General features: G+C 66.1%; 47 protein-coding genes and 2 tRNA genes (1 of these 49 only partly in view). 33 read left to right on the top strand and 16 right to left on the bottom strand.

The window, feature by feature from the left end; translation table 11 throughout:
- Positions 1-1406: the 5' portion of a 3-hydroxyacyl-CoA dehydrogenase/enoyl-CoA hydratase family protein gene (locus tag AC3QL3_RS09315; RefSeq protein ID WP_492898287.1), read on the bottom strand. The gene continues 967 nt to the left of window position 1, outside the view; the window shows 1406 of its 2373 coding nt (coding positions 1-1406); it begins with the start codon at positions 1404-1406; its stop codon lies off the left edge, out of view.
- A 131-nt stretch (positions 1407-1537) separates the two neighbouring features.
- Positions 1538-2161, bottom strand: a complete 624-nt coding sequence (locus tag AC3QL3_RS09320; RefSeq protein ID WP_492898289.1) for a TetR/AcrR family transcriptional regulator — start codon at positions 2159-2161, stop codon at positions 1538-1540.
- A 211-nt stretch (positions 2162-2372) separates the two neighbouring features.
- Here AC3QL3_RS09320 and ndk point away from each other — a divergent pair, with 211 nt between their 5' ends.
- The 10 genes from ndk (at position 2373) to moeB (ending at position 12425) form a co-directional block, all read left to right on the top strand.
- Positions 2373-2798 carry a nucleoside-diphosphate kinase gene (gene ndk, locus AC3QL3_RS09325; protein WP_492898291.1) on the top strand — a complete coding sequence of 142 codons (426 nt, stop codon included), beginning with the start codon at positions 2373-2375 and terminating at the stop codon, positions 2796-2798.
- Entirely contained in the window at positions 2786-3940 is a 1155-nt protein-coding gene (rlmN, locus tag AC3QL3_RS09330; protein WP_492898293.1) for a dual-specificity RNA methyltransferase RlmN, read from the top strand. The genes ndk and rlmN overlap by 13 nt, the downstream gene beginning before the upstream one ends.
- Positions 3930-4715, top strand: a complete 786-nt coding sequence (gene pilW, locus AC3QL3_RS09335) for a type IV pilus biogenesis/stability protein PilW (RefSeq protein WP_492898295.1) — start codon at positions 3930-3932, stop codon at positions 4713-4715. Before rlmN ends, pilW begins: the two co-directional genes overlap by 11 nt.
- A 152-nt stretch (positions 4716-4867) precedes the next feature.
- Positions 4868-5890, top strand: a complete 1023-nt coding sequence (locus AC3QL3_RS09340) for a RodZ domain-containing protein (protein ID WP_492898297.1) — start codon at positions 4868-4870, stop codon at positions 5888-5890.
- A gap of 141 nt (positions 5891-6031) precedes the next feature.
- Positions 6032-6712, top strand: a complete 681-nt coding sequence (locus tag AC3QL3_RS09345) for a YfgM family protein (RefSeq protein WP_492898299.1) — start codon at positions 6032-6034, stop codon at positions 6710-6712.
- Positions 6709-7914 carry an outer membrane protein assembly factor BamB gene (bamB, locus tag AC3QL3_RS09350; RefSeq protein WP_492898301.1) on the top strand — a complete coding sequence of 402 codons (1206 nt, stop codon included), beginning with the start codon at positions 6709-6711 and terminating at the stop codon, positions 7912-7914. Before AC3QL3_RS09345 ends, bamB begins: the two co-directional genes overlap by 4 nt.
- 118 nt (positions 7915-8032) lie before the next feature.
- Entirely contained in the window at positions 8033-9436 is a 1404-nt protein-coding gene (gene der, locus AC3QL3_RS09355) for a ribosome biogenesis GTPase Der (protein ID WP_492898303.1), read from the top strand.
- Between the two features lie 14 nt (positions 9437-9450).
- On the top strand, positions 9451-10041 hold the full coding sequence (gene mobA / locus AC3QL3_RS09360) for a molybdenum cofactor guanylyltransferase MobA (protein WP_492898305.1): 591 nt from the start codon (positions 9451-9453) through the stop codon (positions 10039-10041).
- A gap of 7 nt (positions 10042-10048) precedes the next feature.
- The gene (locus AC3QL3_RS09365) at positions 10049-11266 is read left to right on the top strand and encodes a molybdopterin molybdotransferase MoeA (RefSeq protein ID WP_492898307.1); all 1218 of its coding nucleotides are present in this window, start codon (positions 10049-10051) and stop codon (positions 11264-11266) included.
- 4 nt (positions 11267-11270) lie between these two features.
- On the top strand, positions 11271-12425 hold the full coding sequence (gene moeB, locus AC3QL3_RS09370) for a molybdopterin-synthase adenylyltransferase MoeB (protein ID WP_492898309.1): 1155 nt from the start codon (positions 11271-11273) through the stop codon (positions 12423-12425).
- A 119-nt stretch (positions 12426-12544) separates the two neighbouring features.
- Here the strand turns inward: moeB and AC3QL3_RS09375 are convergent, their stop codons facing one another.
- Positions 12545-12841, bottom strand: a complete 297-nt coding sequence (locus AC3QL3_RS09375) for a DUF1244 domain-containing protein (protein WP_492898311.1) — start codon at positions 12839-12841, stop codon at positions 12545-12547.
- A gap of 85 nt (positions 12842-12926) precedes the next feature.
- Between AC3QL3_RS09375 and folD the strand changes: the two genes are divergently transcribed.
- From folD to AC3QL3_RS09400, 5 genes are all read left to right on the top strand, one after another.
- Complete coding sequence (folD, locus tag AC3QL3_RS09380) at positions 12927-13787, top strand: bifunctional methylenetetrahydrofolate dehydrogenase/methenyltetrahydrofolate cyclohydrolase FolD (protein ID WP_492898313.1); 861 nt, start codon at positions 12927-12929, stop codon at positions 13785-13787.
- Between the two features lie 79 nt (positions 13788-13866).
- Entirely contained in the window at positions 13867-14727 is an 861-nt protein-coding gene (locus AC3QL3_RS09385; protein ID WP_492898315.1) for a TRAP transporter TatT component family protein, read from the top strand.
- A gap of 74 nt (positions 14728-14801) precedes the next feature.
- Positions 14802-15806 (top strand): TRAP transporter substrate-binding protein, encoded by a 1005-nt coding sequence (locus AC3QL3_RS09390; RefSeq protein ID WP_492898317.1) that lies wholly within the window; start codon positions 14802-14804, stop codon positions 15804-15806.
- Positions 15803-16309 carry a TRAP transporter small permease gene (locus AC3QL3_RS09395; protein WP_492898319.1) on the top strand — a complete coding sequence of 169 codons (507 nt, stop codon included), beginning with the start codon at positions 15803-15805 and terminating at the stop codon, positions 16307-16309. Before AC3QL3_RS09390 ends, AC3QL3_RS09395 begins: the two co-directional genes overlap by 4 nt.
- Positions 16306-17586, top strand: coding sequence for a TRAP transporter large permease (locus tag AC3QL3_RS09400; RefSeq protein WP_492898321.1), 1281 nt, complete (start codon positions 16306-16308; stop codon positions 17584-17586). Before AC3QL3_RS09395 ends, AC3QL3_RS09400 begins: the two co-directional genes overlap by 4 nt.
- Here the strand turns inward: AC3QL3_RS09400 and AC3QL3_RS09405 are convergent.
- Positions 17546-20299 carry a serine/threonine-protein kinase gene (locus tag AC3QL3_RS09405; RefSeq protein ID WP_492898323.1) on the bottom strand — a complete coding sequence of 918 codons (2754 nt, stop codon included), beginning with the start codon at positions 20297-20299 and terminating at the stop codon, positions 17546-17548. The two genes, AC3QL3_RS09400 and AC3QL3_RS09405, sit on opposite strands and share 41 nt — an antisense overlap.
- A gap of 157 nt (positions 20300-20456) precedes the next feature.
- Between AC3QL3_RS09405 and AC3QL3_RS09410 the strand changes: the two genes are divergently transcribed.
- Positions 20457-21029 (top strand): ECF-type sigma factor, encoded by a 573-nt coding sequence (locus AC3QL3_RS09410; RefSeq protein ID WP_492898325.1) that lies wholly within the window; start codon positions 20457-20459, stop codon positions 21027-21029.
- Positions 21030-21071: 42 nt separating this feature from the next.
- On the opposite strand, the gene AC3QL3_RS09415 is transcribed toward AC3QL3_RS09410, so the two are convergent.
- The gene (locus tag AC3QL3_RS09415; RefSeq protein ID WP_492898327.1) at positions 21072-22430 is read right to left on the bottom strand and encodes an NHL repeat-containing protein; all 1359 of its coding nucleotides are present in this window, start codon (positions 22428-22430) and stop codon (positions 21072-21074) included.
- A 100-nt stretch (positions 22431-22530) separates the two neighbouring features.
- Between AC3QL3_RS09415 and AC3QL3_RS09420 the strand changes: the two genes are divergently transcribed.
- The 6 genes from AC3QL3_RS09420 (at position 22531) to AC3QL3_RS09445 (ending at position 28634) form a co-directional block, all read left to right on the top strand.
- The gene (locus tag AC3QL3_RS09420) at positions 22531-23298 is read left to right on the top strand and encodes a pseudouridine synthase (RefSeq protein WP_492898329.1); all 768 of its coding nucleotides are present in this window, start codon (positions 22531-22533) and stop codon (positions 23296-23298) included.
- Between the two features lie 31 nt (positions 23299-23329).
- Positions 23330-24790: an IMP dehydrogenase gene (gene guaB / locus AC3QL3_RS09425; RefSeq protein ID WP_492898331.1), complete on the top strand. Its 1461-nt coding sequence runs from the start codon at positions 23330-23332 to the stop codon at positions 24788-24790.
- A gap of 88 nt (positions 24791-24878) precedes the next feature.
- Positions 24879-25196 (top strand): 2OG-Fe(II) oxygenase family protein, encoded by a 318-nt coding sequence (locus tag AC3QL3_RS09430; RefSeq protein WP_492898333.1) that lies wholly within the window; start codon positions 24879-24881, stop codon positions 25194-25196.
- 5 nt (positions 25197-25201) lie between these two features.
- Positions 25202-26782 carry a glutamine-hydrolyzing GMP synthase gene (gene guaA, locus AC3QL3_RS09435; protein WP_492898335.1) on the top strand — a complete coding sequence of 527 codons (1581 nt, stop codon included), beginning with the start codon at positions 25202-25204 and terminating at the stop codon, positions 26780-26782.
- Between the two features lie 423 nt (positions 26783-27205).
- The gene (locus AC3QL3_RS09440; RefSeq protein ID WP_492898337.1) at positions 27206-28063 is read left to right on the top strand and encodes an alpha/beta fold hydrolase; all 858 of its coding nucleotides are present in this window, start codon (positions 27206-27208) and stop codon (positions 28061-28063) included.
- 1 nt (position 28064) lies between these two features.
- Positions 28065-28634 carry a TetR/AcrR family transcriptional regulator gene (locus AC3QL3_RS09445; RefSeq protein ID WP_492898339.1) on the top strand — a complete coding sequence of 190 codons (570 nt, stop codon included), beginning with the start codon at positions 28065-28067 and terminating at the stop codon, positions 28632-28634.
- Positions 28635-28777: 143 nt separating this feature from the next.
- On the opposite strand, the gene AC3QL3_RS09450 is transcribed toward AC3QL3_RS09445, so the two are convergent.
- Complete coding sequence (locus AC3QL3_RS09450) at positions 28778-29701, bottom strand: LysR family transcriptional regulator (protein ID WP_492898341.1); 924 nt, start codon at positions 29699-29701, stop codon at positions 28778-28780.
- Positions 29702-29732: 31 nt separating this feature from the next.
- On the opposite strand from AC3QL3_RS09450, the gene AC3QL3_RS09455 reads away from it, so the two are divergent.
- Positions 29733-30029, top strand: coding sequence for a tautomerase family protein (locus tag AC3QL3_RS09455; RefSeq protein ID WP_492898343.1), 297 nt, complete (start codon positions 29733-29735; stop codon positions 30027-30029).
- A gap of 67 nt (positions 30030-30096) precedes the next feature.
- Here the strand turns inward: AC3QL3_RS09455 and AC3QL3_RS09460 are convergent, their stop codons facing one another.
- Positions 30097-30738 (bottom strand): HD domain-containing protein, encoded by a 642-nt coding sequence (locus tag AC3QL3_RS09460; protein WP_492898345.1) that lies wholly within the window; start codon positions 30736-30738, stop codon positions 30097-30099.
- Between AC3QL3_RS09460 and AC3QL3_RS09465 the strand changes: the two genes are divergently transcribed.
- The gene (locus tag AC3QL3_RS09465) at positions 30732-31823 is read left to right on the top strand and encodes a GlxA family transcriptional regulator (protein WP_492898347.1); all 1092 of its coding nucleotides are present in this window, start codon (positions 30732-30734) and stop codon (positions 31821-31823) included. The two genes, AC3QL3_RS09460 and AC3QL3_RS09465, sit on opposite strands and share 7 nt — an antisense overlap.
- Before the next feature lie 40 nt (positions 31824-31863).
- Here AC3QL3_RS09465 and AC3QL3_RS09470 read toward each other — a convergent pair whose 3' ends face one another.
- The gene (locus AC3QL3_RS09470) at positions 31864-32850 is read right to left on the bottom strand and encodes a GNAT family N-acetyltransferase (RefSeq protein WP_492898349.1); all 987 of its coding nucleotides are present in this window, start codon (positions 32848-32850) and stop codon (positions 31864-31866) included.
- An 83-nt stretch (positions 32851-32933) separates the two neighbouring features.
- Here AC3QL3_RS09470 and tadA point away from each other — a divergent pair, with 83 nt between their 5' ends.
- The 3 genes from tadA (at position 32934) to AC3QL3_RS09485 (ending at position 36242) form a co-directional block, all read left to right on the top strand.
- Positions 32934-33449, top strand: coding sequence for a tRNA adenosine(34) deaminase TadA (gene tadA / locus AC3QL3_RS09475; RefSeq protein ID WP_492898351.1), 516 nt, complete (start codon positions 32934-32936; stop codon positions 33447-33449).
- 29 nt (positions 33450-33478) lie between these two features.
- Complete coding sequence (locus tag AC3QL3_RS09480; RefSeq protein WP_492898353.1) at positions 33479-34393, top strand: fatty acid desaturase; 915 nt, start codon at positions 33479-33481, stop codon at positions 34391-34393.
- A 334-nt stretch (positions 34394-34727) separates the two neighbouring features.
- A complete protein-coding gene (locus tag AC3QL3_RS09485; RefSeq protein ID WP_492898355.1) occupies positions 34728-36242 on the top strand; it encodes a hypothetical protein in 1515 nt (504 codons plus the stop codon).
- Here AC3QL3_RS09485 and AC3QL3_RS09490 read toward each other — a convergent pair.
- Complete coding sequence (locus AC3QL3_RS09490) at positions 36193-37464, bottom strand: alpha/beta hydrolase family protein (RefSeq protein ID WP_492898357.1); 1272 nt, start codon at positions 37462-37464, stop codon at positions 36193-36195. The two genes, AC3QL3_RS09485 and AC3QL3_RS09490, sit on opposite strands and share 50 nt — an antisense overlap.
- Before the next feature lie 169 nt (positions 37465-37633).
- Here AC3QL3_RS09490 and AC3QL3_RS09495 point away from each other — a divergent pair, with 169 nt between their 5' ends.
- The 4 genes from AC3QL3_RS09495 to AC3QL3_RS09510 all read left to right on the top strand — a co-directional run bounded on the left by AC3QL3_RS09495 (position 37634) and on the right by AC3QL3_RS09510 (position 45655).
- Positions 37634-39217 carry a Na+/H+ antiporter gene (locus AC3QL3_RS09495; RefSeq protein WP_492898359.1) on the top strand — a complete coding sequence of 528 codons (1584 nt, stop codon included), beginning with the start codon at positions 37634-37636 and terminating at the stop codon, positions 39215-39217.
- 435 nt (positions 39218-39652) lie between these two features.
- Positions 39653-42367: a DUF4394 domain-containing protein gene (locus tag AC3QL3_RS09500; RefSeq protein WP_492898361.1), complete on the top strand. Its 2715-nt coding sequence runs from the start codon at positions 39653-39655 to the stop codon at positions 42365-42367.
- Between the two features lie 59 nt (positions 42368-42426).
- Positions 42427-43131, top strand: a complete 705-nt coding sequence (locus AC3QL3_RS09505; protein WP_492898363.1) for a TetR/AcrR family transcriptional regulator — start codon at positions 42427-42429, stop codon at positions 43129-43131.
- Positions 43132-43453: 322 nt separating this feature from the next.
- Positions 43454-45655, top strand: coding sequence for a TIGR03790 family protein (locus AC3QL3_RS09510; protein ID WP_492898365.1), 2202 nt, complete (start codon positions 43454-43456; stop codon positions 45653-45655).
- Between the two features lie 243 nt (positions 45656-45898).
- Here AC3QL3_RS09510 and AC3QL3_RS09515 read toward each other — a convergent pair whose 3' ends face one another.
- The 7 genes from AC3QL3_RS09515 to rnd all read right to left on the bottom strand — a co-directional run bounded on the left by AC3QL3_RS09515 (position 45899) and on the right by rnd (position 54321).
- On the bottom strand, positions 45899-46810 hold the full coding sequence (locus AC3QL3_RS09515) for a hypothetical protein (protein ID WP_492898367.1): 912 nt from the start codon (positions 46808-46810) through the stop codon (positions 45899-45901).
- 690 nt (positions 46811-47500) lie between these two features.
- A tRNA-Ala gene (locus AC3QL3_RS09520) sits at positions 47501-47576 on the bottom strand.
- A gap of 84 nt (positions 47577-47660) precedes the next feature.
- On the bottom strand, positions 47661-48965 hold the full coding sequence (gene thrC, locus AC3QL3_RS09525; protein ID WP_492898369.1) for a threonine synthase: 1305 nt from the start codon (positions 48963-48965) through the stop codon (positions 47661-47663).
- Positions 48962-49885 (bottom strand): homoserine kinase, encoded by a 924-nt coding sequence (locus AC3QL3_RS09530; RefSeq protein ID WP_492898371.1) that lies wholly within the window; start codon positions 49883-49885, stop codon positions 48962-48964. The genes thrC and AC3QL3_RS09530 overlap by 4 nt, the downstream gene beginning before the upstream one ends.
- 68 nt (positions 49886-49953) lie before the next feature.
- Positions 49954-52524: a bifunctional aspartate kinase/homoserine dehydrogenase I gene (gene thrA / locus AC3QL3_RS09535; RefSeq protein WP_492898373.1), complete on the bottom strand. Its 2571-nt coding sequence runs from the start codon at positions 52522-52524 to the stop codon at positions 49954-49956.
- Positions 52525-52696: 172 nt separating this feature from the next.
- Positions 52697-53152: a hypothetical protein gene (locus tag AC3QL3_RS09540; protein WP_492898375.1), complete on the bottom strand. Its 456-nt coding sequence runs from the start codon at positions 53150-53152 to the stop codon at positions 52697-52699.
- A 77-nt stretch (positions 53153-53229) separates the two neighbouring features.
- Positions 53230-54321, bottom strand: a complete 1092-nt coding sequence (rnd, locus tag AC3QL3_RS09545; protein ID WP_492898377.1) for a ribonuclease D — start codon at positions 54319-54321, stop codon at positions 53230-53232.
- Positions 54322-54401: 80 nt separating this feature from the next.
- On the opposite strand from rnd, the gene AC3QL3_RS09550 reads away from it, so the two are divergent.
- Positions 54402-56330, top strand: coding sequence for an SUMF1/EgtB/PvdO family nonheme iron enzyme (locus AC3QL3_RS09550; protein ID WP_492898379.1), 1929 nt, complete (start codon positions 54402-54404; stop codon positions 56328-56330).
- Positions 56331-56491: 161 nt separating this feature from the next.
- Positions 56492-56582 (top strand) — tRNA-Ser (locus AC3QL3_RS09555).
- The last annotated feature ends 191 nt before the right edge of the window (positions 56583-56773 follow it).

Consider the following 56773-nt stretch of genomic DNA (forward strand, 5'->3'; position numbering starts at 1 on the left):
CCGCTGTCGAATTTCTCGCCGAGCAGGGCGTCGGGGAACAGCTGGCGCGCGTAGACCGGATGCTTCGAGCGTGGCTCGTCCTTGCCGGTCTTGGGCGAATAGGAGCCGGCGGCGTGATGCACGCCGTCGACCTGGCCGACCCATGCGGGAAGCGGCGCCGCGCTCATCGCCTTGCCGGCGGCGATGTCCTCGGCGATCCAGCCGGCGATCTCGCGCCAGCCGGCGGACTGCCAGGTCTCGAACGGGCCGAGTTTCCAGCCGTAGCCCCAGCGAATCGCGAAATCGACGTCGCGCGCGGTCTCGGCGATGTCGGCGAGGTGGTAGGCGCTGTAGTGGAACAGGTCGCGGAACACGGCCCACAGAAATTGCGCCTGCGCGTCGCCGGATGCACGCAGCTTGGCGAACTTCTCCACCGGATTCTTGATCGCGAGGATCGCGGCGACTTCCTCGCTCGGCTTGGCGCCGGAAGCGACGTAGTCCTGCTTGGCCAGATCCAGCACGACGATGTCCTTGCCGCGCTTGGTGTAGATGCCGGCACCGGTTTTCTGGCCGAGCGCGCCCTTGGCGATCAACGCCGACAGCCACGCTGGGGCCTGGAAGTGCGCATGCCACGGATCGTTGGGCAAGGTGTCCGCCATGGTCTTGATCACGTGCGCCATGGTGTCGAGTCCGACCACGTCGGCAGTGCGATAGGTCGCGCTCTTCGGGCGTCCGATCGCGGGGCCGGTGAGAGCGTCCACCAGATCGAAGCCGAGGCCGAACTGCGCGGTGTGGTGCATGGTGGCGAGGATCGAGAACACGCCGATGCGGTTGCCGATGAAGTTCGGCGTGTCCTTGGCGTAGACCACACCCTTGCCGAGCGTGGTGGTGAGGAAGGCTTCGAGGCCGGCGAGCACGTCGCGGTTGGTTTCGCGATCCGGAATCAGCTCGACCAGGTGCATGTAGCGCGGCGGATTGAAGAAGTGGATGCCGCTGAAGCGCGCGCGCAGGTCGAGCGGCAACGCATCGGCCAGCGAGTTGATCGACAGGCCGGAAGTGTTGCTCGCTACTACTGCAGAATCAGAGAGATAGGGTGCGATCTTCTTGTAAAGATCGAGCTTCCAGTCGAGCCGTTCGGCGATCGCTTCGATGACCAGATCGCAGTCGCGCAGCGCCTCCAGGTGCTCGTCGTAGTTAGCGGGCAGGATGCCGGCCACTTTCGATTTCTCGGCCAGCGGCGCCGGCGAGAGTTTGGCGAGATTGGCGATCGCCTTCTGCGCGATGCCGCTCTTGTCGCCTTCTTTGGCCGGCAGGTCGAACAACAATGTCTCGACGTCGGCATTGGCCAGGTGCGCGGCAATCTGCGCGCCCATGACGCCGGCTCCTAGGACGGCAGCCTTGCGGATGCGAAGGGGCGGAAGACTCATGGAAGACTCCAAGTTAAAAGACTCTTGAGAAGTGCGGTCAAGATTGGCCGCTGCTGGACGATACGGAAACCTTGCGCGCCGGAAACGGTTCGTGCCGCGGCGACACGGCGCTTACGGACGAGCGCAAAAAATCAAACTCGCAAACCGGCGGCAGCGAAGCGGATCAAGTGCTCGGCGGTCCGCTCGCGATGGGTCGCTTCGGAGGTTTCGCCGCGCCGCTTGATCACGCCGAAGTCGGCCATCGCATAGGTCAGGGCGCCGGCGACGATATCCAGTCGCCAATACAGCTCCTCCTTGTCCAAGTGCGGCAACAGTTGCAGGAAGGCGGTGGCGAACTCGCGCAGCACGTGGCCGTAGTTGTCGGACAGGAATTTACGCAGACGCTCGTCGTGTTCGGCGTAGGCGCGTGCGAGCACGCGCACGAAGGCGGCGCCGCCGCCGCTGTCCATCGATTGCTCGAGTGCAGGGCGCACGAATGCGTCGAGCACGTCTTCGAGCGTGTGCTGCGGTCGCGCGAGAACGGCGGCGAGCGCGGCCAGGCGATGACGATTGAGTTCGTCCAAGCGGCGCCGGAATACTTCTTCGATCAAGCTCTCTTTCGAGCCGAAGTGATAGTTGACCGCGGCCAAGTTCACCTTCGCCGCTGCGGTCACCTGACGCAGCGATGCGCCGGCGAAACCGTGGCGCGCGAACAAGGTTTCGGCGACGCCGAGAATGCGCTCTTTGGTGGAGAAGCTCGGCTGGCTCGGAGGCATACGCAATCCAGTGCGGCTCAAACGATCGTTTGAATACTAAGTCGCCTTGCGGGCGAGGTCAAATTGACACGGCATACGGTGTCAAAATGCGTCGAAATTAGCTAGAATCTTGCGCGATAATGTGGGCTAAGCCTGCGGATCGCCGCAGATTTGGCGCTACAACGGCGATTCGCCGCCTCCCTTTCGATTCAATCCCCCGGAGATACTCTGCATGGCGCTGGAGCGCACTCTTTCCATCATCAAACCCGATGCGGTCGCCAAGAACGTCATCGGCGAGATCTACTCCCGTTTCGAGAAGGCCGGGCTGAAGGTCGTCGCGGCGAAGATGAAGCACCTGTCGCGGCGCGAGGCCGAAGGCTTCTACGCCGTGCATCGTGAACGTCCGTTCTTCGCGGCGCTGGTCGATTTCATGATCTCCGGCCCGGTCATGATCCAGGCGCTGGAAGGCGAGGGCGCCGTCCTCAAGCACCGCGACCTGATGGGTGCGACCGATCCGAAGAAGGCCGCGCCGGGCACGATCCGTGCAGACTTCGCCGACTCGATCGACGCCAATGCAGTGCACGGTTCCGACGCGATTGAAACTGCAAAAGTGGAAATTGCGTACTTCTTCTCAGAAACGGAACTGTGTCCGCGCTAAGCATCGGACCTTTAAGCGAACAGTATCCCGTGACGACGGCCAAGGCCAATTTGCTCGACTACGATCGCAACGGGCTGCGCGAACTTTTCGCGCAGCTCGGCGAGAAGCCGTATCGCGCCGATCAGGTGATGAAGTGGATTTATCACCGCCACGTCACCGATTTCGCGCAGATGACCGACGTCGGCAAGGCGCTGCGCGAAAAGCTCGCTGCGGCCACCGAAATCGTGCCGCCCAAGACCTTGTTCGAGAAGCAGGCCAATGACGGCACCTACAAGTGGCTGCTCGGCATGGACGGCTCCAACGCGATCGAGTCGGTGTTCATTCCGGAGACCTCGCGCGGCACGCTGTGCGTGTCCTCGCAGGTCGGCTGCGGCCTGAACTGCCAGTTCTGCTCGACCGCGACGCAAGGCTTCAACCGCAACCTGTCCGCCGCCGAGATCATCGGCCAGGTCTGGGTCGCGGCGCGGCATCTGGGCAACGTGCCGCACCATCAGCGCAAGCTGACAAATGTTGTCATGATGGGTATGGGCGAGCCGTTGCTGAATTTCGACAACGTCGTCACCGCGATGAGCGTGATGCGCGACGACCTCGGTTTCGGCCTCGCCAACAAGCGCGTCACGCTGTCCACCGCGGGCCTGGTGCCGATGATCGACAAGCTGTCGGAGGCGAGCGACGTGTCGCTCGCGGTGTCGCTGCACGCGCCCAACGACGAGCTGCGCACCGAGCTGGTGCCGCTGAACAAGAAATACCCGATCAAAGAATTGCTCGACGCCTGCCTGCGCTACACCGCGCGCCGTCCGCGCGCGACGGTGACGTTCGAATACACGATGCTGAAGGGCGTCAACGACCAGCCCGAGCATGCGCGTCAGCTGATCAAGTTGATGCGCAAGGTGCCCTCGAAGGTCAATCTGATCCCGTTCAATCCGTTCCACGGCACGCGCTTCGAGCGCTCCGATGAAAGCGTGATCCGCGCGTTCCAAAAGATCCTGCTCGACGCCAACGTGCTGACCATGGTGCGGCGCACGCGCGGCGACGACATCGACGCGGCCTGCGGCCAGCTCAAGGGTCAGGTCACCGACCGCACGCGCCGGCAGGCCGAATTCCGGCGCAAGCTGGAGCAGGGAGTGGCCGATGCGGCTTGAGCGCGCGCTCCGCTCGTGCGGACTGGCGGCAGCCGTGCTGCTGCTCGCCGCCTGCGGCAACGGCTCGATCGGTGCCGTGAAGAAGGAGAGCGCGGCGACGCAGAAGCAAGAAGCCGCGCGCACGCGCACCGACCTCGGCCACAAGTACTTGCAGCAGGGCAAGCTCGAGGTTGCGCTGGAAAATCTGACCAAGGCGCTGGAATACGATTCCAGCTACGTCGATGCGCATACCGTCATCGCCGTGCTGTACGAAACGATCAACGACCCGGCCAAGGCCGGCGAACACTACAAGCGTGCCGTCGAACTGAAGCCCAAGGGCGGCAGCGAGGCGAACAACTACGGTTGGTTCCTGTGCCGGCAAGGCCGCTACGACGAATCGCAAGCGTATTTCGATCGTGCGCTGGCCGATCCGTTCTATCAGACGCCTGCGGTCGCGCTGACCAATTCCGGCACCTGCCTGGCCAAAGCAGGCAAGCGCGACGAAGCCGAGCAGCGCTTGCGTCTGGCCTTGGAGCGCAATCCGAACGACGGCGAGACGTTGATCCAGCTCGCTTCGCTGCTGTACGAGAAAGGCGACTATCTGAAAGCGCGCGGGTTCATGCAGCGCTTCGAGGCGACCGCAACGCAGCCGCGCCCCGACGCGCTGATGCTGGGTCGCAATATCGAACTCCGGCTCGGCAATGGCAGCTCGGCGGGTGACTACACCCGTCGCCTGCTGCAGGCTTTTCCGGAGTCGGAGCAGGCGCGTTCGTTGAACGTGCAAGGGTCTTCGTGATGTCCGTAAGTAACCGTCAGCCGATGACGGGTGTTCCACCACCAGGGGGGAGTCCGGCAGCCGATCAGCACGCGCACGACGTGCAGGCGACCGGCTCTGCAAGCGAGGGGGGCGGCCAAATGACGCTGCCATTGTCCGGAGATATCGACGTCATGAGAGCCGCAGAGGCCTATGAAATGAACGAATTCAATCCAGAACAGGCGCATGGCGGGGGTGCCGTGGCTGCGCATGACGATGTGAATACCGACGCCGACACCAGCTCGCTCGGCCAGCGTCTGCGCGCTGCGCGCGAGGCACGCGGCTGGAGCCGCCCCGATGTCGCCGCGCGCTTGAAGCTGCCCTTGAGCCTGCTCGGCAAGCTCGAAAGCGACGATTACGAAGGTCTCACGCAAGGCGTGTTCTTGCGCGGGTATCTGGGTAGCTACGCCAAGTTGGTCGGCGTACCGGTGGAACAGGTCGCCAGCGTGGCGCATGCGCACACGCAGCCGGCGCCGCTGGTGGCGACCGGCACGATCTCGCGTTCGCGCTACCTGTTCGACCGCTATTCGGTCAGCGCGACCTACCTGATCCTGACCGCGATCATCGTCGTCCCGGCAGTCTGGCTCGCCACCCACGGCGGCCTGGAGCAGAACCTCGCGCGCACGACGCCGCTGGATCCGCCGGCCAGCGTGACGCCGGCGCAGGAGCTGTCGTCCGCACAAGATACGCCGGCGTCGACTACGACCACCGACATCGCCGCCGATGCGTCGGCGCAAGCCTCGACCGGCGCAGCGCAGACCCAAGCCGCCGCGCCGCCGCCCGCGCCAGCCGAACAGGCGCCGGTGATCGCTTCGATGACGCCGTTCACGACCGCTGCCGCACCGACGCCCGAACCGCCCAAGCCTGCGGACGAGGCGATCGGTACCGGTTCGCACACGCTGCAGCTCAAGCTCAGCCAGGCGAGCTGGGTCGAAATCCTCGGTGCCGACGGGCAGCGGCTCGAATACGGCACTCTCGCCGCCGGCAGCGAGCGCAGCTATCGCAGCGACGGTCCGGTTTCGGTGCGCTTGGGCAATGTGCAGGGCGCCGAAGTGCGCTCCGACGGCAAGCTGATCGAGCTGACTCCGTTTCAGCGCGGCAATGTCGCGCACGTCAAGCTGTTCGACGGCAGCGTCAGCCGCGTCGAGCAGCAGTAATCGCGGCTGAACTCGCACACACCCGCGGCCGCGCCCAGCGGCCGCGGCGTCGCGGTTTCCTGATACCCTTCGCTGTCCCGTCCGCGGGCCGAGCCCTACGGCACGGCACGCGCTTTCGTGCATTTCCTAGGTGAGTAAGGCATGGCTTTCGACGATCTCGACGAACACGAGCAGGGCGAACAGGTGCGCAAATGGTTGCGCGAGAACGCGATCTCGATCGCGGTCGGCGTCCTGCTCGGCATCGTGCTGATTTTCGGCTGGCAACAATGGAAGGCGCGGCAGGGGCGGCAGTCGCTCGAAGCCGCGGCGCAGTTCCAGGCGCTCAGCGATGCGGTCGAGGCGAAGCGCGAAGACGACGTCGGCAAGATCGCCGAGGCCTTGCGCAAGGACTATCCGAGCACCGCCTATGCAGTGTTCGCGGCGATGTACCAGGCCGACCTCGCGGCCAAGAAGAACGATCTGGCCGCCGCTGCCGGCGCGCTCGATTGGGCGCGTCAGAACGCTGCGGTCGGTGGCCTGAAGGCGCTCGCTTCCTTGCGCCTGGCGCAGGTCAAGCTGGCGCAGGACGACGCCAACGGCGCCGTCGCCTTGCTCGACGGCATCGAAAAGGGTGAATACGCCGGACTCGGCAACGAGATTCGCGGCGATGCGCTGGTCAAGCTCGGTCGCCTCGACGACGCGCGCAATGCGTATCAAAGCGCGCTGACCAATCTCGATCCGCAGGCGCCCAACCGCAGTTACGTACAAATGAAACTGGACGATCTCGGTGCGCCGGCCGCGGCGCCGGCGAGCGCGCCGGCCAAGGAGAAGCTCGGCTCATGAAGCGCTCCCTCATTCTCGTCGTTGCGCTCGGCGCAGCGCTCAGCGGTTGTAACTGGATCAAGGGTCTGGGCAAGAAGGACAACGTCGAACCGCCGACGCCTTTGACCGAATTCGCACCCACCGTACAGATCGAACGCATCTGGAACGAAGGCATCGGCAAGGGTGCCGGCGAATCCGGCGCGCGTCTCGCGCCGAGCCTGGTCGACGGCCGCCTGTACGCGGCCAGCATCGACGGCCGCATCGAAGCTTTCGACGCAGCGAGCGGACGCACGCTGTGGCAGCAGAGCCTGGGTCAGCGCTCGGGCAGCGGCTGGCGCTTCTGGAGCCGCGGCGACAACTCCCTGCGCTGGAGCGGCGGTCCGACGGTGGTGGGCGACCTGCTCGTGGTCGGCGGACTCGACGGTCAGCTCTACGCACTGTCCTCGCAGGACGGCAGCGAGCGCTGGCACGTGCAGATGACCTCGGAAATCATCGCGCCGCCGGCGATCGCAGGCGATACCGTGGTGGTGCGCACCAACGACGGCCGTCTCAGCGCGGTGAATGCGGCGGACGGCAGTGCGAAGTGGATCTTCGAACAGCAAGTGCCGGCGCTGAGCCTGCGCGGCTCGTCCGCGCCGTTGATCGTCAACGGCAACGTCTACGACGGCTTCGACAACGGCAAGGTCGTCGCCCTGCGCCTGCAGGACGGCGCGCAGGTGTGGACGCAGACCCTCTCGGGCGCGGAAGGCCGCACCGAAGTGGAACGTCTGGCCGACGTCGACGGCGCTCTCGTCAGCGACGGCAACAACTTGTATGCGGTCGGCTATCGGGGCCAAGTTGCCGCGCTCGCGCTCGACAGCGGTCGCCCCTTGTGGCAGCGCGACCTCTCCAGCTACGTCGGCGCGGCGGTCAGCGGCGCCACGGTGGTGGTGGTCGGCGCTGACGGCAACGTCTGGGCTTTCGACCGCGAAACCGGCGTGAACCTTTGGAAGCAGGATCAATTGAAGTACCGCTGGCTCAGCGCGCCGGCTATCGACGGTAAATACGCCGTGGTCGGCGACGTCGAAGGCTATCTGCATTGGTTGAGCCTGGAAGACGGTAAATTCGCCGCGCGCGAACGCCTCAGCAAGAAGCCGGTCGAAGGCGCGCCGCTGGTGGCCGGAGGCGTGGTCTATCTCGAAGACGTGAAGGGACGCATCGGCGCGTACCGCGCGCGGCAGTAACTTCTCGATCGTCCTTGATCGCTGCTCTCGGAGGCGTTCGCACGATCCGCAGCATTCCGCGCAAATGCTGCGCAAGGGCGGCCATCCGTGGCCGCACTTTTCAATTGTGGAGCTTTCGATGCTTCCGGTAGTCGCCCTGGTCGGGCGCCCCAACGTCGGCAAGTCGACCTTGTTCAACGTGCTCACGCGCACGCGCGACGCGCTCGTGCACGATCTGCCGGGCGTCACGCGCGACCGCCATTACGGCGTGTGCCGGCTGCTGCCGGAACGGCATTTCGTCGTCGTCGATACCGGCGGCTTGATCGAACATGCGGCCGGACTCGACGCGCAGACCGCGCGCCAGGCTGAACTGGCGATCGAGGAGGCCGATGTCGTCCTGCTCACGGTGGACGCGCGCGACGGCCTTCTGCCGACCGATCGCGCGATCCTCGATCGCCTGCGGCGTGCCGCCAAGCCGACTCTGTTGCTGGTGAACAAGGTCGACGGGCTCGAGGAGCACGCCGCACTGGCCGAATTCGCCGCGCTCGGTCTCGCGTCCGTCTTCGGCGTTTCCGCCGCGCATGGACGCGGCATGGCGCCGGTGCTCGACGAAATCGCCGCGCAATTGCCGGCGCCGGAAGCCGATCCGCTCGCAGTCGCCGCCGACGACGGCATTCGCGTGGCGATCGTCGGCCGCCCGAATGCCGGCAAATCGACCCTGGTCAATCGGCTGCTCGGCGAGGAGCGCGTGATCGCCTCCGACCTGCCGGGCACCACGCGCGATTCGATCCGCATCGCGCTAGAGCGCGACGGCAAGCACTACACGCTGATCGATACCGCGGGCGTGCGCCGCCGTGCGCGCATTGAAGACGCGCTGGAGAAGTTCAGCGTGATCAAGGCGCTGCAATCGGTCGAAGCCGCGCACGTGACGGTGCTGATGCTGGATGCACGCGAGGGTGTCGCCGATCAGGACAGCGCCTTGCTCGGCCACGTGCTCGAATCCGGCCGCGCGCTCGTCATCGCCGTCAACAAATGGGACGGCATGGACAAGTACCAGCGCGAGCAGTGCGTGGCGTCGCTCTCGCGCAAGCTCGATTTCGCGGCGTGGGCGCGTCAGGTGTTCATCTCCGCTCTGCACGGCAGCGGTATCGGCGAGTTGATGAAGGCGATCAACCGCGCGTACGCGTCCTCCAACCACAAGTTCACCTCTTCCGAGCTGACGCGCGCGGTCGAAGCGGCCTATCAGGCCTATCAGCCGCCGCTGGTGCGCGGACACACGCCGAAACTGAAATTCGCCCATCCGGCCGGCGCCAATCCGCCGACCATCGTGATCCACGGCGCGCGCACCAAGCACATCGCCGAGGGTTACCGGCGCTATCTGGAAAATTTCTTCCGCAAGCGCTACCGGCTCGAAGGCACGCCGATCCGCATCGAGTTCCGCGACAGCGACAATCCCTACGCCGGCAAACGCAACGAGCTGACCGAAGGCCAACAGCGCCGGCGCACGCGCATGATCCGCAACGCGCGGCGCGGCAAGCGCTGACGGCGGACGCCGCAATGACGGCGCCGATCACGATCGCGATTCTGGCCGGCGGCGCCGCGACGCGGCTGGGCGGACGCGACAAGGGATTGCAGCCCTTGCTCGGCCGGCCGCTGATCGCACATGTGATGGAAGCGGTCGCGGCGATGGACGCGACACGCGTGCTGATCGTCGCCAACCGGCATGCGGACGACTACGCCGCATTCGCCGAAACGATCCGCGACAGCACCGAAGGATTCCGCGGCCCGCTCGCCGGCGTCGCGGCGGCGCTCGCCGTCTGCGCATCGCCTTGGCTCGCGACTCTTCCGGTCGATTGCCCGCAGCCGCCGCGCGATTTCGCCGCGCGGCTGCTTGCCGTAGCGGAAGCCGCGAGCGTGCCGGCCGTCGTCGCGCACGACGGCGAGCGGCGTCAGCCTCTGTTCGCTCTGTATCGGCGCGAACTGGCGAGCGCTGCCGCAGTGGCGCTCGACCACGGCCACGGCGTCTGGCCTTGGCAGGACTCAGTCGGCGCGCGCGAACTTGATTTCGCCGATCGCCACGCGCACTTTCGCAATCTCAATACCGCGCAAGATTTCGCCGCCTATGCCGCCGAGCACGCCGTCCGCTGAATTCGCGATGCGATTGTCGGTCGCCGAAGCGCGACAGCGCGTGCTCGCGACTTGCTCAGGCCGGCGCTTGCCGAGCGAATCGCTCGCGCTCGAACGTGCGCTCGGCCGCGTGCTCGCCGTCGACGCGGTCGCGCCGCACGATCAACCGCCGTTCGCGAACTCGGCGATGGACGGTTTCGCCCTGCGCGGTGCCGACCTGCCCGCTAGCGGTGAGCGCCGCTTCCGCCTGGTCGGTGAAGTGCTCGCCGGTGCCGTATCGGCGCCGCCCTGCGGTCCGGGCGAATGCGTGCGCATCACCACCGGCGCGCCGCTGCCGCGCGGCGCAGACAGCGTGGTCATGAAGGAGAACGTGCGCCTCGAAGGCGATGCGGTAGTGGTGACCGCAGGCGAGATCGCCGGTGCGAACGTACGGCCGGCCGGCGAAGACTATCGTGCCGGCGACGTCGCCGTGCACGCGGGTGATCGACTCACGCCGGCGCGCTTGGGCGTGCTCGCTTCCTTGGGCTTCGCGCAAGCGACGGTGGCACGCCTGCCGCGCGTCGCCTTGTTCGTGACCGGCGACGAACTGGTGCCGCCGACGCAAGCGCTCGGCTTCGGACAGATTCACGACAGCAACCGCTATAGCCTCGGCGCTTTGCTGCGTCAGTGCGGCATCGAGCCGGAACCGATTGCGCATCTGCGCGACGATCCGGCTGTCTTGCGCGCCGCCTTGCGCGAGGCAGGCGAGCGTTGCGACGTGATCGTCAGCAGTGGCGGCGTCTCGGTCGGCGAAGCGGATTTCCTGCCCAGACTGGTCGCGGAGCTGGGACGCGTGCATTTTTGGAAGGTGCGCATGAAGCCCGGCATGCCGGTGTTGTTCGGCGAAATCGGCGGCGCGCTCGCGTTCGCGCTGCCCGGCAATCCGGTGTCGACGATGGCGACCTTCCTCGCGCTGGTACGACCGGCGCTAGCGGCCTTGCAAGGCGCCGCGCAGACGGAGACGCGCGTCTGGCGCGCGCGTCTCGCGACCGCGCTGACGAAGAAGCACGAGCGCGCCGAGTTCCTGCGTGCGAGTCTGGAGCCGCGCGACGACGGTGCTTTGTGGGCGACGCCGCTCGAGCGGCAAGGTTCGGGCATGCTGCGCGGCGTGGCCGAAGCGGATGCGCTGATCGTCGTGCCCGAGCACGCACGCGAGCTCGCCGCCGGCAGCGTAGTGGAAGTGCTGCCGCTGCCGGGACTAGGCTGATTTCATGAACGCATCGCCCACTTCCGTTGCATCCCCCAGCACCGATCCCCGCGAGATCGATCCAATCGATGCGCTCGCGCGCCAGCGCGCGGGCGCGCTGCTGCTCGACGTGCGCGAAGACGACGAACGCGCGGCCGGCATCGCGGCCGGCGCGATCGGCCTCGCGCGCGGAGCGATCGAGGAACGCATCGCCGAGATCGCGCCGAGTCGCGAGCGCGAGATTCTCGCCATCTGCGCCAGCGGACGACGTTCGCTGCTCGCGGTGGAGACCTTGCGCGCGCTCGGCTACGCGAACAGCTTGTCGGTGCGCGGCGGTATCGCGCGTTGGCGGCAGGAGCAGCTGCCGGTCGAGCAGGGCGTACTCGATTTGGACGCAACCGAGCGTTACGCGCGACATTTGGTGCTGCCGGAGGTCGGCGTCGCCGGGCAAAGCAAGCTCGCGCGGGCGCGTGTCGCGATCATCGGCGCCGGTGGCCTTGGTGCGCCGCTGTCGTTGTATCTGGTAGCGGCCGGCGTCGGCCGCATCAGCTTGATCGACGACGATCACGTCGAGCGTTCGAATCTGCAGCGTCAGGTCGTGCACACCGACGCCCGCGTGGGCATGGCCAAGACCGATTCGGCGCGGCTGAGCTTGAGCGCGCTCAATCCACACGTCCGCATCGATACCGTGCAGGAGCGCGTGGAGGCGGCCAATGTCGAAACTCTGCTGCGCGATCACGACGTCGTCGTCGACGGCGCCGACAATTTCCCGACGCGCTACCTGCTCAGCGCAGCGAGCCTGCGCTTAGGCATCCCGCTGATCTACGGCGCGGTGCATCGCTTCAGCGGACAGCTCAGCGTGTTCGATCCGCGTCGCGCGGATTCACCGTGCTATCGCTGCCTGTTCCCGCAGCCGCCATCCGCGGCCGAGGCCCCCAATTGCAGCGAAGCGGGCGTGCTCGGCGTGCTGCCCGGTCTGATCGGCCTTTTGCAGGCGAGCGAAACCTTGAAGCTCCTGCTCGGCATCGGCCAGCCGTTGGTCGGCCGTCTGCTCTGCCACGATGCGCTCGCCGGCAGCTTCCGCGAACTGCGCCTGCCGCGCGACCCCGATTGCCCGGGCTGCGGCGCGCAAGCCCACTTTGCCGGTTACGAGGACATCGCCCGGATTTGCGCCGGCTGATCGCGGTCGAGGTGATCGCGACGTACGTCGGCTAAGGGCGCGCGAGCACACGAAGAAAAATTGCTTCGAATGCACTTTTCTTCGCGCGTCTCGCGTTTCACTTTCTCAGCTCTCACGTATCACGCATGCTTGGCCTGCGCTGCGGCGAACGCAGCCAGCTGCTCAGGCGTCGCCTCAGGCTGGTGTTTCGCCTTCCATTGCGCGAACGGTTCGCCGTAGACGCGTTCGCGCGCGGCGTCCTTGTCGATCTCGATGCCGCGTTCGGCAGCGGCATCGCGGTACCAGTCGGCCAGGCAGTTGCGACAGAAGCCGCCGACGATCATGAGATCGATGTTCTGCACGTCGGTGCGCGTGCGCAAATGCTCGAGCAAGCGACGGAACGCCGCGGCTTCCAGTTCGGTGCGGGTATCGGTCATGTGGACTGCCTCTCGTTGCGGAGCGCCGCCGTTTGAGCGGGTCGGGGCGGACATGGGATAATGCGCGTTTTACACCAGGTTCCCAATGACCGCGCGATTGCTGGATGGACGCCGCATCGCCGACGACGTGCTCGACGGCGTCGCTGCCCGTGTCAAGGAGCGCCTCGCTGCCGGCTTGCCGGCGCCGGGGCTGGCGGTGGTGCTGGTCGGCGCCGATCCGGCTTCGATGGTGTACGTGCGCAACAAGCGGCGCGCTTGCGCGCAGGTCGGTTTCCGCTCGTTCGACTTCGATCTGCCGGCGAGCACGCCCGAAGCCGAGCTGGTCGCCTTGATCGATCGTCTGAACGCCGATCCCGACGTGCACGGCATCCTGTTGCAGCTGCCGCTGCCGGCGCACATCAACGCGACGGCGCTGATCGATCGCATCGACGCGCGCAAGGACGTCGACGGCTTCCAAGCCGAGAACGTCGGCCGTCTCGCCTTGCGCCAGCGCGGCCTCAGGCCGTGCACGCCGAAGGGCGTGATGACCCTGCTCGCGCATACCGATCGGCCGGTGCGCGGATGCAAGGCGGTTGTCATCGGCGTGTCCAATCATGTCGGGCGGCCGCTGATCTTGGAATTGCTCTTGGCCGGCTGCACTACGACCGGCTGTCATCGCTTCACTCGCGATCTGCAAGCGGAAGTGGAGCAAGCCGATCTGGTCGTCGTCGCTGCCGGCCGACCTGGACTGGTCAAGGGCGAATGGATCAAGCCCGGCGCGGTGGTCATCGACGTCGGCATCAACCGCCTCGACGATGGGCGTCTGGTCGGAGACGTCGAATTCGAGCCGGCGGCCGAGCGCGCCTCCTGGATTACGCCGGTGCCGGGCGGAGTCGGGCCGATGACGGTGGCGACCCTGATGGAAAACACGCTGGAAGCCGCCGAAACCTTCTTCGACCGCCGCTGACCTCAACCTGCGTTCACGCATGCCATGCCACCCTGCGCGCCGGCCAGACGCCACGCGCGCCGACGAGAATCCCGCCGCCATGACACGACTTTCCGCCCCACGATTCGGCCTCGCCATCGCCTTGCTCGCGCTTGGTGGCTGCGCCTCGATCGTCAGCAATGCGAGCCGGAAGTTCGCCGACAACCTCACCGCCGGCATGCTCGAGCAAGACGACATCGCCACCGCGCGCGACGGCATTCCGGCCTGGCTGCTGTTGATCGACGGCTTGATCCAGGGCGACCCGCAGAACGTCGGTATGCTCGGTGCCGGCGCGCGTCTGTACGGAGCGTATGCCGGCGGCTTCGTCGACGATCCGGAACGCGCGACGCGTCTGTCCGCGCGCAGCTTCGATTATGCGCAGCGTGCGACCTGCATTCAGTTGCCCGGACTGTGCAAACAGATCGACCAGCCGTTCGAGGGCTTTCAAGCGGAAGTGGCCAAGGCCGGCAAGAACGACGTCGGTGTGCTGTACGCCCTCGCTTCCGCCTGGGCTGGGCGCATCCAGAACAACAGCTCCGACTGGAAGTCGATCGCCGACATTCCGAAAGTGCAGCTCCTGATCGAACGCGTCGTCGCGCTCGATCCGAACTATCAACAGGGCGAGCCGTACATGTATCTGGGCGTGCTGGCGACCTTGCGTCCGGCGTCGCTCGGCGGCAAGCCGGACGAGGGCAAGGCGTTCTTCGAGAAGGCGCTGGCGATCTCCGGCGGCAAAAACCAGATGGTGCGCGTGCTGTATGCGGAGCGCTACGCGCGCTTGGTGTTCGACCAGGCGCTGCACGACAAATTGTTGAACGAGGCGATCGCGGCCGACCCGCACGCTCCGGGACTGACCCTGATCAACAGCCTGGCCCAGCAGCGCGCGAAGAAGCTGCTCGCATCGGGCAAGGATTTCTTTTGACGATCGATCGCGATCTCGCGACTGCGCCGGGAGCGCAGCGACGAAAACCCGATCGGCATTCCACGAGGACGACCATGAATCACTTCAACAAGCTTTCCGTGGCACTCGCGCTCGCTTTCGCCGGCGTCAGCGCGCACGCCGCCACCATCAAGATCGCCACGCTGGCGCCCGACGGGACCAGCTGGATGAAGGAAATGCGTGCCAGCGCCGAGACGATCAAGAGCAAGACCGAAGGCCGCGTCGAACTCAAGTTCTACCCCGGCGGCGTGATGGGCGACGACTCCACCGTGCTGCGCAAGATCAAGATCGGCCAGCTGCAAGGCGGCGCCTTCACCGGCGGCGAAGCCAGCGCAATCACCAAGGACGCCGAGATCTACACGGTGCCGTTCCTGTTCCGCACGCAGGAAGAAGTGGACAAGGTGCGCGCCAAGGTCGATCCGCTGTTGAAGGAGCAGTTCCGCAAGAACGGCTTCGAGCTGCTCGGCATCAGCGGCGGCGGCTTCGCCTATCTGATGAGCACACGCGAGTTGAAGACGCGCGAGGATCTCAAGAGCGCCAAGGTGTGGGTGCCGCAGGGCGACGAGATCGCGGCGGCGACGTTCAAGGCCGCCGGCGTCGCGCCGATTTCGCTGCCGCTGTCGGACGTGTACACCAGCCTGCAGACCGGCCTGATCGACACCGCCGCCAACACCACCGCCGGCGCGATCGCGTTCCAGTGGCACACCAAGATCAAGCACGTCGCCGATCTGCCGGTGATCTACGTGATCGGCGAGCTGGCGGTGGACAAGAAGGCGTTCGACGCCTTGTCCGCCGCCGACCAGAAAGTGCTGGGCGACGAGATCGGCGGCGCGTTCGAGCGCATCGACAAGCAGGCGCGCAGCGACAACGCGTCCGCGCGCAGCGCACTGCAGCAGCAGGGCATCACCTTCAGCGCGCCGAGCGACGCGGAACGCAAGAACTGGGAAGCGATCGGCGCCGACGCGAACAAGCAGCTCTCCACCAGCGGCACGTTTTCGGCCGAGGTGCAGAAGACGCTCGATGCCACCCTGGCCGAAGCGCGCGGCGGATCGGGCAAATGACCGCGCCGGCCGGTCGCGCGCTGGTTTGGCTCGATCGCATCGAGACCGGCCTGATCGCCTTGCTGGTGCTGGCGATGGTCGTGCTCGCCGGCGCGCAGATCGTGCTGCGCAATTTCTTCGAAACCGGCCTGGAATGGGCCGACCCGCTGTTGCGCGCGATGGTGCTGTGGGCGGCGATGCTCGGCGCGCTCGCCGCCGCGCGCGACGACAAGCACATCGGCCTCGACGTGCTAGCGCATTTCGTGCACGGCAGAGCGCGTCGCGCGATGCGCGTGGTGACCTTGTTGTTCGCGGCGGCGATCTCGGCCGCGATGGCCTGGTACGGCTACGGTCTGGTGCAACTGGATTTCGGCGGCGGCAACACGATCGCCGGCATTCCGAGCTGGCTGATCGAGGCGATCATCCCGCTCGGCTTCGGCTTGCTCGCCTTGCGCTTCGCGTTTCGCGCGTTCCTGCCACCGCGTAGCGACGAGATGCCGGTGCTGGCGCCGGAGCTGTCATGATCCTACTCGCCGTCGTCGCGTTGCTCGTTCTCGCCGCGCTCGGCGCGCCGCTGTTCGCGCTGATCGCGGCGGTCGCGCTGCTCGGCTTCCACGCCGCCGGGCAGGAGGGCGTCGCGGTCGCGGTCGAGTTCTATCGCCTGGCCGACATGCCGGCGCTGATCGCGATCCCGCTGTTCACCTTGGCCGGCTATCTGATGGCCGAGAGCCAGGCGCCGCAGCGTCTGGTGCGAGTGACCAATGCGCTGCTCGGCTGGCTGCCCGGCGGGCTCGCCATCGTCGCGGTGCTCGCCTGCGCGATGTTCACCGCATTCACCGGCGCCACCGGCGTCACCATTGTCGCGCTCGGCGCCGTGCTGTATCCGGCGCTGTTGCAGCAGAAGTACGGCGAGCGCTTTTCGCTGGGATTGCTGACCGCTTCGGGCAGTCTCGGCTTGATCCTGGTGCCGTCGATGCCGCTGATTCTGTACGGCGTGGTTGCGCAGCAGTTCCACACCACGCCGCCGGTCACCATCGACGCGCTGTTCAAGGCCGGCGTGCTGCCGTGCGCGCTGATGGTCGTGCTGCTGTCGATCTACAGCATCTGGCATGCGCGCCGCGTCGGCGTGACGCGCGCGCCGGTCAGCGGACGTGAATTGATCGAAGCGCTCAAGGGCGCGGCGTGGGAGCTGCCGCTGCCGTTCGTGATCCTGGCCGGCATCTATTCGGGCAAGCTGGCGGCGTCGGAAGCCGCCGCGGCGACGGCGCTGTACGTCGCTGTCGTGACCGTGTTCATCCGGCGCGAGATTCCGTTGGCGAAACTGCCCAAGGTCGCGCGCGAGGCGATGCTCTTGGTCGGCGCCTTGCTGATCATTCTCGGCTTCTCGCTCGCGCTGACCAACTGGCTGATCGACGCCGAAGTGCCGGAAAAACTCTTCGGTGCCATTCAGGACAGCATCACCAGCAAGGGCATGTTCCTGCTCGTGCTGAATGCCTTCCTGCTGATATTCGGCATGCTGCTCGAAGGCTTCCCGGCGATCATCATCTTGGTGCCGCTGGTGTTGCCGGTCGCGCTGAAGTACGGCGTCGATCCGATACATCTCGGCATTCTGTTCCTGGCCAATCTGCAGCTCGGCATCTTCCTGCCGCCGGTCGGCATGAACCTGTTCATCGCCAGCATGCGCTTCAACAAGCCGGTGCTGACCCTGGTCCGCGCGAGTGCGCCGTTCTTCTTGATCTTGCTCGCGGCGGTGCTGGTGATCACCTACTGGCCGGAGTTGTCGCTGGCTCTGGTGCGTTAGCCGCTGCGGCCTGCAGCGGCTTGGCCCAGCCCTGGGCGATCGTGCGCAATAGTCGCCGGCGGTAGTCGTCGGCGGGCAGCGCATCGCCGAACGCTTGCAGCTGGACCGCGGCCTGCGCCGGCGCTTGCGGGCATACCTGCGCGAGCACATGCGCGACGCGCGCATCCGGATCGTTCTCGCCGGCGACGGTGGTGAACTGACGATCGAGGGAATCGGCTTCTTCGCAACGGCCGCGCTGGCCCGCTCCGGTGCCGGCCGCGGCGAACTCGGCTGCCAGCAGCAGGGTATGCGTCGTCAGCATCGTCACGTGCTCGGCCGGATACAGCGGAGCGAGCAGGTCGCGGCTGTGCTCGAGGTCGGCGCGTGCCGGCGCGTAGTGGCCTTCGGCGAGCGACAGGATTGCGCGCCAACGCAGCGAACGGCCGCCGTCCATCGGACGTTTCAGATTGTCGGCGAGTGCGACGGCCTCGTCGAGATGCGCACGCGCGTCGGCATCGCCGCCGCCGCGCACGAACTCGACCGTGCCGAGGCTGGTCAGCGCGGCCAGCAATGCAGTCGCGTGTGCCGCGCCGGCTTTGCGTGCCGCCGCTACCGCGCGTTCGAGCAGGTTCTCGGCCGGTTCGAGCCGGCCGGCGCGGTAGTGCGCGATGCCGAGATTGATCAGGTTGTCGATCAAGACCGGGTGGTCCGCCCCGTACAGCGATTCCAACGTGTGCAACGACTCGATGCGCAGCTGCAGACCTTCGTCGTTGCGCTTCTGTGCGAACAGGGCGCCAGCCAGCGTGTCCTGCGCCTCGGCCAAGGCGCGCGGAGCGTCGCCGTCGGCGGCGAGTTCGGCGACCAGCGGGCGCAAGGCGGCTTCGGCTTCGGCCGGACGGTCGAGCTTGACCAGCGAGAAGGCGAGGGTGTCGATCAGCTCGGCGCGCAGCTCGCGTCGTGTCGGTTTGTCGTCGAGCAAGCCGAGCGCACGCCGCGAATACGCGACGATTTCTTCGTGGCGGTTGGACAAGAGCAGCCCGCGCGCGCGCAGGTAGAGGCCGCGCGCGATCAGCGCCGCTTGCTCGGGGTCGCGTTCGTCCAAGAACGCATCGGTGCGTTGCAATACCGGCGTGCAGTCGTTGGCGTGTTCGCGGTAAATCAGCAGCGTGCAACGCAACAGCGCCGCCTCGCCGCGCAACAAGGGATCGTCGCCGGCAGCGACGATCCGTTCCGCTTCGGCCAAGAGCGGCTCGGCCGGATCGGGCAGGGTCAGTGCGAGATAGGCCGAGGTGATCGCCAGCAGCAGCCGTGCACGCGCTTCGTCTTGACCGGCGAGCGCGTGGCGGATGCTGCGTGCGCCCTCGTCGAGCAGATCGCGCGCACCGAGGTCGGCGCGTCCGCGCTCGCCGGGGTCGGCATTGCGGAACAAGTCGGTCATGAAGGCGAGCGCCTGCTGCGCCGTGTCGCGTTGCGTGCGCGCTTCGCGCGCCTGCCACAGCGCGACGCCGAGGCCGGCGACCAGCGCGAGCACGCCGGCGGCGGATGCCGCCAGCACCCAGCGATGGCGGCGCGCGAAGCGTCCGCCGCGATAGCGCCAGCTGCCGCGGCGTGCCTGCACCGGTTGATTGCGCAGGTGGCGCTGCAGGTCGGCGGCGAGTTCGCCGACGCTGGCATAGCGCTGCGCCGGGTCGCTGCGCAGCGCCTTCAGCGCGATCGCGTCGAGGTCGCCTTGCAGCGCGCGGCGCAAGCGTCGCGGCGTCGATTCGCGTTGTGTGGCGATCTCAGCGGCTGCATCGCTGCGCGCGACGGCGCTGCTCGGCCGGCTCGGTTCCTGCGCCGGCCCCGCGCGATCGGCCGCTTGAGCGCGGCGTCCGGCGAGCAGTTCGTGCAGCAAGAGACCGAGCGCGTAGACGTCAACCGAGGTCGTCAGCGGCGCGCCGGTCACCTGTTCGGGCGCGGCGTATTCGGGTGTGAACACGCGCGTTGCGGTCGCTTCGTGCTCGGCGCCGTCGAGCAGCTTGGCGATGCCGAAATCGAGCAGTTTGACCGTGCCGTCGCGGCCGACCAGGATGTTCGACGGCTTCAGATCGCGATGCACGACCAGGCGCTGGTGCGCATGCGCGATCGCCGCGCACACGTCGAGCAGCAGACGCAGACGCGCATCGACGCCCAAGCGTCTATGGTCGCACCACTTCAGCAGGTCTTCGCCGTCGACGTACTCCAGCGCCAGCCACGGTTTGCCGCCGGAACCGACGCCGCCGTCGATCAAGTGCGCGATGTTGGGGTGCTGCAGTCCGGCCAGGATGCGGCGCTCGGCTTCGAAGCGCTGCAGGCCGCTGCGATGGTCCCAGCTGCTGCGCAATAGTTTGATCGCGACGCGCTGTTCGAAGGCGCCGTCGCAACGTTCGGCCAGCCAGACCGCGCCCATGCCGCCGCGCCCGATTTCGCGGATCAGACGGAACGGACCGAGCCGCAGCCCGGCGTGCTCACCGTCGCTGTTTTGATCGATGCGTTCGGCCAGATCGGCGGCCGCCTGCGGCGCGTACGCGGCCAGCACCGGCAGGGTGTCGCCGCCGGCTTCCGCCGCATCGGCGCTGAGCAGGGCCAGCACCTCGTCGCGGGTTTCGGCGTCGTCAGGACAGGCGGCGAGGAGTTCGGACGGCCAGGTGGCGGCGGGAAGATCGACCAGACGGTCGAACAGCGCGCGAGCACGGCGCCAGCGTTCAGTGTCCAAGCGCGGCTCCTTACGCTGCGCAAAACCGCGGAGTGATGGCTCCGGCCCCTGCGGACATGGTACGCCGGCGCCGGCAATGGGAAAATGTGTACTCGTTCACGGCGGTCACTGACGCGCAGCGTCGGCGGCGCATACTATGGCGGCGGGAGGGGGACCCATGTCCGATCCATCGGCCGAGTTGACCGGCGCCATTGCCGCCAGCGCAGGGGACGCGTCGGCGCGTGAACGCGCCCTGCGCATCGCCTACGACGACCTCGTGCGCATCGCGCGGGCGGAGCTCGCCCGCCATCGCCGCGGCGAGACGCTCAATACGCGTGCGCTGGTCAACGAGGCGTACTTGAAGCTCTTCCAGCGCGACGGCGCGTTCGAGAACCGCGCGCATTTCTTCGCCACTGCGGCACGCGCGATGCGCCAGGTGGTGATCGACTACGCGCGCGCCCGTCAGGCGGAATGCCGTGGCGGCGGCGCCGATCATGTACCGATCGACTCGCTGGACGGCAGCGCGTTGCCGATCGACGAACAGACCAGCCAGCTGGTCGGCATGGATCGGGCCTTGGAAAAACTCGCCACGCTCGATCCTCGCTTGGTGCAGGTGGTCGAAATGCGATTCTTCGCCGGGCTCGAAGTGAGCGACATCGCCGAGCTGCTCGGCGTGTCGGAACCGACGATCAAGCGCGACACACGCGCGGCGCGCGCGTTTCTGCGCAAGGAACTCGACGCGGCGGCCTGAGCGGAAGCCCGCTCAGGCCACAGTCGCTGCGTGCTGGCGCGCTCAGAACTCCGTGCCGTTACCGAAGCCGGACGAGAAGATCAGGTCGTTGCGCAAGCGCGCCACGCCGAAGTCGAAATCGTTGGTTCCGGCCGAGGCCTGCACGGCTCCGGCGACGACCGGGCGCCCGTTCTGCAAGGTGAGCACGGCGCCGTTGTCGAACACGCCCGGCGTCTGGAAATCGATTTCGCGATAGCCGAGCAGGAGATTGAACGAGCTCACGTCGCGCGCGCCGCTCGCGGTGTAGCGTGCGACGAACAACGAGGTGGTGTTGCTGTTGTTTTCGTAAAGCGTGCCGGCGACCAGGTACTTGCCGTCCGTTTGCGCAACGAGCTTGGAGAATTCGACACGATTGCCGGCGCGCAGCGGGGCGAAGCCGTTGCCGGCGGACCAATCCGGATCGTGCGCGCCGGTGGGCAACAAGCGCACGACGACGCCGCTGATCTGGCCGTCTTCGAGCACGCCGCCGGCGGCGACGGCCTCACCGTTGGGACGAATCGCGACGTCGCGCAGATAGGCCGGCCCATGCGCGGTTCCCAAGAGTTCGTAAGCATCCCCGAGCAGCGTGCCGTTGTTGAGAGTGATGCGCGTGACGTAGGTCATCAAATCCGCGCTGTTTTGCTTGAACGACTCGCCCACCGCGTAGAGGATGCCGCCGCTCTGAAACGCCGCGCCGTACAGCCGCGAAATGCGCAAGTTGTCGTTCAGCCAATGCCGTTTTCCACCCGGTCCGAAACTCGTATCGGGCGTGCCGTCGGGCTTGATCACCGCGACCGCGGCGTGTTCGGTGGTGTCGTTCACGACCGCCGATCCGGCCAGCGCGAAGCGGCCGTCGGGGAGGACGAGCAAGTCGCGCGCGGTGTCGCGCGAGCTGCTGCCGAGGTCGAAGTCGACCGTCGCGCAGGGAGTGCCGAGCGCGCTGAACTGGGTCACGCTGGCGCCGCGGAACTTGCACACGGTGAAATCGTCGTCGCCGCCCTGCTGATGGCGCGTGCCCGCGACGATGATGTCGCCGGCGGAATTGAACGCGGCGGCGGTGGCGGTGACGTTGCCGATTCCGCTCGGCCCGACGTAGCGGCCGTCGTCGCCGAAATCGAGATCGACCTGACCGTTCGCGAGCAGGTGGACCACCGAGATGCGCGACTGGCCGACCGCCACGCTCGAGGTGCCGACCAAATACAGCGAGCCGTCGGGTGCGGTCAGGACTTCGGCGACGTTGTCGGTGTCTTCGCCGCCCTGGTTGATCGAGATCACGTTGTGTCCGGTCGAAAAGATGCCGAAGCTGGTGTCGATCTCGCTGTCGGCAGTGGCGGCGGCGCTGGCCGCCATCAAGAGGGTGAACGAAGCGGTGCGGATGAACATGGTGTTGGCCTCCCGTTGACGTGGACGCCGTGCGTACGGCGCTGTGCCCCTACGTACGCAAAAGACCCGTCACAGGGATCATTGCCGTTAAGCTCACCCGATGAATTCGCCGGCAGCCCCGCTCGACCTCCTATTTCTCGACCACGAATTGGTCGTGGTGAACAAGCCGGCCGGCCTGGCCGTGCATCGCAGCCGCCTGGTCGGCGCCGATGAGGACTATCTGATCGACCGGCTGCGCTTGCAGGTCGACGGCCGTCTGCATGCGGTGCATCGGCTCGATCGCGCTACCAGCGGCGTCTTGCTGGTGGCGCGATCGCAAGAATCCGCGGCGGAGCTTGGTCGGCAGCTGATGGCGCGTACGGTCGAGAAGTCCTATCTGGCCGTGGTGCGCGGCTGGCCGGCGGAGCAGGGCGAGATCGACTATCCGTTGTCCGGCGCGAGCCTGCGCGGCGAGGCGAAGCCGGCGCTGACGCGCTGGCAGCGGCTTGCGACGGTCGAGGTGCCGATCGCCCAGGGCAAATACCCGCAGCAGCGCTACGCCTTGCTCGAGGTACGGCCCGAGACCGGCCGCTATCGCCAGATCCGGCGCCATTTCCATCACGTTTCGCATCACCTGCTCGGCGATACCAGCCACGGTCGCGGCGACCACAATCGGCTGATCCGTCAGCACTACGGCGTGCATCGGCTGCTGCTGCACGCGTGGCGGCTCGGTTTCGTGCATCCGCTGACGGGGGCGGCGTTACGCTTCGAGGCGCCGCTGGATGCGAGCTGGGATCGGCTGCTGCACGCGTTCGGCTGGGTCGACGCGCTGGCCGCCGCAGCGGCGCCGTCCTTGCGGCATCGCGACGCGGCTGTCACGGCCGAGTAGCGAGGCCGCCGCGCAGTCTGTAAAATAGGGCATGCGCATACTCTCCGAAGCTCTCACCTTCGACGACGTTTCCCTGGTTCCCGCGTTCTCCGCCGTGCTGCCGCGCGACGTAAACCTCGGCGCTCGTCTGACCCGCAACATCCGCCTGAATCTGCCGATCGTGTCCGCTGCGATGGACACGGTGACCGAAGCGCGCCTCGCCATCACGATGGCTCAATGCGGCGGCATCGGCATCATCCACAAGAACATGTCGGTCGAACGCCAAGCCGCCGAAGTGCGCCTGGTCAAGAAGTTCGAAGCCGGCGTGATTCGCGATCCGGTCACGGTCGGGCCGCAGACCTCGATCCGCGAGGTCATGCAGATCACGCGGGCGAACAACATCTCCGGCGTACCGGTGGTCGATGGCGAACAGCTAATCGGCATCGTCACCAATCGCGACCTGCGTTTCGAGAAGAAGCCCGACGATCCGGTCAAGAACATCATGACGCGCAAAGAGCGTCTGGTGACGGTGAAGGAGGGCGCCGAGGACGAAGAGGTGCTGGCGCTCTTGCACAAGCACCGTATCGAGAAAGTGTTGGTGGTGGACGACGCGTTCCGCCTGCGCGGCCTGATCACGGTCAAGGACATCCAGAAAGCGCGCGACAACCCCAACGCCTGCAAGGACGATCGCGAACGCCTGCGCGTGGGCGCTGCGGTCGGCGTCGGCGGCGATACCGAGCAGCGCATCGCTGCACTGGTCGAGGCGGGCGTCGACGCGCTGATCGTCGATACCGCACACGGCCATTCGGCCGGTGTGATCGAGCGCGTGCGCTGGGTGCGCAAGCACTTTCCGAAGATCGATCTGATTGCCGGCAACATCGTCACCGGCGACGCCGCCAAGGCGCTGGCCGATGCCGGCGCGGACGCGGTCAAAATCGGCATCGGCCCCGGCTCGATCTGCACCACGCGCGTGGTCGCCGGCGTCGGCGTGCCGCAAGTGTCGGCGGTGGATATGGTCGCGACCGCGCTGCAAGGCAGCGACGTGGCCCTGATCGCCGACGGCGGCATCCGTTATTCGGGCGACATCGCCAAGGCGCTGGCCGCCGGCGCGGACTGCGTGATGATCGGCGGGCTCTTCGCCGGCACCGAGGAAGCGCCCGGAGAAGTCGAGCTTTATCAGGGCCGTAGCTACAAGAGTTATCGTGGAATGGGATCGTTGGGCGCGATGCAGAAAGGCTCCAAGGATCGCTATTTCCAAGACGACGAGGGCGATGCCGACAAGCTCGTGCCGGAAGGCATCGAGGGTCGCGTGCCGTATCGCGGGCCGCTGCGCAACATCGTGCACCAGCTCAGCGGCGGCCTGCGCGCCGCGATGGGTTACGTCGGCTGCGCCACGGTGGAAGAGATGCGGACCAAGCCGCAGTTCGTGCGCATCACCTCGGCCGGCGTGCGCGAATCACACGTGCACGACGTCACCATCACCAAGGAGCCGCCGAACTATCGGCCGGAGTGAGCCCCTGAAACCGCTCTCGCCGCTACGCGAGTACCTGCGCACAGCCTTCCGCTGGCGCACGGGCCGGCAGCGGTCGGGCTACGACAAGATGCTGCTGTTGCAGTCGATGTGGCCGCTGCCTTTCGATCTGTATGTGCTGCGCTTTCGCGCAGGCAGCGAGATCCCGCCGCATACCGATCCGGTCGCGGCGGGTCGTCACTACCGTTGCAACATCGTCATCAGGCGAGCGCAGGAAGGCGGTGAGTTCGTCTGCGCCACGCCGATCTTCGCCAGCCGACGCATCAAATTCTTCCGTCCCGACGCCTGCGAGCACAGCGTTACGCGCGTCGTCCGAGGCACGCGTTACGTCCTCAGCATCGGCTGGGTGCGCCGGGCCGTTCCCATTCGTCGATCGCCTTCATCCTGAGCGCCATGCAGAACATCCATACCGACAAAATCCTGATCCTCGACTTCGGCGCGCAGTACACGCAGCTGATCGCGCGCCGAGTGCGCGAGATCGGCGTCTATTGCGAGATCTGGGCTTGGGATCACGACCCGGCCGAAATCGCGAAATTCGGCGCCAAGGGCATCATTCTGTCGGGCGGCCCGGAATCGACCACGCTGTCGGATGCACCTAAAGCACCGCAGGCGGTGTTCGACAGCGGCTTGCCGATCCTCGGCATCTGCTACGGCATGCAGACGCTCGCCGCGCAACTCGGCGGCGCGACCGAGGCGGCCGATGCGCGCGAGTTCGGTCACGCCCGAGTCGACGTCGTGTCCGCCGATCGTTTGCTGCACGGCTTGACCGATCACGCGCCGGCGCAGGCGCTCGACGTTTGGATGAGCCATGGCGACCACGTCGCCGCGGCGCCGCCCGGCTTCGTCGTGACCGCGCGCACCGAGCGCATCCCGGTCGCCGCGATGGCCGACGAAGCGCGGCGCTGGTACGGCGTGCAGTTTCATCCGGAGGTCACCCACACAAAGCAGGGCACGGCGCTGTTGAAACGCTTCGTCACCGAGATTTGCGGCTGCGCAACCCTGTGGACCGCCGCGCACATCATCGAGGACCAGATCGCGCGCGTGCGCGAGCAGGTCGGCGACGATCGCGTCCTGCTGGGCCTGTCGGGCGGCGTCGATTCTTCGGTCGTCGCGGCACTCTTGCATCGCGCGATCGGCGATCGGTTGACTTGCGTCTTCGTCGACACCGGCCTGTTGCGCTGGCAAGAAGGCGATCAAGTGATGGCGATGTTCGCGGCCGAATCGGCGAACGGCGGCATGGGCGTGAACGTGATTCGCGTCGACGCGGCCGAGCGCTACTACGCCGCGCTCGCCGGCGTGAACGACCCGGAGGCCAAGCGCAAGATCATCGGCCGCCTGTTCGTCGAGATCTTCGATGAGGAAGCGCACAAGCTCGACGGCGTGAAATGGCTGGCGCAAGGCACGATCTATCCGGACGTGATCGAGTCGGCCGGCAGCAAGACCGGCAAGGCGCACGTGATCAAGTCGCACCACAACGTCGGCGGCCTGCCCGAGCAGATGAAGCTCAAGCTGGTCGAGCCGCTGCGCGAGCTGTTCAAGGACGAGGTGCGCCGCATCGGCGTCGAACTCGGCCTGCCGCGCACGATGGTCTATCGCCATCCGTTCCCAGGCCCGGGCTTGGGCGTGCGCATCCTCGGTGAGGTCAAGCGCGAATACGCCGAAATCCTCGTGCGCGCGGACGCGATCTTCATCGAAGAGCTGCGCAAGGCCGACTGGTACGACAAGACCAGCCAGGCGTTCGCGGTGTTTTTGCCGGTGAAATCCGTCGGCGTGGTCGGCGACGCGCGCGCCTACGAGTGGGTGATCGCCTTGCGCGCGGTCGAGACGATCGACTTCATGACCGCGCATTGGGCACATCTGCCGTACGACTTCCTCGACCTCGTTTCGCGCAGGATCATCAACGAGATTCCGAAGGTGTCGCGCGTCGTCTACGACATCAGCGGCAAGCCGCCGGCGACGATCGAGTGGGAATGATTGGCCGCCTGCCAGCGGCTGTCACGCAATAGCACAAAAGTACACCTAAGCCCGCGTCATTGCGGGCTTTTTTTTTGCGATTTCATCAGGCGCTCTCTGGCAATCCTGGCCTCGAAAACAGGCTGAAGCCCGCACTGTCTCTGGCCTTCGCCTATCTCCAGATTTCCGTCTAAGAAGTTCTAAGGGGCTTTTCTACCAAGCGGCGGTACAGCCCGCGCCTTGATGGCGCGTTCTGACCTAGCTAGGCGTTGCCTGCTTTCGCCCGATGGTCTGCAAAGACGGCCCAAGCCAAAGACATCGCTGCATAGGTTCCGTTGATCGCCGACAAGAGGTGCTACGGCTTCCAACAAGAAAGTTATTAATAGTAACTTTTTGGTTTATTGTCGTATCATTGGCTTGGAAAGTACGACGAAGGAGGCGGCGATGGACGATCAGACGGACCGGACTGACTATGTGGAAGTTGCGGGTGGACGCATCGCTTATCAGGTGATCGGGCGTGGGCCGCTGGTGGTGCTATCCCCCGGCATGGCTGACACCCGTAACACCTACCGATTCCTCGCCCCGCTGATCGCCAAAACGGGATATCGCGTCGCCAGCGTTGATCTCCGGGGGCATGGTGAATCCAGCATCGGCTGGGATTCGTACAGCCACGCAGACACTGCCGGTGATCTGATTGAGGTCATCCGAAAGTTGGGTGGCCCAGCGGCGATCGTCGGCCAGTCGTTCTCGGGTGGAGCTGCGACGATCGCAGCCGCGACGAACCCCGATCTGGTGAGCGCGATCGCCGAGATCGGCCCGTTTACCCGGCCCCCGAAAATCAGCCTATCCGCGCTGCTGCGCAACGACCACAACTACCGCCGCGGTGCGTTCCTGCTGGCACGATTCATCCTCACCGGAAGTGTCACGGCCTGGTCGAAGTACCTCGATGTCGCATACCCAGGACGCAAACCGACCGACTGGGACGCCTGGCTGGCTGCACTACAAGCGAACCTGCGCGAACACGGCCGTGCGAAGGCGGCCCAGAAGATGGGCAGCTCGAAGCCGGTAGAGGCCGCCGCGCAGCTGACCAACGTCCGGTGCCCGGTGTTGGTTGTGATGGGGCGCAGTGATTCGGACTTCCCGGACCCCGAGGCCGAAGCTGCCGCAATCGTTGATTTGCTACCCACCGGTCTGGGGCGATACAAGATGATCGAGGGCGCAGGCCACTACCCCCACGCACAGTATCCACAGCAAGTCGCTGATGTCTTGCTGCCGTTCCTGGCCGGAGGCGGCAATGCCTAGAGTGGGCCTGAATACCGCCGAAGTCGTGGCCGCCGGTGCCGAACTCGCCGACGAGGCCGGCATTGGCGCAGTGAGCCTTGCTGCGCTTTCTGATCGACTGGGAGTCAAAGCGCCGGCGCTGTACAAGCACGTCGATGGCATCGGTGACCTCCAGCGTCGCATCGCGACCTTGGCGATGACCGAGCTGGGCGATGCACTGCGAGATGCACTCCAAGGCAAATCCGAAGCGGACGCGATAGGCGCACTATTCACAACAGTTCAGGCCTACATCGTCGGTCACCCGGGGCGCTACAGCGCCACCACTGGTGCGGAGTTTCTGGGTGACGACGACCCCTTGCTTGCTGCCGCCACTCGGGTGATCGCCTCTATCCGCGCCGTCCTGTCCGGCTACCGTATCCGACCCGACGAACTCGACCATGCAATCCGCATGCTGCGCTGCATGATCCACGGCTACGCGCTGCTCCAGGCCGCCAACGCTTTTCAATGGGGCAACGATCCGGACGAAAGCATTCGCTGGATGATTCGGTTCGTCGACGCAGGGCTGACCGCAGTCGGAAGGAACGCCTCCTGATCGCGCAAAATCGGTTGTGGTCTCTCGACCCCGGTCTTCGCGCGATGAGTCCTTCGGATCGCCTCGCCGCTTGCTGTGCAGAACTAGGGATGGTCTGCAGAAGTGACGCAAGCCTTGCTTGATCGGGTGCGTTCTGCACGAACTCACTGCGCGGATCGGTCCACCGAATCCCCGAATTTTTCTTCGTACAGCTTGCCGAGCCAATCGACGAACACGCGAACGCGCGGCGACAGCTGACGCTGCGACGGATACAAGGCCGCCAGCGGCAAACCGGGACTCTTCCAAGCTCCGAGCACTTCGATCAAGCGTCCCGCGCGAAGTTCGTCTTCCACGTGAAAACGCGGGAGCTGGATCAGGCCGCAACCGCGCAACGCGCAGGCAACGTAGTTTTCCGCATCGTTGACCGACATCCATCCATCAAGCACGAACTCCTCGAGCCGACCGTCGATCAGTAGCTCCAGCGGATAGCTCAGAGCGCCGCTGCTGGCGAAGAACTTCACCACTTGATGCGCGACGAGTTCGTCCGGGTGTCGGGGAGTTCCGAAACGGGCCAGGTATTCGGGGCTGGCGCAAAGAATCTGCGGCATGACGGCCAGGCGCCGAGCTATCAAAGAAGAATCGCGCGGGTCACCGGCGCGGATCACGCAGTCGACTCCCTCGCGAACGAGATCGACCAGCCGGTCTCCGCTGCTGACGACCAGTTCGATGCCCGGATAGCGCGACCGGAAATCGTCGATTCTGGGCAAGACGATTTTCGTGGCGTGCGTGCCGTGCATATCGATTCGCAGCACCCCCTGTGGGTTCGATGCCACGTGCCGCAGCGATGACTCGGCGTCGTCGAGTTCACCGAGCACGTGCACGCAGCGCTCGTAGAACGCCTGTCCGTCCAGCGTCGGACGAACATGTCGAGTCGTGCGCTCCAGCAGCCGAGTGCCCAGTCTGGCTTCCATCTGTTTGATGGCGTGGGTGGCAGTCGCGCGCGGAATTTCAAGCGCGGTTGCCGCTCGGCTGAAACTGCTCATTTCGACGATGCGGACGAAAAGTCGGAGGGAATCGAAGCGATCCATCGTCGTGATTGTTGAGTTCGATTGAATTCAGATGCGAATTCATCCTCCTTTATTGTCTTCATGGAAACAAGAAGAATTCGCTCCGTCCTACCACCAACGGAGCAAGTCCATGCCATTCGCAAACTACAAATTCCCGGAAGGAATCCTCGACCACGCACGCAAAGAGGAGATCATCCATCGCACCACGGCGATGTTCGTCGAGTACTTCGGCGAGAAGGTTCGTCCGTTCACCATGGTCCTGGTCGAGGAGGTCGCCGATGGCGGCTGGGGGCGCGCCGACGAAACGCTGACGCTCGAGAAAATGGGGTTGCCATCGAAAGGAACATAACTCCTCACGGTAGCGCACCGTTCTCGTGAGAAACCTCCGACGCAGCCGGCGCCGCGGGGGAAGTCGGCTAGCCCTGCCAGCGCGAGCCGCGAATGACGCTGCAGAAATTACCGCGGTGAAAATGCGGCTCCTTGTCGGCGATGACGTCGGCCTTGACGTTGCCGAAGGTGGTTTCCGGCTTCTGCCGGATGCCGTCGTAGAAGGCCTGGATGATGTCTTCCTTGAACGTCGGCGTGCGCGGGAACGCGCCGACGACGGCTTCGCGCTCGGCGTCGGGATACTGTGCGTACGTCAGCCCGAGTACGTCCATCTCGACGCCGGCGGTGACCAAGGCGACTACGGGGTGCATGTGCTGCGGCACCCCCGGCGTCGTGTGCAGCGCGATGGCGGTCCAGACGGTGTACGCGTCCTGTTCGGAGATGCCGTGGCTGCGCAGGAAATCGCGTGCGGCATGGGCGCCGTCGACTTCGAAGCGCTCGTGTTTGCTGGCATGGCCGGGCATCAGACCTAGGTCGTGGAACATCGCGCCCGCATAGAGCAACTCGCGATCGAAGCTGAGCCCCAGGCGGATGCCGGCCAACGCACCGAAGTGATAGACGCGACTGGAATGGTTGAAGAGCAATTCGGTTTCCTGGTCGCGTATGTATTGAGTGATGGCTCGTGCCAGCGTGCTGTCGGGGACGGCGGCGTCCTTGGCGATGCGTGTCATGGGTTGCTCCGGAGAGTTGGGTAGCGGTCAAGATAGAATTCGGCTACGTTGTCCTCAATCGTCGTAATGCGTCTAGAACGGACAAATCCCTGCCGCGACGGACATCCATGCCGAAGAAGACCAAAACGATTGCGATGGTGGCCTTGCCCGGGGCGCAGCTGCTCGACGTCTCCGGCCCTTTGGATGTCTTCGCCGAGGCCAACGCGCAGGCCGGCTACGAGGCGTATCGGCTTGTGCTGGTGGCGCGCGAGCCGGGCCCGATTCGCAGCTCGTCGGGCATACGGCTGGTGCCCGACCGGGTCATCGGACGGGACGTCGAGGAAGCCATCGACACGCTGCTCGTCGCCGGCTGTCCCGACGCCGCCGAAGCGCCGGTGGATCGCAAGGTCGTCGAGTGGCTGCGGCGCCGAGCGCCGAGCGCGCGCCGCTTCGGTTCGGTCTGCAGCGGCGCTTTCTTCCTCGCCGCGACCGGCTTGCTCGACGGCCGACGCGTGACCACGCATTGGGCGGTGGCCGAGCGATTCGCGCAGCGCTTCCCGCGCGTGAAGGTGGAGCAGGACGCGATCGAGGTTCGCGACGGGCCGGTGCGCACTGCTGCGGGCGTGACCGCCGGGCTCGACCTGGCGCTCGTCCTGGTCGGCGAGGATTTGGGTCAGGACATCGCCAAACGCGTGGCGAGCCAGCTCGTGATGTTCTTCAAGCGCCCCGGCGGGCAGATGCAGTTCAGCCGCAAAGGCGAAGCGGTGCCGGTCGGCCGTGCCGCGTTGCAGGAGCTGCAGCGCTGGATCGCCGCGCATCCTTCACTCGATCACAGCATCGCCAAGCTCGCCGAGCGTATGGACTTGAGTCCGCGCCATTTCGCCAGACTGTTCCGCAGCGAGGTCGGCGTCACGCCGGGAACTTGGGTGGAAGCGGCGCGGGTGAGCGCGGCGCGTCGCTTGCTCGAACACGGGCACGAGGCGCCCAAACAGGTCGCCGCGCATTGCGGATTCGCCGACGCCGATACCTTGCGCCGTACCTTCGTGCGGCACGTCGGCGTCACTCCGGCGGAATATCGCAAGCGTTTCGCCGGGATCGCGGTGTAGTCGAGGCAGACGTGAGTCGGGCTTGCGACGATCGCGGGCGTCAGTTCCTCGATCGAGATGCTTCTTGAGCAGGATGCGCCGGTCGCTCTCTGTAATGAGCGAGGAGCAGGGTCATGTCGACGCGATCGTAGCCCGGTGCGAAACCGTCCGGCTGCACACGCGTCGCGACGAAACCGAAGCGCTCGAAGAAGCCGCGGCTCATCGGCGTCGTCTCGATCACCACCGACCGGAAAGCGGGATTGGCGGCGATCAGATCGAGCCGCGCACGCAGCAATCGTTCGCCCAATCGTTGTCCATGCAGGTCTTGGCGCACCATGCCCCAACACAGTGCGGCGATCGACGCGTCCTTGTCGTCGCTTTGGAAGCCGCCGCAGGCGAGGAGGGCGCCATCGTCGTCCTCGATCAACAGGTACGGTCCGCCGAGGTCGTCGAGCAGCTCGATGAAATCGGTACGTTCGACGGCGGCGAAGGACTTCGGCACATTGCTGTCGAACAGGGACAAGCAAGCCAGGCGATCGCGCGGCGTATACGAACGAATGCGCCCGGCGGCGACTGAAAGCGGCTTGCCGAGAAAAATCGAGTTGCCGCCGGAGCCGAGCTCTTCGTCCGCGCGCCGCGCGATCTCGAAGTATCCGGCCAGGCGATAGAAATCGAGCGCGCGCCGGTTGAATCCTTCCACCTGCAATCGCGCCACGCGGTCGCCGCGCTCGGCGATTTGCCGTTCCATTTCGTGCAGCAGTCGCCGGCCGATGCCGTGGCCCCACAGCGTCGGCTCCACGTGCAGCGAGGTGATCAGATCGCCGTCCGCATGGGCGAGGCCGACGACCTCGTGATCGCGCACGGCCAGCGTGATCTCCCGCCACGCCGTCGCCACGTAGTTTTCGGCGACCGCGGCGCTGAAGAATCGCTGCGAGGAGGAGTCGGGCAGGTGCGGCGCGAACGCGCGCTGCCAGCTGCGATGGAGCAGGCGCACCAGCGCATCGCCATCTTCCGCACGGGCGGCGCGCAAGCGAATTCGATCGTCCATGCAGGTGTTCGCACAATGGGGCCCAGAGGTATGCGGTCGCTCGGGCCGATCGGCAAGGTGGGCGATCTTGGTATCCTTCGCTCATGGACGTTTCCGACGATACCGCTCCGCTCGATGCGGACGAACGCGATCGCCACTGGATGGCGCAGGCGCTCGCCTATGCGCGACGCGCGGAGGAGGGGGGCGAGGTGCCGGTCGGCGCGGTGATCGTGCTCGACGGTCGCATCGTCGGTGCCGGTTGGAACCGCAACATCGGCGCGCACGATCCGAGCGCGCACGCCGAGATCATTGCGCTGCGCGAGGCCGGGCATCGGATCGGCAATCATCGCCTGCTCGGCGCCGAACTCTACGCGACGCTGGAGCCGTGCCCGATGTGCGCCGGCGCGATCGTGCATGCGCGTCTGGCACGCGTGATCTACGCCGCCGACGATCCGAAAACCGGCGCCGCCGGCAGCGTTTTCGACATCCTGCGCGATGAACGGCACAATCATCGGGTTGCGCTGACGACGGGTGTGCTGCGCGAAGAAGCCGCCGAGCTGTTGGTCGGCTTCTTCCGCTCGCGCCGATCGCTCGAGCGCTCTCGACAGGGGATTGCATGAAGTCCGCTTCGTCCCGGATTCCGGCTCGCTTGAACGTCGCCCTCGGCGGCGCGCTGCTCGCTCTGCATCTTCTGGTGCTGATCGCGCTGCCGCTGCTGCATCTGCCGCTGGCGTGGACGGCGGCGGCGCTGGCAGCGGTCGCGCTGCTGAGCCCGACGCTGTGGGCGCTGGTGCACGAAGCGATCCACGGCTTGTTGCATCCGCAGCGGCGCTGGAATCAGATCGGCGGCCGTGTGCTGGCGATCGCGTTCGGTGCGCCGCTGCGCGCCTTGCGTTTCGCCCATCTGCGCCACCACCGCTACAACCGCACGCCGTGGGGCAGCGACGAGATCTACGATCCGGATCAGCAGCCGCGCTGGCTGGCCTATCTCGCGCACTACGTCCGCATCAGCTTCGGCCTGTATCTGGCGGAACTGGTGATGCTGTTCGTCTGCTGGCTGCCGCGCTCGTGGCTGCTGCCGCCGCTGCGTCGAGCCTGCCCGGACCTGCCCGACGGCAGCGCCGGCATGGCGACGATGCTCGAGCGCGACCTGCTCAGCGAGCAAGGCCTGCGCGAAGTCCGCCTCGATTCGCTCGGCGTGCTGGCCTTGTACGGCGCCGCGCTCCTGCTGTACGGCGGCGAGGCTTGGCTGGTGCTCGGCTTCCTGTCGATCCGCGCCTTTCTCGCTTCGCAGTTCGACCACGCGCCGCATCACGGCACGCCGGTCGAGCAGCGCGACCACGCGCTGAACCTGACCGCGCCGCGTTGGCTGCATCGGGTCCTCTTGAACTTCCCGCTGCACCGCACCCACCACCAGAATCCGAACCTGCCGTGGACGGCGCTGCCCGGCGCGAGCCGCTTCGACAGCGAAGACATTTCCTTCGTCCGCGGCGTGCTGCGCCAGTGGCGCGGGCCGGTCGCGATCGGCGATGCGCCACGCTCGAACGCGGTGCGCTCGGCCTAAAAACCGGCGAGCTTTAACCGAAAGAAAAGCGGTGCGCGATCGGCGGGCCGCGACGGCCGCCGGCGACGATCCGGCTTGCCGCAAAAGAAACTTCCTTCCTACGAAACAGCGGGCGCAATCGCGCTCCGTTGCGGGAGTTCCTGTGCGCGAACATTCATCTTGAACGAGAGGCGCCCGGCGCGCTCGTCTCGCTTTTCCGAGTGCCGCGCGACGATCCGCAGTGCTTCCGCGTCTGTGTTGCCAAGACCGCGCACGCCGCCGTGACGCAAGCCGCTCCACGCATCTGACGACTGCTTCAGTACGAATGGATTTTGGCAAAATTTCAAGGAAGACGATGAATTCCCCCGCGCACGAAGCGTCGCCGCTCTCGACGGATTTCGCGCGCTTGGATGCTCGTAGTACGCCGACCACGCTGCGCTGGCTGGCCTTGGTCAGCACCGTACTCGGCGTCGTGCTGGTCAAGCTTTGCCTGTTGATGCTCGACCCGCAGGTGCGCCTGTTCATGGGCGACTCGGGTACTTATCTGTTCAGCGCGATCACACGCGGCGTGCCGTCCGATCGTTCCTTCACTTATCCGCTGCTGATCCGCGCGATCACCAGCCGTTCCGATTCCTTGTTCTCGCTGTTATTGCTGCAGACCGGATTCGGCGTCGCCGTCGCGGCCGGGGTCATGGCGATCTTGCACTTCGGGCTCGGCGTGCGGCTCGGTCTCTGCGCCGCCGCGGCGTTACTCGTCGCGATCGAGCCGAGCCAGCTGTTCTACGAACGCATGGTGATGACCGAGGCGAGCAGTACGTTCTGCCTCGTCGCGATCACCTGCGTCGCCTTGCTCTATCTGCGCAGCGGCCGATTGTTGTGGCTGCTCGCCGTCATTCTGGCTGGGGTCGCGCTGGCGAGCCTGCGCGTCGGACTGGTGCCGGTGGCGTTGTCGATGCCGGCTGCTGCGGTGCTGATCCTGGCCGCGCTGCGCGGAACGGCGGGCACGCCGCGTTTGCGCGTCGGTGCGGTGATCGTGCATCTACTCGTCGCGGTGATCGTCACCTGGGGCTGTCACGACGCCTACAAACGTCTCTACGGCCGCGGCTGCCACGACCGGCCGGCTTACCTGCAAGACGCCGGCATTTTCCGGCTCGGCCTGGTCGTGCCCTTGCTCAAGCCGGCGCATTTCGCCGGCACCGGTGTCGATCCGGCTTTGCTCGAGCGGGTGAAACTGCCGCTGGACGATCCGTTCTACCGCGAATCGCACATCTGGTCGCCGGGCGGCCTGATCGCGGTGCTGCGCGAGGAGGCCGGGCCGCGCACGCGCGAGGTCGCGGCGGTCTTGGCCGATCGCGCCATCAGCGACGATCCGTTCGGCCTGTTGCGTCTGGGCCTGCGGACCTTCCGCGACTATTTCGACACCGCCAAGCGGGTCGAGCGCATGCGCAGCGACCTCGGCTTCTCGCCGTTCACGGATGCGCCGACGCTGCAGCTCCTGCGCGACCGCTTCCACTACGACTACACCGACGTCGCGCAACGGGACACGCCGATCTTCGACTACTTCGAGCATGCCTCGTGGTGGCTGATCGTCTGCCTGTTCCTGCTCGCTCCGCTGGCGATCGCGATGCTGATTTTGCAGCGGGCGACGCACCCGGCGCCGAGCCTGCTGCTGGCCTTGCTCGCGCTCGGCCTCGTGCTCGGCCAGCTCTTGTGCTCGCACATCGTCTCGTTCCGCTACTTGCACCCGCTGCCGGTGTTCTTCGTACTGTTCCTCGCCGCTGTGGTCGATCGGCTGCTCGCCGCGCGCGGCGCGAAAAACCTCACTCCACCGTATGGCCGCGGCCGTACGGCGGATGCAGATCGCGCTTGATCCAGTCGGCGAGCAGACGCAGATAACCGTCGGTGATGCGCGTGATCGTGCGCGAGCCGTCCGCGTTGGTGGTGAATTCCATCATGCCGTGATCGGTATCGGGGAACAGATACAAATCGATCGGCCGGCCCGCTTCAATCAATCCCTTCAGCACCGTGCGCGTCTGCGCGATCGGCGCTTCGCGATCCTCTCCGGCCAGCACCCACAACAGCGGCGCTTTCAGGCGCTTCAGCGCGGCGACCGCGTCGTAGTCCCAGATCAGCTCGAGATTGTCGAAGCGGGCGCGGCCGATGCGGCGCAGGTCGGCATCGCTGGTACGCAGCATGTCGCCGCTGTACTCGCCGTGGATCTTATCGAGCCAAGGTTTGCCGGCCAGTTCGCGGCGCAGCCGTTCCAATTCCTCCAAGCCGCTGCCGAAATGCGTCGAGACCACACGCGCCGTCGCCTTCGACAGTCTCTGGATCGCCGCGACCGCCGTCTCGTCCAAGCCGGCTGCGGCCGCTTCGCCGAGCATCTGATCGCGGTCTTCTTCGATCGGCGAGGCGACCAGGCCGAAGCCGACCGCGACGAAATCCGCCGGCGAGCGCGTGGCGGCGAGCGGCGCGACCCAGCCACCCTGGCTGCCGCCGTAATAGCCGGCGCGGCCGATACGGCCTGCTGCCAAGCGTCGCGCTTCGGCCAGTGCGGCGGCGGCGTCGTCGGCGAGCAGTTCGAAGTTCTGCGTGTATTCGCCTTCCGAGGCGCCAGTGCCGCGCTTGTCGTAGGCGAACGCGGCGATGCCTTGCGCGGCCATCGCGTAAGCGTAGACGCTGCCGATCGCGGCACGCCGTTCGGAGCCGTGCACCATCACCACCAACGGCGGCCGTGCGTTCGAATCGGCGATCGGCTCGATCAACTGCCCGGCCAAGGTCGTCGCGGCGCTGCTGAACGTCGTGTTCGTCTCACGCAATGCGAGTCGCTGCCAGGTCGCGCTGCGGCCGTCGGCGCCGCGCACGCTCACCGCTTCGCCGACGCAGGCGACCGGCGCGTCCTTGGCGTCGACGGCGCCGCGGCGGCCGTCCAGAAACAAGTAGCGCGTGGATCCCGTGGCGCCTTCTGCCGGCGGTGCGACGACGACGAAATCGCCCTTGCCGGAGGCGTAGGCGCCGCGCTGGCACTGCGCCACGGCAGGCTCGGTGGCGGCCAGCGCCGAGACGAGCAGCAAGAATACGAACGGCTTCATCGGATTTTCCCAGGAGTCGGCAAAAAGCGATTTTGCCGCATTTGACGAGCCGTGCGTCTGCGCCGTATGAGGCATGGACGCACGCGCGGCGGATCTTGCGAAAGACCGGCTCGGCACACGCATCGAGCGCTGCTAGGATGAATCGTTTGAGTCGACGGAGGAGGGACTCATGACCTCGACGCAGCTGTTCGAACTCGCCATCGTGATGCTGCTGGCGATCATCGCGTTGCACTACCTGGCGGCCAGACTGGGCCTGCCGCCGTCGGTGGCGCTCCTGGTCGGCGGCACGCTGATGGCGTTTCTGCCGGGATTGCCGACGGTCTCGTTCGATCCCGAGCTGGTGCTGGTCATCTTCCTGCCGCCGCTGCTGATGGACGGCGCCTGGTTCATGACGCGGCGACATCTACGTCTGCATCTGATCGGCATTGCGTCGCTCGCGCTGGGTGCGGTGTTCTTCACCACTTTCGTCATCGCCGTGGTCGCGCACGCGCTGTTTCCTGCGCTGCCGTGGGCGGCCTGTGTCGCGCTCGGCGCGATCGTCTCGCCGCCCGACGCGGTATCGGTGCGTGCGGTGTTGCAACGCGTGAAGTTGCCGCAGCGCTTGTTGATCCTGCTGGAGGGGGAAAGCCTGCTCAACGATGCCAGCGGCTTGGTGCTGTTCCGCTTTGCCGTGGTGGCGGCCACCACCGGCGCGTTCAGCACGACGGCGGCGGTGCAGAGTTTCTTCCTGCTGGCGATCGGCGGCGTGTTGGTCGGGGTGGCGGTCGGTGCGGCTTGGGTTCTGCTGGTGCGCCGCCTCGGCGACGACTACCTCATCATCGCCGCCTCGACCTTGTCTGGATGGGCGGCCTATCTGCTCGGCGAGTCGCTGCACGTCTCCGGGGTGATCGCCACCGTGATCACCGGCCTCATCTGCGGCTGGTTCCAACACACCATTCTGTCGGCCGCAGTGCGCGTGCGCGGCACCGCGTTCTGGATGGTGCTGATCTTCCTGCTCGAAGCGGCCGTGTTCATGCTGATCGGCTTCTCGCTGCGCGGCGTGGTCGAGCGCGCCGGCGGCTTCGGCGTCGTCATCGACGCGATGGGCGTGCCGATCTTGCTGATCTTGCTGACCCTGACGCTGACGCGTTTCGTCTGGGTGTTCGGTTCCGATGTCGCGATCCTGCTCGGCCGCGCGCTCGGCCTGCGCCGCTTCAAACCGCTCGGTCCGCGCGGCGCGGTCGTGTTGAGCTGGGCCGGCGTGCGCGGTGTGGTGAGCCTCGCCTTGGCGCTCAGCCTTCCCGAGGGTTTTCCGGGGCGCGACTTCATCCTGATGACGGCGTTCGCGGTGATCTTCGCCACCATCCTGCTGCAGGGCACGACGTTGCGCGCGCTGATCCAATGGGCCGGTCCGACCGAGCCTGCGTACCGCCGCGCACGGTTGACCATGAGTCACGTCGAAGCTGCGATCGCCAACGTCCAGTTCGAACTCATCAAGCAGCGTGCCTACGACGCGGAAGGCAATCTCGTGCATCCGCAGCTGCTCGAGCGCTATCAGCGCAAGGCGACGATGCTCGGCGACTATCCCGGACGCGAAGAGCACTACTCGCCGGGTCTGCGCACGCACTTCAACTTGGTGCTCGAGGCGAATGCGGTCGGCCGCGCCGAGCTGTTCCGGCTCTATCGTGCCGGCGACATGGACGACCACGTCCTGCACGAACTCGAGCGCGATCTGGACTTGGAGGAGTTGAGCGCGATCTCGGCGATGTCTTGAGAGGCTCGACTCGCTGCGCGTCGTCCGAGCCGGCGACGGCAGACCGAATGAAGCGGCAACCCCTTGTAGTCGAATGGCTTCGCCGCGGCCGTTGCATTTTGTTGCAGTTCCATAGCAGTTCCATAGCGGCTCCGTGACACGCGGAAGGTGCTCCTTCGCCATTGTCGGGCGACCCACGGGGAGTGGGTTTCACCATCGATGGATCGTCTGACCTTCCGGAGAATTCCCTTCATGCAGTCTTATCTTTTCCTGCTAGCGGCCGCTTTCGCCGCTGCACCAGCAGGTGCGCAGACTTGTCTCAATACTGGACCGTACCGGCAAGGCGACTGCCGCCCCGAACACGTTCCCACGGTTCCGAACGCACCGCTGCTGCGCGGCGCGCCGATGGGCGATTCGACGACGGGGTTCTTTTTTGAGCAACAGTCCGGGCCGCCGATGCGAGCCTGGTACTCGTTCAACGTAGCGGACTTCTACGGCAGCCTCGTTCATGTCGGCGCGACTCTGCCGGCGCTGAACGCAATGGACATCTCCGTAGACGGCCAGATCTGGTATGTGCGGCCGGGCATGGATTGGGGAGTCATCGACAGCGAAGGCGCAGCGACACCTCGAGGAGGCATGCAATCGGACGGCGACTACGACTTCCTGCTCGACCTCGCCATCGATCCGGTCACGGGCGGCGCCTACGTCGCTACGATCAAGAACCTGCCCGACGACGCGATCTCCAAGCTCTACCGCCTCGACCTGCAAACCGGAGCGATGACCCTGGTCGGCGAGATGGGCCTCGGCTGGATCACCACCCTTGCGTTCAACTGCCAAGGCGAGCTGTTCGCGGAGGACGTACGCGACGACACGCTCTATCGCGTCGATCCGCAAACCGCAGTTCGCACCGCGATCGGCCCGACCGGCATCGATGCGCAGTTCGACAACAGCATTTCCTTCGACAAGACCGACGGCTCGCTCTATTCGATCGCCTATTTCGGCAACGGCATCAATGCCTGGGGACGCTTCGACACGACGACCGGCGCGTTCACGCAGATTGCGCAAGATCCCGCAACGTCCGGCTATTTTCGCGGCAAGCTCAACGGCAGCTGCCCTGTGCAGGGCCAAACCTTCACGGTGACGCCGAGCGTCGGCACACCGTCCGGCGCCATCGCGCCGGACGTTCCACTGACCGTCGAAGCCGGCGACACCCGCAGTTTCACTTTGACGCCGTACTTCCTCGGCGGCTACCGCGTCGCCGACGTGGGCGGCACCTGCGGCGGCACGCTGACCCCGCAGGTTCCCGGTGAGCTCTTCGCCACCTACACGACCAATGCCGTGACGGCCGACTGCACGGTCATCGTCAACTTCGAGGTGGACGACTCGCAGACCATCGAAGTGACGCCGTCGCCGGTGGCGATCACGCTCGACGCCGGCGCCAGCGGAACGGGTACGCTGACGGTGAAAAACACCGGTGTCGGTAGCGGCATCTTGACCTATTCGATCGCCGAAGCGGCAGCGAAGGCACGCACTCCGAACGCCTCCAAGCGAGCCCTGCTCGATGCCGCGCGCGGCCATTTCCCGCGCGATCTGCGCCAAGCCGCACCGATCGGAGCGATGCATGCGAGTGAGCCGAAGCTCGCGCCGCGCGCTTCGGCAGTCTCCGCTTCGCCCAAGATCGGCTCGTCCCTACCGTTCGGCACGGCGGTCAATGGCTTTGCGCAGAACACCGGTGCCGCGACCTTGGTATCGCTGGACATGAACACCCCCGGCACGCTGACTGACGTGGGTTCGGCCAACGACCAACCGTTCTGGGGTTCGGCCTTCCTCAACGGCGACAGCAGCAAGCTGTACATGCTCGGCGACAGCGGTTTGTTCTCGGTCGACACCGGCACTGGCGTCGCGACGGAGATTTCCGGCAGCGCGGGCGGCGGTGACGTGTGGGGCATGACGGTCGACCCGGTCGCGCAGAAGCTCTATTGGATCGGCCCGACCAGCGATCAGGAGCTGTCGACGGTCGATGCGGTCACCGGCGCCACCACGCGGATCGGGGCGATCACCGGGGCTTCGGCCGGCAACGTGATCAATGCGATCGCGGCCGATGCGCAAGGCCGTCTGTACGGCATCGACCGCGATACCGACAGCCTGGTCTCGATCGACAAGACCAATGGCGATACGGCAGTGATCGGCTCGCTCGGTGTCAACGCGACGAATCTGTCGGGTTTGGCCTTCGATCCGGCCAGCGGCACGCTGTACTTCTCCAATGCGTCCATCGGCGTCTTCATCGTCAATGTGACCACCGGCCAAGCGACCGCGGTCGGCACGACGCAGGACAATGCGCAACTGGTGGCCTTGGCGATTCCCGGCAGCGGCACGCCCGCCTGCGAGAATCCATCCGACGTGCCGTGGCTCAGCGTATCGCCGGCGAGCGGGTCTTTGGCGAGAGGCATCTCGCGCGTTTCCACCGTCACGGTAGATGCTTCGACGTTGGCGGCCGGCAGCTACTCGGCGAACCTGTGCGTGACCAGCAACGACCTTGCGAACCCGCTGGTGACCGTGCCGGTCAACGTGACGGTGCAGGCGGTGGTGGTCGAGCCTTGCTCGAACGGCGACAAGATCTTCTGCGACGGCTTCGACGGGGCCGGCAGTGGTCCGTCCGAGCAGCCGGTGAAGGATCCCAGCTTGGAGGCGACCACGGGCGACTCCGAAGAAAATCCGAATTGGACCGGTGTCGACGACAATTCCAGCGGCGGCACTCCATTCTGGACGTCCGGCAGCACCACGCTGGGCGACGGTGGTGCGCACACGGGTGACTTCGTTGCGTGGGGTGGCGGCTGGGTGCAGGCGAGCAGCCAGCATTGGCTGCAGAGCGTGACGATTGCGAGCGGCAGTCCGCGCTATCTGAACTTCTGGCGCAAGATCGACCAGCTGCCTATGGGCGGTACGGCGACCTTGATGGTGTCGGTCGACGGAACCGCGTTGTCGACGCTGGATGTGATCGCTACGGGCTTGGACGCCGAGTGGGTCAACGTGTCGATCGACGTGTCGGCCTACGCCGACGACGCGGCGCACGAGATCCGCTTCGACTACGCCGCGACCGGCAGCGACGACGGCGACGTCTACATCGACGACATGACGATCGACGCGACGGAAGGCTCGCGCCGCCGCTGACATCGGCGCGATTGAAAGGAGCGTGGCCCCCCATTCGGGGCCACGTTTCCGGGGTCCTGATGGACCTCGTTTCGCGGAAATCTCGTCGCCAGGATGAAAGCGGTCGATCCGCAGTGCGCGTTCGAGCTGGGTCCGCTGATTGGAATTCGACAAACATGAGCTCTCGCAAGCCGGGCAGCAAAGACCGCATCCTGCTGGCTGCCGTGCGTTTGTTTTCTTTGCACGGCTACGCGCGCGCGTCGCTGCGAGCCATCGCTCGCGAAGCGAACGTGTCCGTTACGCTGATCACTCACTATTTCCAGAACAAGCTCGGACTGCTCCAGGCGGTCGACAGCCGGCTGCGGTCGATGTTCGTGCACGCCGCCGCCGATGCGGATCGGAGCGCGGCCGCGAGCGGCGCGATCGCGCTGAATGTGTTCACTCGATCGGTGGTGGAAACCCTCGCATCCCAAGCGGATTTCGGCCGCTATCTGCGCCGCGTAGTCGTCACCGATCATGCCGCCAACGGGATGCAGTCCTTGATGTTGCTGCTGAAGCTCGCGCGCAATCTCGAACACGGAGCGCTGCCGTCGCACGGCGAACCCGAATGCGTCGAGCGGTCCACGCAATTCCTGCTGCAAGCCCTGGGTCCGACCTTGTTGGATCGAGCGTTCAGATCCTGCTTGGCCGAGGTTCCGGTCTATCGCGAGCGATCCGATGGAACCGAGACGCGAACCGTTCAGGCCGAGCCTCGAGTCGGGTATCTCGACCGGCCGGAGGCATGATCCGAATCCGCGAGTCGTAAGACGCCCAGCGGTTCGAGCCGCGACGCTCGAAGCGGCGACCGCTTGCATGCCGGCTGAAAGGATCGCCGGCCTCCGACGGTCTGTTGCCTGCGCCAAGCCGCAGGCGTCCGTATTTGCGCCCTCATGCGGAAACGCGACACGCTTTCGGTGCCTTCTCTCGCCGACGCTTCCACAACCCGGTGTTGCGCGACAGAATTGAGTCTGTGCGCCGGCTCGATTGCGTGCGGGCGGCGCCGAGTCTTTACCCGGAAGAATCCGTCCAGAAAGGAAGCCGCCGCGTGCCGACAGCAAGGAAAGCTCGATGACGTCCACCGCGTTCAGGGTGTTGTTCTTTTTCGTTTTGTCGTGCTCCGTCTTCGTCGAGGCGCACGCCGTTCCGCCGGTATCGGCGAATCGAGCCGACGAAGTCCTGCTCGTCTACAACTCGGCCAGCCCGGTGTCTTCGGCGATCGCCGACTATTACGCCGGTGCGCGCGGCATCACCCACGTGCTTTCCGTCGACTGCCAAGACGCCGCACTCGACAGCGACGACGAAACCATTTCGATCGCCGACTATGCGCAGCAGATCGAAACGCCGGTTTCCGCCTATCTGCAAACGCATTCCGGCATCAATTTCATCGTGCTGACCAAGGGCGTGCCGATCCGCATCGACGGCGGCCTCACCGGCTCGAAGGACTTCGGTAGCGACCAGAACCTGCACCCCTCCGTCGACAGCTATCTGGCAGCGATCGACTACGCCGCACGCCCCGATACCACACGGATATCGATCGTCGGCTCGGGCGCGGAAGGGTACGGCTGGCTGAATCGCTACTGGAAGGCGGCGCAGCCGTTCTCGCACGCCGCGTTCGGCGGTTACCTCGTCACGCGGCTGGACGGCTATACGCAAGAAGATGCGATCGCCTTGGTCGATCGCGCGATTGCGGCGGAGGCGGGCATCGAGCCTTACTCGACCGTGCTGCTCGATACCCAGCCGGGTTTCGGTTTCGACGACAAGACCGTGCAGCCGCTGCCGGTGACGACAGACATTCCGGCCGAGTCGAGCTACGGCTCCTGGAACGGCGACCTCGCGCGCGCCGGCGATCTGCTCGAAGCCTCGGCCGTGCCCGCGCTGTTCGATCGCGACGAGGGCTTCGTCGGGAACAGCCAGCGGCTGCTCGGGTATTTCTCCTGGGGCAGCAACGATCCTTCCTACACCGACGCGGCCTACCACTCGCTCGCGTTCGTGCCCGGCGCGATCGGCGACACCGCGGTGTCCACCAGCGCGCGCACCTTCCTGCCGACCTCGGGCGGCCAGTCGCTGGTCGCCGATCTCGTCGCGCAAGGCATCACCGGGGTGAAGGGCTACGTCAACGAGCCGCTGCTGCAAGCGATCGCTTCGCCTTCGGTCGCGCTCCATCGCTATTTCTCAGGCTACACCTTGGCCGAAAGCTTCTACGCCGCCTCGCGCTTCGTCGGCTGGGAAGACGTCGTGCTGGGCGATCCTCTCGCCTTGCCGTTCGGCGCGAGCGCGGCGTCGTTTCCGATTCAGGCTTCGGATTTCGACGCATCGTCGGGCCTCGAAACCGAAACCTGCAGCGAAGGCGGCCTCGACCTCGGCGGCATCGGCGATGGCGCGTTCAGCAAGTACGACGCGATCGACCTCACCGGCATGCGCTCGTTCGAAACGCGCGTCGCCAGCCCCGAGGGCGGCGCGAAAATCGCCGTGCACATCGACGCCGCCGACGGCCCCTTGCTCGGCACCTGCACGGCGCCGGCGACGAACGACTGGCAGAGCTATGCGGACACGATTTGCAGCGTGGCCAGTGTGGATGGCGCGCACGACGTTTATCTCGTCTATACGCCGGGGTTGAACGTGCAGTGGTTCGCGTTCCAAGGTCACGCGAATGTCGATGTCGACAGCCTGCCGTTTGCTTGGCTGGAGACGAACGTCGGCGAAGCGGCGCAATCGGGCAGCGCGATCCATTCGAACGCGGCTGCCGCGTTTGCAGTGAGCGGCAGAGGGGCTGGATTCAATGGCTCCGCCGACGCCTTCCATTTCGTCTATAGAAACGAACCAGTCACTTCCGTCGAGGCGCGTGTCGCCACATTGGCTAGCGGTGTCGAGGCCAGCGCCGGCATCGTCTTGCGCTCATCGTTGCTAGCCGGTGCCGCTTCTGCCGCACTGGTTGCGACGACGAGCGGCGAAGTCGCTTTCCTTTGGCGCGACGCCGAGGGCCGAGAGAGTTCGCGCATCGCAGTGCCGGCAGTGCCGCCGATCTTTCTCCGGTTGCAGCGCTCGGACGAGACCGCCGCGACGATCGTGACGGCGAGCTATTCCTTCGACGGCGTCGACTGGTCGCCGTTGGGTTCACCCGAAACGGCCGCCGTGCCGTTGGTGTCGTTTGCCGGTCTCGCCGTCGACGCGCTCGATGCGGCGGCGGTGGCGACGGCAACCTTCGATTCGGTCCGCTTCACGTCGATGCCGGACGCGATTTTTCGCGACGGGTTCGAGCCGACGGAATAAGCGTGCTCCCACAGCGGTGACGTGAGTCGAGTGGGGTAAGGAGGTCTAAGCCGAATGGAGTCGGCGCGAATTGCATGCGCAGAATTCGGTTTCAGGAGCAGCGAAGCGGATCAGCGCAGACGCGAGTGCGATTAAATGCGCGGCTGGTTCAAAAACTCTGTAACGAGCATGACTTATCAAGAGATCAGAAAGGCGCTGCACCACGCGTTGAGCGTGGTGCAGCTTATGATGTAGAAACTTTGATTAATTATTCATTTTAGGTATTTTGCAGGTCAGTGTTTCGCCGGTCCATGAGCAAGACATCGTGACGAGCCCGCCGCCTTCAACTACATTTACGCCGGAGTCGCGCAGGTATCTTGCGTAGGCGCCGCCGTCTCCCCCACCGTAGGGGTAATTTCCAGCGTATTCACTCGTGTTCGCTTCAACCATTGGTGTTGTACCATTGGGCTGTCGAGCGGAGTTTTTTACGAACTCAAATTGCTGGGTTGTATAGTCGAATTTAATTACAATGCTGGTGCCATCTTTGAAGGTAAACTTAATCAAAATGGTATTGGAAAAATTCGTGAAATGGGCGCGTGCGGCAGACGAAACAGCTGCAATAAATTTCTGGATCGGAGAGTAATATCGAGAGATATCGGTAAACAATGCCGTGCGCGCGGGATAGTCTCCGATAACCCCATACACGGTCTTATCGTTGACGTAGTTTTGCCGGTCTTCTCGCGAATCTATTTCGAAATCGTATAAGGATCCAGGATAATTGGCGTTCCGATATTGGATGAACTCCAATATTTTTGGCCATGCGTCTGCCATCGCGGCGTCAAGTGGAATCTCTTCTACTTCCACTGGCTTATTGAAGGCGCATGCACTTTGAACGGATTCTGTGGTATCCAGAGTGTTTGTATCTTGGTCAGGTAAGCTTTTACTGTTTGTTGTCCCGCCAGTTCCCTCAGGTATATTACCGGGGCATGTAACTGAGAATCTATAAATGTTTCCCGTTGAATAGCTGTAGATTCTGTGTGTGCCCTTACCTTGACTCTGGGCCCGAGAAAACATTTGCGCATAGCTACAGCCGTCGCACGGAATGTCCGCCGAGCGAGCGAATGGCGCTACGAGAAGCGAAATCGTTAGAGTTCCACCAATAAAAAATATATTCATTGCCCTCGATCTCCGTATCGCGTCTGGAAGTATGAATATTATATTTCTTCGAGACGTAAGCTAATGATTTATGGATATGCCTGTGCAAATATATAAGTTTGTTCAGTCTGCCAAAGAGCGCTGAGGACCTTGCGTTTGGAATGCGCCAGGTTATTGGAATAGTGCGAACTTGACGCCGCTTCGCCTCTGATCCATGGCTTCATGCCGCGCACAATCGGTATCTTAGCGTCTGAATCCGAAATAAAGCAGGTGCACAAGCGCCAAATGGTGCTTCCATGTATAGCGGGCGTGCTTGGGAGTGGCCAAGCGAGGCGAAGACTATGAGCGAAGTGGTAGCAACATCGTCTCGCCACGCGTCTATCGCAGTCGGCTTCTCGAAATCTCAAGTGTGGAAGCCGAGGCTTTCACTCTGGCGCCGGTTCGGGACGTACACCTGAAGCTCGTCGCGGTGCGCCCGAAACGTCGCAGTATGGTGCGGCGCAGAATTTAGCTATCAGAACTATCGCTTTCCAGAGGCCGCAATGATGGGCATCCTTCACGGCGACGGCCACCATTTGTAGCGACGAGGCAGCGCAATTTCACAAACATCGAACTCCTCGCGCCAGATGCTCGATGTCGCCTCCGCGCACCTACCCAGCATCTACAACGAAAAAGGCCACCTATGAAGGTGGCCTGGATCGAAAACTTTAGTGGTGGAGCGGAGGAGGATCGAACTCCCGACCTTCGCATTGCGAACGCGACGCTCTCCCAGCTGAGCTACCGCCCCACACGTCGCGGGCGAGGAGCCCGCGAGGGCGCGCATCATAGCGTCTGCCGGCGATGACGCCAAGTCTGCACCCGCATGCGGCGTTCAGGCGGCCTCGCCGACAGCGGCGAGCCGTGCGCGCAGGGTGGTGTAGTCCGCCGCGATCGCTTCGCTGCGGCTCGGACGGGCGAGCAGGGCGTCGAGCGCCGGCGGCACCTCGATCGCGCTGCCGATCAAAGGCTCGATCACCGTCTCGAACTTGGCCGGATGCGCGGTCGCGCCGATCGCCCACTCGCGTGTATCGCCCTGCGCGCGCAGCCGCTCGAGCAGGCGCAGCGCGGTCGCCGTGTGTGGGCAGACGAGGGTCCCATAGCGTTCGCGGCTGCGGCGTATCACCTCGCGGATCTCGTCGTCGTCGACCGCTTCGGCGCGGAACGCGTTACGCAGTTGGGTCGGGTCCGGGTAGAGCCAGCGCAGGCGCTCGAAGTTGCTCGGCGCGCCGACGTCCATCGCGTTCGCCAGCGTCGCCACGCTCGCGCGCGGTGCGTAGTCGGCGCCGGCGAAGAATTCCGCCAGCACACGGTTCGCATTGGTCGCCAGCGCGATCGTGCCGATCGGCAGCCCACAGGCGCGCGCGAGCATGCAGGCCAGCGCGTTGCCGAGATTGCCGGTCGGAATCACGAAATTCAGCGCCTCGCCGCGGGCGCGCCAATGCGTCAACGCGGCCTGTGCGTAATAGCTCATCTGCGGCAGCAGGCGGCCGAGGCTGATGCTGTTGGCCGAGGTCAGCGGCGCGGCGGCTTTGAGTTCGGCGTCGGCGAGCGCGCGTTTCACCAGCGCCTGGCAGTCGTCGAACGAGCCGGCCACGCGCAAGCTGGCGACGTTGTCGCCGAACGCGCCGAGCTGATGCGCTTGTCGCGGCGAGACGCGTCCGTCCGGATACAAGATCACCACGCGAAAGCCGGGCCGGCGATGAAACGCGGCGGCGACCGCGGCACCGGTGTCGCCGGAGGTCGCGACCAGCACGGTCAGGGGCGCGTCGGCATCGCGGTGCAGCCGCGCCAATGCTGCAGCGAGAAAGCGCGCGCCGAAGTCTTTGAACGCAGCGGTCGGGCCGTGGAACAGTTCCAACAGCCAACTGCGTTCATCGATCGAGCGTAAAGGCGCGGCCAGATCGAACGCGTCGCCGCAGATCGCGTCGAGTTCGCGTTCGAGCGCATCACCGGCGAAGAATGGCTGCAGCAGGCGCGCGCCGATCGCAGGCAGCGTGTCGCAGCCGTCGAAGTCGGTCGCACGCAGTGGCGGCAAGCTCGCCGGCACGTACAAGCCGCCATCGGCGGCGAGGCCAGCCGCCAGCGCGGCGCCGAGACCGAGCGCAGGTGCTTCGCCGCGTGTGCTGAGGTAGTTCATGCGACCAGCTCCGTCGCCGGGCCGTTCACGCTCGAAATCCAGGCTTCGTTGTCGAGTCCGCTGGCGGTGAACGCGGCACGCATGCGTTCGGCCACGGCTTGTGCGGCGCGCTCGCCTTCGCACCAGGCGAAGACACTCGGTCCGGCGCCGGAAATGCTGGCGCCGAGCGCGCCGGCGTCGAGCGCCGCCTGCTTGACGGCGCCGAAGCCGCGAATCAGCGGCGCGCGCCGCGGCTCGATCAGCTGGTCGCGCAAGCCGGCGCGAATCAGCTCGCTATCGCCGGCGTGGCAACCGGCCAGCAGCAAGGCGAGGTTCGCGCTCTGCGCGACGAATTCGGACAAGGCGTAGTGGCCGCCGAGCGCCGCACGCGCCTCGCGCGTCTCCAGCACCGCGTGCGGATGCACTAGCACACAGTAGAGATCGGGCGGCGTCGGAATCTTCACCAACCGATCCGCGGTCGCCAGCACCAGGCCGCCGAGCAGGAGCGGCCCAACATTGTCGCCGTGGCGACTGCCGCTGGCCGCGTATTCGCTTTCCAGCGCGAACGAGTAGAGCAGGGCGCGCGGCAGCGGTTTGTCCAGGGTCGCGTTCGCTGCGACCAGGGCGGCGACCGCCGAAGCGGCCGAACCGCCCATGCCGGAACCGAACGGAATGCCTTTGTCGATCTCGATCTCGAAACCGAACTGCAGCGCGAGCATTTTGCGCATCGCGAGCAGGGCGGTACCGGCGGTGTTCTGTTCCGGCTCGAACGGCAGCGGCTGCGAATTGCCGCGGATCGCGACGATGCGCACGCCCGGCTCGGCGACGCGACGCACCGTCACCCGGTCACCGGGCCCGGCAACGGTATGGCCGAGGATGTCGAAGCCGACGCCGACGTTGGCGACGCTGGCGGGGGCGAAGGCGGTGGCTTGGTGATTCAAGAGGACTTCTCCGTTCTCGATCAGGTTCTAGAGTGTTGGTTTCTCTCGCAAGCGGGAGAAGGCAAGCTTTACAACTTCGCACCGAGCGCAGCCGCGATGCGCAACAAGTCGGCGAACACGCCGGCGGCGGTCACTTCGGGACCGGCGCCCGGGCCTTGTACGACGAGCGGATTGTCGCGATAGCGACGCGTGGTGAACTGCACGATGTTGTCGGTCAGGCGCAGATGCGCGAACGCGTGGTCGCCCGGAACGGCGACGAGGCCGACGCTGGCCTTGCCGTCGCGATCCAGGCGCGCGACATAGCGCAGCACTTGGCCGCTTTCGCGGGCCGCGGCGTAGCGCGCGGCGATCGTGTCGTCGAGTTCGTCCAGGCGCTGCATGAACGTCTCTGCGTCAAGACCACGCAGGCTCGGCGGCACCAGGCTTTCGACCGTGACGTCGGCCAGTTCCAGCGCGGCGCCGGCTTCGCGCGCGAGGATCACCAGCTTGCGCGCGACGTCGGTGCCGGAAAGGTCGTCGCGCGGATCGGGTTCGGTGTAGCCGAGCGCGTGCGCTTCGCGCACCAAGCTCGAAAACGGCTGGCTGCCGTCGTAGCGATTGAACAGCCAGGCCAGCGTGCCGGAGAAGATGCCTTCGGCGGCGAGCAGTTCGTCGCCGGTGTCGAGCAGGTCGCGCAGAGTCGAAATCACCGGCAGGCCGGCACCGACGGTCGCTTCGTAGCGGAAGCGCGCGCCGCTGGCGGTGGCATTGCGGATCGCGCGCCAGCGTTCCGACGGGCCGGCGCCGGCCTGCTTGTTCGGTGTCGCCACATGGATGCCGGCGTCGAGCCAGGCAGCGTAGTTCTCGGCCACCGCACCGCTGGCGCTGCAATCGAGGATGACCGCGTGCGGCAGGTGTTCGGCCTGCACGTGGCGTGCGAATGCGTCGAGATCGCAGTCGGCGTCGGCGCGCTCCTGCCATTGCGCCGCCGCGCCGGCTTCGCCGAGCCACATGCGCCGGCTGGTCGCGACCGCGCGCAGGCGCAGGTCGAGCTGATGTTCGCGCAAAAGGCGTGGTTTGGCCGCTTCGATCTGGCGCAGCAAGGCCGCGCCGACCTTGCCCGGCCCGATCAAGCCGATCGACAGCGTCTGCGGCGACAGCCAGAACGCCGCGTGCACGGCGCGCAGCGCGCGTGCGGTATCGGCGCTGGCGACCGCGACCGAGATGTTGCGTTCGGAAGCGCCCTGCGCGATCGCGCGGATGTTGACGCCGGTGCGCGCGAGCGCGCCGAAGGTACGCGCGGCGACGCCGGGGGTGCCGGCCATGCCGTCGCCGACCACCGCCAGCACGCTGATGTCGCCGGCGACGCTGACGCGATGGATTTCACCGCGTGCCAGCTCGGCTGCGAACGCGCGCTGCAAGGCGGTTTCGGCGGTCGCCGCGTCGCTGCTGCGCACGACGCAGCAAATCGAATGCTCGGACGAGCCTTGCGAGATCATCACCACCGACACGCCGGCGCGATGCAGCGCGCCGAAAGTGCGTTCGGCGGTGCCGGGTACCCCGATCATGCCGGCGCCTTCGAGGGTCAGCACGGCCAGGCCTTGCACCGCGCTGATGCCCTTGACCGGCGGCAGCGCGGACGATTCTGCGTTCGCCGCGCCGATGGTGGTGCCGGCGTGCTCGGGTTTGAAGGTGTTGCGGATGCGCACCGGCAGGCCGCGCGCGATCGCCGGCGTCAGCGTCTGCGGGTGGATGACCTTGGCGCCGAAGTAGGCGAGCTCGCAGGCTTCGTCGTAACTCAGGCTCGGCAACGGCGTCGCGTCGGGCACCAGGCGCGGATCGGCCGACAGCACGCCGTCGGTATCGCCCCACAAGGTCAGCTCGCCGGCGCCGCTGAGTGCGGCGAAGATCGCCGCCGAATAGTCGCTGCCGTTGCGCCCGAGCACAGTGGCACGGCCGCTGTGCGTGCGCGCGACGAAGCCGGTCGCCACCAGCCAGCGCTGCGCGTGGCGCGCGCGCCAGTCGGCGTAGCGGCGCGCGCTCTCGTCCCAATCGACAATCGCACCGAGTTCGCCATGGCTGACCACCAGCACCTCGCGCGCGTCGAGGAAGGCACAATCGGCGCCTTCGTGCGCGAGCAGCCGCGCGAGCAGGTGCGCCGACCAGACTTCGCCCAGACCCTGGATCGCTTCGAGCGCCTCGCAGTTCGGCGTGCCGAGCACGGCCAGCGCGCCGAGCAGGTTGGACAGTTGCGCGAAGCTGGCCTCGAGCCAGGCCAGCGTTTCGGCTGCCGAGCCGCCGAGCAGTTCGCGTGCGGTATCGAGATGGCGCTCGCGCAGCCGTTGCCAGTCGGTTTGCCACGCCGGTGCGCCGTGCACGGCCGCTTCGGTCAGCGCGATCAAGGCGTCGGTGGTGCCGCGCATCGCCGAGGCCACTGCCAGCTGATGCGTTCCCGTTTGCGTGCGCAGGATCGCCGCGACGCGGCGAAAGCAACTCGCGTCGGCAAGACTGGAACCGCCGAATTTGTGCGCGGCGAATACGGCATCGGCAACCGGAGCGAGCGCGGGCTCGGCGGTGGCAGCGGCTTGGGACATGAAACGGCCTCCTTTCGTCGGAGGCCCCGATTCGCGGGAGTCGGGCTTCAGCGTCGCGGCCCGCATCCCTTGGAGGGCGGGGCCGTTGCGGTTTGAATCAACTGCGCGCAGGCACCCGTTCCACGATCGTCGTCGTGGTCGTGGTAATCGTCGTCGTGGCGACGCGGGCTGCGTTCATGCAGCCGAGTGTGCCTGCAGCGCCCCGGGGTTTGTCAACCGGGAGCCGCGGCGGCGATCGCTAGCGTGTGGCGGCGGCGGGAAGCGGTCTCACTTCGAAGGCGGGCACGGTGACGCCCTTGGCTTCGCTGCCGTCGGCCTTCCACACGCGCGTTTCGACCGGAAAGTCTTCCTTGCGCGTCATCGCGTCGACCTTGGTCGCCAGCACGGCAACCGCGCCGGTCGCCTCGGGATTCCAGGCGAATACGCTGGCGTTGCCGTACCAGACCACCGGCGTGTCCGCTTCGAGGCGGCGATCGGGGCAGAGCGTGACCTCGCGTTTGGCCAGCACGCGCAAGGCGCCGACCTGGATCGCCTTGATGCCGGGTCGGCTGCGCTCGGTGGCGTGGCCGGGGCAGACGCGCGCGGTGCGCTCGAAGGCGTTCTCGTACACCTGCGCGTCGCTTTCCGCATGAGCATTCGCAGCGACGAAGACGAGAACCAGGGCAGGGCCGAAACCGAAGCGAAGGTGACGCATACAAGAGCCTTTCCGTACCGAGATCGCCGCAGTGTGGCCGATGTCGGTCGAGCGCGTGTAAGCAGTTCGCTAAGAAATCAGGCGGACTCGTTCGGCAACAACGCGAGCAAGGCGTCGTGCAGCACGCCACGGCGCCAGCCTTCGAGCGCAGCCGGCCATTGGCCGCTGGCGAGCAGGCTTTCGAGGTGCCGGCGCGCGCACAACAGGCCTTCAGGCAGGTCCAATTCCTTCGCGCGCGCGGCCACGGCGTTCTTCATCGCCGTGATCGCACCCTTCTCGCCCAGCGAAGGCGCACGCGGAATCGGCGCGAACTCGAGTTCGTCCGCCGCCAGCGGCTGCTGCAGTTGCTCGAACAGGTCCGCGCGCTGCGCGCTGCGCAAGGCGCGCAGGCCGCGCGTGCGCTCGGCCAGTTCGTCCAGGTCCGCCGGCGGCCGCGCCGCGAGATCGAGCGCGTGCGCATCGTCGAGCAGCCACGGTCGCGGCCGATCGAGCGTGCGGGCGCTGCGGTCGCGCCAACGCAGCAGGCGGCGCAGCAGAGCTTGGCGTTGGCGCGGCCATTCGGCTGCACCGCGCAGGCCTTGCTGCGGTTCCGGATCGGGCTCGCGCTGGCGCGCGCGTTCGAGCAGGCGCGCGCAATCCTCGGCGAACCAGCCCAGATAGCCGCGCTGCTCGAGGCGGCGCGACAGCTCGGCGTGCAGCGCGGGCAGGTGCAGCACGTCTTGCGCGGCGTATTCCAGCTGCTGCGGGCTGAGCGGCCGGCGCAGCCAATCCGAACGCGTTTCCGCTTTCGGCAGGTCGACCCCGAGCAGTTCGCTGACCAATTTCTGATAGCCGAGTCCGGCGCCGAGGCCGGCGAACGCGGCGGCGATCTGCGTGTCGAACAACTGCGCCAGCGTGCAGTTCCAGGTGATCAGCGCTTCGAGGTCTTCGCTCGCGCTGTGCATGATGCAGACGCGCGCGGGGTCGGCCAGCAGCGCGGCCAGCGGTGCCGCGTCGACGGCGGTGGTCGGGTCGATCAGGCCGATGCGGCCGTCGCATTCGACCTGCACCAAGGCGAGCTTCGGCCAGAACGTGTCCACGCGCATGAACTCGGTGTCCAGGCCGAGCGTCGCGGGCGCGCCCTCGAGCAGGCGCTGCAACGCGGCGTCGGAGTCGATCCAATCGGCCAAGGCGATTTCCTCATTGTTCGTGCGATGCGCGCGTCGCATCGCTTCAAACGACGGCGACGAGCGCGGATAATCCAAACACCATGCCCGGTAGCGAAGTCGCACGCAAGCAGCACACCCTCGGCGGCGCCGCCGGCATCGCGCTGCTCGCGCTCGCCTTGGCGTATCGCTTTTTCCCGAGCTGGCTGCATCTGCAGCCGCAGCCGGAACCGAAGGTCGCCGTCGGCGCGTCGGCCTCGCGCGCGCCGAGCACTTGGTCCGCGGTGCAGTCGCGCGCACCGGAGCCGCGCCAAGCAACGGTCGAGGAGGGGCCCGCCGTGGAGATCGGCACCTCGCTCGCCGATGCGATCCGGATGGGACCGCCGGCACCGACCAGCAAGGAAGTGGCGGCCCTGCTCAAGCGCGCACGTACGGCCGAAGAGAAGGGCGCCTTGCTCGATCCGAAAAACGGCGCGATCACGCTGTATCACTCGGTGCTGACCGAAGCTGAAGGCAATCCCGAAGCCGAGGCCGGCCTCGAACGTATCGGCGGCGCCTTGCGCGATTGGGCACTGGCGGCGATCGACCGCGGCGACGAGAACACGGCGCAGCGCTACCTCACCGCGTACGCCGAGCTGCCGCATGCGGACGACGAGCTGGCCGCCGCGCGCACGCGGCTGAAGACCTTGCACGAGATCCTGCCGATGCTGACGCGCGCGGCCGAACTGATGAAGGACGGCCACGTGACGGAGCCGGCGGACGAAAACGCCTTGTCGGTCTATCGCAAGGCAGCCGGACTCGACCCCGGCAACCGGCTCGTCGATGCGGGCTTGGCCGAGATCGAGCGCGGCTATCTCGACCACGCCCTGAACGAGGCGGCACAGGATAACTTCGAGAACGCCGACCGCATGCTCGGTCTGGCCTCTTCGATTCGACCGGGCTCGCAGGCACTGCTCGACACGCGCGCGCGCATCGAAGGCATTCGCCGCCAGCGCGCCGAGACAGTGCTGGCGCAAGCGCGCTCGGCGCTCGATTCAGGCAATGCGGATCTCGGCGAAGAGCTGGCGAAGAAGGCGCAGTCGATCAGCGCCGACCTGGCCGGGCTCGACGAATTCAACCAGCGTCTGCGCAACGCGCGCCTGTACGCGAGCATGAAGCCGGGCCAGGTCATCCGCGACCGCTTCCTCGACATCGCCGGCACGGCGCCGGCGGTGGTGGTGGTGCCGACCGGACAATTCGTCATGGGGTCGGCGGCCGACGAGATCGGTCACACCGACAACGAAGAGCCGCAGCGCCGCGTGCGCATCGAGGTCGGCTTCGCGCTGGGCCAGAGCGAAGTCACCGTGGGTCAGTTCCGCGAGTTCGTGCGCGCGAGCAAGTACACCACCGACGCCGAGAAGCTCGGCGGGGCCGCCGTCTACGAAGAGAGCACCGGGCGCATCGTCAACCGCGCCGGCATGAGCTGGCAGAACGACTATCACGGCGAGCGCGCGAGCGACGACCTGCCGGTCGTCAACGTGTCGTGGAACGACGCCACCGCCTACCTCGCTTGGCTGTCCTCACGCACCGGCAAAACGTATCGCCTGCCCAGCGAAGCCGAGTTCGAATACGCGTTGCGCGCCGGTTCGAACACGCGCTATCCCTGGGGCGACGGCGAGCCGGACAAGGTGGTCGGCAATTTCACCGGCGAGGGCGACCGTTCGCCGTCCAAGCGCAGCTGGTCGAGCGCGTTCCCGCGCTACAGCGACGGCTATTGGGGACCGGCGCCGGTAAAGACGTTCGCGCTGGACGCCTACGGCCTCTACGACATGGAAGGCAACGTGTCCGAGTGGGTCGAGGACTGCTGGCACGACAACTACGTGCGCGCGCCGCGCGACAGCAAGGCCTGGGTCAACCCAGGCTGCGAGCGGCATGTCGTACGCGGCGGCTCCTGGGGCAGCGACCCGGACCAGGTGCGCTCGGCGTTCCGTTTGGCGGCCGCCACCGAGGCGCGCAGCGCCCGCGTCGGCTTCCGCGTCGCGCGGGATTTGTAGCGGCCGGACCGAGTTGCAGTGGGACGGGTTGTTTCGCACCGCGCGGGCCCGTATCATCCGCGCCCTTCCGTTGCGTCCTCCGGGCCGCGGGAAGCCGTTCTCGTCGCAACGACGAACGACGCGTAGGCGAACTTTCACTCGAGTTCGCCGGATGGTTCCGCGGAGAGGTGGCAGAGTGGTCGAATGCGCCGGATTCGAAATCCGGTTTACGGTTTTGCCGTAACGTGGGTTCGAATCCCACCCTCTCCGCCAGTTTGAAAGATCAAGTCCGCTGCTACTCGTCCGAAGACGGCGAGATTCGAACCCACGTGTTCGACAATCGGTTCGACAAACCGGCAGGACTGCCGGTTTGAACGGCGAAGCCGCCCGTAGGGCGAGACACAGGATATGCCGAGCGCCTCCCAGCCTGTTCGCGATGACCTTCACATAACGCCGCTAGCCGG

The sequence above is a fragment of the Dokdonella sp. GW821-FHT11D02 genome (genome assembly GCF_058808595.1).

What these genes read in the sequence shown, in the direction of transcription:
- AC3QL3_RS09320 (WP_492898289.1), bottom strand. Translation starts at nt 2,161, where the DNA reads ATGCCTCCGAGCCAGCCGAGCTTCTCCACCAAAGAGCGCATTCTCGGC.
- ndk (WP_492898291.1), top strand. Translation starts at nt 2,373, where the DNA reads ATGGCGCTGGAGCGCACTCTTTCCATCATCAAACCCGATGCGGTCGCC.
- pilW (WP_492898295.1), top strand. Translation starts at nt 3,930, where the DNA reads ATGCGGCTTGAGCGCGCGCTCCGCTCGTGCGGACTGGCGGCAGCCGTG.
- AC3QL3_RS09340 (WP_492898297.1), top strand. Translation starts at nt 4,868, where the DNA reads ATGAGAGCCGCAGAGGCCTATGAAATGAACGAATTCAATCCAGAACAG.
- AC3QL3_RS09345 (WP_492898299.1), top strand. Translation starts at nt 6,032, where the DNA reads ATGGCTTTCGACGATCTCGACGAACACGAGCAGGGCGAACAGGTGCGC.
- bamB (WP_492898301.1), top strand. Translation starts at nt 6,709, where the DNA reads ATGAAGCGCTCCCTCATTCTCGTCGTTGCGCTCGGCGCAGCGCTCAGC.
- der (WP_492898303.1), top strand. Translation starts at nt 8,033, where the DNA reads ATGCTTCCGGTAGTCGCCCTGGTCGGGCGCCCCAACGTCGGCAAGTCG.
- mobA (WP_492898305.1), top strand. Translation starts at nt 9,451, where the DNA reads ATGACGGCGCCGATCACGATCGCGATTCTGGCCGGCGGCGCCGCGACG.
- AC3QL3_RS09365 (WP_492898307.1), top strand. Translation starts at nt 10,049, where the DNA reads ATGCGATTGTCGGTCGCCGAAGCGCGACAGCGCGTGCTCGCGACTTGC.
- moeB (WP_492898309.1), top strand. Translation starts at nt 11,271, where the DNA reads ATGAACGCATCGCCCACTTCCGTTGCATCCCCCAGCACCGATCCCCGC.
- AC3QL3_RS09375 (WP_492898311.1), bottom strand. Translation starts at nt 12,841, where the DNA reads ATGACCGATACCCGCACCGAACTGGAAGCCGCGGCGTTCCGTCGCTTG.
- folD (WP_492898313.1), top strand. Translation starts at nt 12,927, where the DNA reads ATGACCGCGCGATTGCTGGATGGACGCCGCATCGCCGACGACGTGCTC.
- AC3QL3_RS09385 (WP_492898315.1), top strand. Translation starts at nt 13,867, where the DNA reads ATGACACGACTTTCCGCCCCACGATTCGGCCTCGCCATCGCCTTGCTC.
- AC3QL3_RS09390 (WP_492898317.1), top strand. Translation starts at nt 14,802, where the DNA reads ATGAATCACTTCAACAAGCTTTCCGTGGCACTCGCGCTCGCTTTCGCC.
- AC3QL3_RS09395 (WP_492898319.1), top strand. Translation starts at nt 15,803, where the DNA reads ATGACCGCGCCGGCCGGTCGCGCGCTGGTTTGGCTCGATCGCATCGAG.
- AC3QL3_RS09400 (WP_492898321.1), top strand. Translation starts at nt 16,306, where the DNA reads ATGATCCTACTCGCCGTCGTCGCGTTGCTCGTTCTCGCCGCGCTCGGC.
- AC3QL3_RS09410 (WP_492898325.1), top strand. Translation starts at nt 20,457, where the DNA reads ATGTCCGATCCATCGGCCGAGTTGACCGGCGCCATTGCCGCCAGCGCA.
- AC3QL3_RS09415 (WP_492898327.1), bottom strand. Translation starts at nt 22,430, where the DNA reads ATGTTCATCCGCACCGCTTCGTTCACCCTCTTGATGGCGGCCAGCGCC.
- AC3QL3_RS09420 (WP_492898329.1), top strand. Translation starts at nt 22,531, where the DNA reads ATGAATTCGCCGGCAGCCCCGCTCGACCTCCTATTTCTCGACCACGAA.
- guaB (WP_492898331.1), top strand. Translation starts at nt 23,330, where the DNA reads ATGCGCATACTCTCCGAAGCTCTCACCTTCGACGACGTTTCCCTGGTT.
- AC3QL3_RS09430 (WP_492898333.1), top strand. Translation starts at nt 24,879, where the DNA reads ATGCTGCTGTTGCAGTCGATGTGGCCGCTGCCTTTCGATCTGTATGTG.
- guaA (WP_492898335.1), top strand. Translation starts at nt 25,202, where the DNA reads ATGCAGAACATCCATACCGACAAAATCCTGATCCTCGACTTCGGCGCG.
- AC3QL3_RS09440 (WP_492898337.1), top strand. Translation starts at nt 27,206, where the DNA reads ATGGACGATCAGACGGACCGGACTGACTATGTGGAAGTTGCGGGTGGA.
- AC3QL3_RS09450 (WP_492898341.1), bottom strand. Translation starts at nt 29,701, where the DNA reads ATGGATCGCTTCGATTCCCTCCGACTTTTCGTCCGCATCGTCGAAATG.
- AC3QL3_RS09455 (WP_492898343.1), top strand. Translation starts at nt 29,733, where the DNA reads ATGCGAATTCATCCTCCTTTATTGTCTTCATGGAAACAAGAAGAATTC.
- AC3QL3_RS09460 (WP_492898345.1), bottom strand. Translation starts at nt 30,738, where the DNA reads ATGACACGCATCGCCAAGGACGCCGCCGTCCCCGACAGCACGCTGGCA.
- AC3QL3_RS09470 (WP_492898349.1), bottom strand. Translation starts at nt 32,850, where the DNA reads ATGGACGATCGAATTCGCTTGCGCGCCGCCCGTGCGGAAGATGGCGAT.
- tadA (WP_492898351.1), top strand. Translation starts at nt 32,934, where the DNA reads ATGGACGTTTCCGACGATACCGCTCCGCTCGATGCGGACGAACGCGAT.
- AC3QL3_RS09485 (WP_492898355.1), top strand. Translation starts at nt 34,728, where the DNA reads ATGAATTCCCCCGCGCACGAAGCGTCGCCGCTCTCGACGGATTTCGCG.
- AC3QL3_RS09490 (WP_492898357.1), bottom strand. Translation starts at nt 37,464, where the DNA reads ATGAAGCCGTTCGTATTCTTGCTGCTCGTCTCGGCGCTGGCCGCCACC.
- AC3QL3_RS09495 (WP_492898359.1), top strand. Translation starts at nt 37,634, where the DNA reads ATGACCTCGACGCAGCTGTTCGAACTCGCCATCGTGATGCTGCTGGCG.
- AC3QL3_RS09500 (WP_492898361.1), top strand. Translation starts at nt 39,653, where the DNA reads ATGCGAGCCTGGTACTCGTTCAACGTAGCGGACTTCTACGGCAGCCTC.
- AC3QL3_RS09505 (WP_492898363.1), top strand. Translation starts at nt 42,427, where the DNA reads ATGGACCTCGTTTCGCGGAAATCTCGTCGCCAGGATGAAAGCGGTCGA.
- AC3QL3_RS09510 (WP_492898365.1), top strand. Translation starts at nt 43,454, where the DNA reads ATGACGTCCACCGCGTTCAGGGTGTTGTTCTTTTTCGTTTTGTCGTGC.
- AC3QL3_RS09515 (WP_492898367.1), bottom strand. Translation starts at nt 46,810, where the DNA reads ATGAATATATTTTTTATTGGTGGAACTCTAACGATTTCGCTTCTCGTA.
- thrC (WP_492898369.1), bottom strand. Translation starts at nt 48,965, where the DNA reads ATGAACTACCTCAGCACACGCGGCGAAGCACCTGCGCTCGGTCTCGGC.
- thrA (WP_492898373.1), bottom strand. Translation starts at nt 52,524, where the DNA reads ATGCGGGCCGCGACGCTGAAGCCCGACTCCCGCGAATCGGGGCCTCCG.
- AC3QL3_RS09540 (WP_492898375.1), bottom strand. Translation starts at nt 53,152, where the DNA reads ATGCGTCACCTTCGCTTCGGTTTCGGCCCTGCCCTGGTTCTCGTCTTC.
- AC3QL3_RS09550 (WP_492898379.1), top strand. Translation starts at nt 54,402, where the DNA reads ATGCCCGGTAGCGAAGTCGCACGCAAGCAGCACACCCTCGGCGGCGCC.